The sequence below is a fragment of the Candidatus Tisiphia endosymbiont of Empis tessellata genome, from assembly GCF_964031035.1.
GTDB lineage: Bacteria > Pseudomonadota > Alphaproteobacteria > Rickettsiales > Rickettsiaceae > Tisiphia.
On record NZ_OZ034997.1, the window covers coordinates 115,343 to 173,013 of the forward strand.

A 57,671-nucleotide genomic window follows, 5' to 3' on the forward strand; every position below is an offset into this window, starting at 1 on the left:
GCTTCACCTCGAACCGCAGCGTACTCTAATTCCGTTACGGATTCGAGTGCCGCATCGATGTACAAATCACCAGCAGAAGTAGAGTTTCGAAGGAGGTCTATTTTAAAAAACAAACTTTTCTATCATTAGTTACAACTTTTAAATGACCCTAATTACGGGACTTGTTTAATCCCATAAAATTCTTTAGCATTTTGTAGTATAATACCAAATTCCTCGTCATTAGGTGTTGCAGGTGTTGCACCTTCAATAAAAGTACCACCAATGACTCCTACATCATTAACACCAGTATTTGGCATATGTTTTGGGAAAATATAAAAATCACGTTCTACTTTTTGTCCAAACTTAGTTTTACCTTCATCCCAACGAGTCAAAATCATATATTGTAGATTTTTAGGATTTTGATCTTTAAGCATAATCAAGTGACCTTGGACTGACACCAATTTTTCATCATTATTAAGCTTACTAGCACCAAGCCCAGTACAATTGAAGATAAATTTTCCATCAAGTTCAGCAAATGAGTTAACTTTTTTCTGTACAAACTTAATATTTTTACTTCTTAAATATTCGTTAAGCTCTGCCATAAGTATGCCTGTATCCATAAAAATACCGTCATCATATACAATCATCTTCCTTGTCGTACCATTATCAAAATCCACTGTCACATCTTTTGCTGGTTTCATGACTTTACCAACATAAGGCTCTAAACCAGATTCTTCCCGTGTTCTAAAATAAGTTGGAACAATGATAGCTCCCTCCTTAAAGTGTGGATGCTGTTTCTTAGCAATTGACGCATAAAATTTATAAGCATCAATTTCTATTTTTTGAAGAACTGTCTGTATTTTTTGACCATTATCCATAGATACTGGAGCAAGTAAACCACCCGCATTATTAGAAGCCAGTCCATCAAATTTTTCTGCAACAATCGTAATATTCTTAAAACCTTTTTGTTCTAAATCATAAGCTGTAAACAATCCCAAGACGCCTGCTCCAATAATGGTAATTGGCGTATCTTTTGTAAGATCAGTTGCATATTTTGAGTTTATAAGTAAGTTATTAACGTACTCAGCGGAACCAGATCCAAGAGTCCAGCCACTACCACCATGTCCATAGTTATTAGCGATTATTTTACTATCTTTTTCCTCTACACTCATTTTAGGAGAACCATGTCTCATTGGACGATAACAAAGTATTTTTTGTCCCAAATATGCAGTGTCTAATTTTGGTGGAGTAATTTTTCTAACTTCACCACTAATTGCCATTGTTAAAGTTGGTGTTATAACCATCAGAGTAGCCATGCAAAGTACCTTAATTTTCTTGAGCACAATTGTAACCTTTAAAAAAATTTAATTTAGAGTTAATATAGATATTGGTGTATTTTAGTAAAGAATAATTGTATTATTCTACATACAAGAAAAGTAAAATTTTTGTATTAATGTCACAATATTAATTATATGGTGAAACCGTGGTGGATGATGATGTAATACAACAAGCTTTACCATATATAAATAATTTTATAAGTTGAATTCTAGGTAGATTTATTTATTTTAATATAGTTTTTACCCAAAATATTCTTAATTTATGATTCCAAAAACATGACCATAGATGAAAAAATTTATATTACTATATGCGTATTATTTGCAATTCTCATTGTAACAGGTAATTTAATATATCAAAAGTTTGTTTTCTTACCAATATTACCTTTTTATACTTTTGAACTTTCTGTAGGTGCAATAACATACCCATTAACATTTTTACTTACTGATCTAATTGCTGAATTTTATGGGAAAATCAAAGCTAATTTCTGTGTTAAACTTGCACTAGCTATGAATATAATTGTTGTATTAATTATAGCAATAATGGATAGGTTAAATGCCACAGAATGGTCTAAAATCGATAATATAACTTTTCATAAGGTTTTTGGGTTATATAGTATTGCTTTCATAGGTTCAATTATTGCCTGTTACACTGCTCAACTTATTGATATTACAATTTATTTATGGATACGTAAAGTCACTCATGCTAGATGGCTATGGCTTAGGAACAATGGCAGTACAGCAATTTCGCTATTTGTAGATACTTGTATTGTTATTAGCTTCATGAGTATATTTGGAGTGCTACCAATAGATCGTATGTGGTCACTTATAGTGAACAGCTATTCATTTAAACTTTTCTTCACAATATGTAGTACTCCTTTATTTTACATAGGAGTTAGCATAATAAAATATGTTACTAAATAATAAAAGTTAATTTTATATTTTTATTCTCCTATAAATTGTTCTCGTATCTCACACAAGTTATTTTGCAAACTATGCCAAAGAATTTCAATTTTCTGCTCATAAGCCATTAGTTCAAGCATAGTCCAATTAAAATCATTAAGATATTCGTATAACATAAAAGGCATGTCATTATTCTAGTATTAATTTAGCTACTTCAACTTGCAATTTGAATAAAAATCGCTATTCCCTGTCAATAATTAAATTATTAATTTTTGGTATATCAAGTCATTTTTTACTTACATCTATCAATAACATTCTAAAATGACCAATATTTATAACATAACCTATGTATGGATCTCCCGTAAAATGTAAGAAAAAACGCATATTCCTAGTTAGAATTTCTTGCATATTCTTTGTTTACCTAAAGAAATAACATGCAGAGATCGAAAGCAAGCTAGATTCATTAATTGATTTAAGACTTGGTGGTGAAGTTAGTAAAGAAGAATTTCAAACTAAACGGTCAGAAGCTAGACTATACCTTGCGTCCACCGTTTGATGCATTCGTAAAATGCACTAAAATCGGAGAATGGCTGGGGCTAATAATAATTTTTTTACTTTTGAAAATTTTGTTATGCTCATGGCAATAATGTCCAAAATCTGAGGTTTTACGACTTTTGCTAAACCACGATTTACAAATGAATCTTATGTCGTGTACTAAGCCCTAAATATTTAAAAATAACACCCGCGAATTTAATTTTATCAAATTCACTTTGTTCTAATTCAGATACAATTTGAGCATGAAATTTATCATTCATATTTAATAACTTTGAAGAATACTCAAAGTGTACAGCAGATAAAATTACATTTCCCTTATTATATTTGATTTTTAAAACTGCTGGTAAAACTGACTGGTCTAGAAATTGATAGTACGCAAGAGTATTTATATTTTTATATAATTGAGTATCTACAAAATAAGGACCTCCATTATAATAAATCATAATTTTTTTAGATAAAGAATTATCGTCTATAGCTAACTTAATTAATGCTGCACGTACACCACTATTATCGTCATAATTGTATTTTGCAAGGACAGGACCGATAGTTTTGTTGGGAAAAAATGCTAATTCTCTTTCTCCTAAAACTTCTAAAGAACCATCTTTATCAAATTCTACAAATCCTGAACCGTAATACGCCCCTGCACAAATACCTAAATAATTACCTCCAATTTCTACATAATCTTTTATAGCTTTATTTCCTTTTCCATTAAGTTGTTTAGCATAATATATATCCCTCCCTCCGGGTATTATTAATAGAGCAGCTTGATTTGACCATTTGTTTTCTATAATTTCTGCAGCACTAATGAAATGTATTTTATAGTTGGGTAAAACAACTTGCTTTAGTGTATACATAGTGTGCTTAATAGATTCGATAGACACTCCTAAATCATTATATAAATATATGATATTCTTCTTCATTCTATAAATATAATTAGTTAATTACCAAGAACGTGATTCAATAGCTTCAGCAATATTTTTTGCCGTTTTTAGAATTTTTATAATTGTAGGAATTATAGTTGCAATAAAATTACGTTCTAAACCACGGGTACGCTGAGCTACACTTATTTCTTGAAAGATACTAACAATCACAGGAATAAATCGTATGGCAAGAGATAGGGATAGACTTATTTTCTTATGATTAATTCCAACATAAGATAATAAAATTAAAATTTCATTAAGGCTATCAATCATTTCAGATATACGTGTTGTAAGTGTTATCAATGAAGCAAAAAGTAATAATGTTGCAAATCGAGTGATGACTTGTACTCCTACTATCCAATTATTGGTAAATATATGAACAAGTAGAATAATTAATAATATAATAATAATCTGGCGTAATTGAATAAATAATTTTTGTAGTGGTATTTTAGCTATAAAATATAAAAAATAAGCTTATACTAGGGTATATCGTCACGAGATTTTAGCCCACATTAATAATCCCCTTAGACAAAGGCCTGCCATGTATGATTTTGTATTTTTAGTATATCTTGTTGCTATACCACGCCATTCTTTAAATTTTTGAAATGTATTTTCAATAATGTGCCTTAACTTATATAAATCCTTATCTATCTCTCTTTGAATCTTTCTGTTTCTTTTTGATGGTATTACAGGAATTATATTTGCTTGCTCAGCAAATTCTACGATGCTATTTGTGTCATAAGCTTTATCTGCTATAAGGTACTCGCCTCTATATTTTGGGTTAATTCACAAGCTTGAGTACAATCGTTTCTGGAACCTTCTGTAACAATAAATTCTGACCGGCATACCATGCGCATCCACGACCATATGTATCTTTGTATTGAGCCCCCTTTTGTACGGCTAATCGTTTGATTCCCGCCTTTTGCCCCAAGTCCTGCTTTATGAACTTTTACAAATGTTGAATCTATCATTAACCATTCGAAATCAGGAGCATTTATAAAAATATTTAGTACATGCTCCCATACTCCATTATCGCGCCATCTACAGAATCTTCTGTGTACATTCTTCCAATTCCCATAATCAGGTGGCAAATCTCTCCAAGGAGCTCCTGTCCTAAATATCCACATTACTGCATTTACAAAGGTTCTATTATCTTTTGCAACCCCTCCCCAACAACCTTCCCTGCCAGGCAAATGCCTTTGTATCTTATTCCAAAGTTCATCATTTATATCATGTCTTCTATGTGCTAGCCCCATAACTATTATCCCTATTACTATAATTAGTATAACCAACTTCACAAATTATTCAACTATAATCTCGTGACGACATGCCCAATAAATTAGATACTAAAAATAATCCGCTTGAAAAAACGACTAGAGAATATAGCTTAATCCTTGGGGATAAGCGATAGATAGGAGAGTTATATTGATAATAAGTATCTAAATTCATATCATCATATTTTTATATAAAGGTATAGTAATAGAAGGATGATCATCCCCAACTATTTGCCCTTGATCAAAAACAATTACACGATCAAAATTTGATAATAATTCAAGGTCATGAGAAATCATAATAACAACTTGCTTTAAATCTTCTATTACTTGGAAAAATTTTTTTTATTTCTTAAATCTAAAAGCGTCGTAGGCTCATCAAATACTATGTAATCAGGTTTCATAACTAATACCCCGGGGCGGCAATAGCTAATAATTGTTTTTGTCCACCACTAAGAAGATGAGATGGAGATTTACGCAAATTATGTATATTATATAAGGATAAGATTGAATTTATACTTTGCTCAATCTTATCTTTATTGTAACCAAGATTTTTTAAACCAAAAGCAAGGTCTTCTTCAACTATTGGAAAAACAATTTGATTGTCTGGATTCTGAAATACAAATCCAACTTTACGTCTTATTTCTTTACCAAATTTACGTGTATCTAAACCATCAATTGTTACAAGTCCAGTAGTAGGTAGTTTAATGCCATTAAGGAGTCTTGCAAATGTACTTTTTCCACTACCGTTTGCTCCGACTATACCAATTTTTCTTTCACCTAATATTAAACTTATATTTGATAAAATGTCATAATTATTAACACTATAACTAACATTTTCAATTTTTATCATATAGACTTTATAGCTTATACTTTTACTAATATTAAAATTATAAAATAAAAACTTAATCTTGTATTATAAGGTAAGAACGTTTTACTACCATTGCTATAGTAGTAGCAATAATTGCTTTAATAATATCTCCTGGGATGAATATCATACTTCCAATAAGAGCTTGATTTATAGAAATATTAATAATTATATTAAGCCATAAAATACCTATAATATACATAATTAGTATGCCTCCAATTATTATATATATAAAAGCACTAATATTAGTTAAATTAGACCAATTTTTTTTAAATAAAAAACCAATAACAAACGCTGCAATCGGCCATCCTAAAAGAAATCCACCACTCGGTCCTAAAATTGATCCTAAGCCTCCATGCCCACCAGCAAGAACTGGAAGACCAAGTGATACTATTCCTAGAAAAAGAATTTGAGATAAAGCTCCTCTTTTAGCTCCTAAAATACTGCCAGAAAGCATAGCTCCTAGAGATTGTACACTTATAGGAACACCAATAACAGAAATTACGATACTAGGTATGATACCTAATGCAGCCGTAATTGCAGCAAAAAGAGCTATGCAAACTATATCCTGAGTATTCATTAATTTATATCTTCAATTTCATTTAGCAAGTAACTTTATAAATCAAATATATCATTTTTATTTAATAATCAAGCTTTTTAATTATTAAATAACCTTAGTTCGACGTAAGAAAAAGTATTTGAAAAGTAAGAAGGAAGTGATTATAAACTTCTTTAACCGTGACAAAACGTGTGATTCCTTAAACTTGGTATCCATTCACGACACCGGTCAAAATTTAATCATTAGTCTATTTTATATTCAAAAACTCACCCTAAAGACGCAAAAACCGCAATCTTAAATTTAAAAAACTTATATGACATTATCCTATAGTTAAATTTTGGTCGGGGTCGTGAATAGATACTAAACTTGACTCTAAGCATATACTAGTTGTAATACTTTTGAAGCGATAGCTGAAGTAAGAGATACAATTGTTATGCATACATTACAAATAAAAAATACTAAAGTACAGCTTGCAAACATGCAAGTTGCATGTAAATTGTAATCAGGTTTTGCCCCCCTATTGTAATGAACTATTGCCCCCCTAACCACATTAAAAATTAGTTAATTTAGGCACTTTTTAATTTAAATTCTAATCGAATCTAAATTAAAATTTAGAGAATATTGATATATAAAAAGTGATTGATAATCATCAGAATATCATGCTCATAGGTGGTTCTGCAAAAACTCATCTAGCAATTGGCTTAGCGTTCACTGCAATTGAAAGAAATTACAGGGTAAGATTTTATACTTTAAATGTATTAGCTAGCCAATTGCTTAATGCTAAAACGCATAATTATGAAAGCAAATTCATCGATTCAGTTAAGAGATTCCATCTGATTGTAGTAGATGAATTAGGTTATGTACCACAATACTACGACACAGACCCAAGGAGCAAAAATAATCGATATTACTAGGTAACAAGCGAAAGGAATCATCGTTAATTTGAAAAAAAGTATAAATATATATATTGACAAGCCTAAAATTTGGAGGAATTATGACAAACAACAAATTAGTGATATATCAAAGGCAAAAATAAGGTTACTTTTATAATAATAAATTAAATTATTGACACGCTAAGTAACTTATCATAGCATAATCTTAGAAAACTTGAAAAGTATAATGAAGGCTTTGTAAGATATGATACCATCAATGTTAAAAAAATGATATTAAGAAAAAATGATTGTTTACAGAAGATCGATCAACTTATTGGAGAAAAGATTTATTCTCTAAGACTTGCTAAAGGGGTGTTACGACAACAACTAGCGGATATACTAGAAGTAACGGGGCAGCAGTTATAAAAATACGAAAGAGGCATTAATAGAATATCAATAGGTAGACTAGTTCTTATTGCTAAAGCACTAGATAAAAATATAGAGTATTTTTATAAAGATTTAGAAGATGCTGATATTGTACAGCCAGTATTTGTTGAAAATCATAGTATATGTATAGAAGTTTCAAGGAATTTTATGAAAATTCGTAGTTCAGAGCAACAGCAAGCTGTTAATGCATTGATACGATCTTTGATTACTAAAGAAGTTGAAACATCATAAACTTATAATTAGTAATAGTGCTTGAAAAACAAGACATGGAATAAGAGAAAGCAATAAACAGACACAAGATTTACAACAATTAGTATATCTTGTTAAAATTAAGTCGGATATGATTTTTAAATGCATATAGACGAAAATATGCCTAGATTATGAATACATGTTATTGCCATCTATATGAGGTTTGAGTTTGAAGAGCAATAGATAGATTGAGTACAAGTTTGGTTCAAACTAATATCATGCAACAATTAATACAGCAATTCAAATCGTTCATTATTGCTATTATTGTTTTTTTATTTTTTAATATTGGTTTTTATATTTACCTTTTACATCTACAAAAAGAAAAGGAAAAATTAATGCTTGCTGGTTATTTAGATAGTGTTGGTAGTTTATTATCTCATGATTTGACAACAGTCTTCAACAAATCTAGTATAATAAAACCTTTTTTTATTTAAAAATTTTTCAAGAACAAATAATGTTATAAGCGAAAATACAATAAAAACCACACCATATACAATTTCTATTAAAAATTCAGCAGAGCAGTTTATATTTGATTTACAAGAACTAAGGGATAATTTAAATAAAATATTTCCCCATTACATAGGTTATGCAATCATAATCAATGATTATACTGTTGCATTTGGTCTAGACTATAAAAAAAATTTAAATGTAAAAAAAGATTATCAAATTGATTTAAACACAGTTTTGACCATAAAAGTAGGAATTAACAAAAATTCTAAATTTTATCTTTTAAACAACAATAAAGTGTACCAATATACTTTTATAACTGTAGTTTTGACTTTTTTAATTTGCTCATTGTTTTTGTATGTTTACCTCAGAATAAAAAAAACAAGGGAAGAGAGACTTTATATATTAGAGCGTGATTTATACGAAGAAAAAAAGATTAATAGTACATTGTTGAGCAACAAAAAAATTAATCAAAAACTAAAGAAGCTCTTTATAAAAAAAGCAACCGAGATGTATATCAAGCAAGAAATGGGTATAAGTGATAAGAAAATAATTCAGAATATATCCCCAAGTAACTATTTATTTCCAATGTGCTTATACGATACATCTCCTGAAAAAATAGATATAGTAATTTTAACTAAGTATTTAGAAGAATATTTTTCTCCTTATTTCATTACAATAGCCTTAAAGGTACAAACTAATATAGACACAATTAATGTTAATTGTATGACCGAAGTTTTTTATCAGTTAATTTTTAGCCTTATTTTTAATTTAATGGAATTTATGGATAGGCAGAGTGAAATTCCTAAAATAATGGAAATAAGTTTTACTAACAAGAAAGTTATTATTAAATATGACAGTTTTCCTTTAAACGAAAAAAGAATGGTGGATTTGTCTGAAACTATAGTGTTAGAATATATGGATGTATTTCTACTTAGTTGTCGTAAAATATTCAAATCTCTAAAGGAGCATAAGTTTAAGTACAGTATATCTTCTAATGACGAATCTAATATAGTTGAAATTACTTATCCTATAATAATAGATAAATCAGTACAAAAACAAGTGTTAGATTTTACTAAATATGCGAATAGTATCAGAAAGAAAAAATGAAGAAATATATATTAATAATAATATTAGTTATGTCTAGTATTGCACTTGCTCAAGACCAAGTATCCAACTCTGTTGTACCGGTCACTTATTTTATTAATCACATCAAACAACTAACTCTACTCAAGAATAATTTAACTAAATATAAACAAGCCAGTGTAGTAGGTATTAGTGGAATGGGGAAGACTCAGCTTACTAGAATGTATTCTTATGAGAACAAACAGAATTATGATATTATTTGGTTTATTGACTGTAACTTAGATATTAATGAAGAATTGTTAAAGCTAGTAAAAACTATTAATAGTACTTTTAAATCTAATCTAATATCAGAAGATATAACCTTAGTAAAAAAAGAACTAATGGCTTATTTATCCAGTAAGGATAAATGGTTGCTAGTATTTGATAATTTAAAGATCAAAGAAAATCATAAGGTGCAATAATTTGTTAATTGGGAACATAATGGTCATGTTATTTTTGCTTCCCAAGATAGTGAACTATTACCTAATATAGTCAAAATGACAGCATTTGATAAGCAAAATGCTATTACTCTTGCCAATAATATTTTAAAAAATAATGATCCAAAATCAGCAGAATTTCTAGCACAAGAATTTGTTGGTTACCCTATCCTTATAGTACAGGGGGTACAATTATTGAACCAAGTACCGGGTTTAAATCAAGAAGAATATAAAAAGAAGATGCGAGATTCTGCTGATAAAATTAAATTAAACATTACTTTAGCAATTAAGGAATTAAAGCCAAATGCTAAAAAATTACTAAATAAAATAGCACTAATCAATAACCAAGGTTTTTCTAAGGATATACTAAGAATTATTACTGATGACAAGAATACTATTGATGATAATATTTATCAACTGTCTAAATTTGCTTTAATTTCTAATACTGATCCAAATGAAACCAATCCTGTTTTTGAAATGCATGATGTTATTGCTAATAAGATAATGGAGATAAATGGCGATAAGAATAATAAAAATTATTTAGAAGATATTGTTACTAAATTAATGAACTCTATACCAAGTAGCGTGGTGAAAGCCCATATTTTTAGGAATGCAAAAACAGTGTCTGAAAATCTTGAAATAATCAAAAAAAATGAATAAAAATACAATATCAATGTATATAAACTTATGGAGTTAAATTTACAATTAATAATAAAATATATTAATTCTTTTGATTTTTATAAGGTAACAGAACTAATTAGTTGGTTTAATAAAAATGATCAGGATGGAAAATTCAAGTTATGGTTAATGAACAATAATGAAAAGCGGGTATACGCAGCGTATTTATATATAATAGGACAGTATGGACAATATGGAGATTACAGAAGTTCTAATAATACAGCTATTGGATATTTAGTAAGAGCAAAAGAAGTATTAAATAACGTACAAGGATATGATACTTTAAAATTTAATGTATTTTTCAATTTATCAATGTCTAATATTGTATTAGGGGATATGCAAGAGGTAGAGAAAAATACTCAAATTATCGAGCGGATGTTTAATGAAGGTTCTGTTGACAAAATAGATATACCAATGCTGTATTTTGTTAAAGCTAGATTATTTTTTTATACAGGGAAAATATCTTGAGTCATTAGAACAAGCTAATAAAACTATGGAATCATGTATAAAAAATGGATTAAACCAAGATGATCTATTGCTTACACATCTTTATTTATTAAAAGCTGGGGTGTTAAATATTTTGGGACAATATAAAGAAGCCCATGCTCAAGTTGAACAATTATATGATATGCATAAGCCATCTAAAAAGGAAGACCATGAAGTATTTGGTCAAATCTTTACTGAGATGTCAAGAGCAGAACTGGGATTAGGAAATATTAGGAAAGCTTTAGAATATGCTCAAAAAGCTAAAAATATATTCATTAATGATCCAACTAAAAAAAATGTTAATCTTACAGAATTACAAGACATACGTTTGGCGAAAGCTTTTGTTGTTGAAGGAGATGCGTTAGCGGCTCTTGGTCAAAATGAGAAAGCAGCTGAGTCCTATGCTTCAGCAGAAGTATTATATTATAACAATTATCGGGACAATATGAAAAATGTCGATGAAGTAAGCTACCTGTATTGGGCTGCAGCAAAAGCAACTTGCAATTTACCAAATAAATTTTGGTATATAAAATTTAGCACCCAACTCATAGAAAAATTTGGTGAAAACCACTTTAGAAGTATATATCTTTTGAGTAAGTGTAAAAACTAATAAAATGTGTGATTTATAGACCTTGTTGCAACGATACTGGACTGAAAAATCAAGACAAAAAAATAATAATGTTGTTTCCCATTTTTGCATTTTTCAAGCTGCAATTTGTTCATAATTTTGTATAGAATTTAGATAGACATTCATAGGCTTTTTGTAACCAATACTTGAATGGAATCTTCTATAATTATAGTGATTGATGTAATCATCAATACCACTCTTTAGCTCTTTAATATCTTTAAAATCATTAATAAATATACAATTATATTTTAAAGTTCGGAAAAATCTCTCCATAATTATATTATCAATACTTCTTCCTTTACTATTCATCGAAACTTTAATGTTATGCTCTTGTAAAATTTCAATGTGTTCATGACTAGTATATTGACTGCCCTGATCACTATTAAATATCTGCGGTGCAGGATATTTGTTAAGTGCATCATGCAATACTTCAGTTACCAAACTTACATCCATACTATTTGACAATTTATAACTCAACACAGCTCTACTATGCCAATCTATAATTGCCGCCATGTACATAAATCCCGAATTAGTTCTAACATAAGTGATATCTCTGCTCCAAACCTCGTTAGCGTTAGGTACATCTACAGTTTTACTTGTACCTAGATTAGACCAATATTTATCAAGCAAATAACTATAAATTTTATGCTGTTTATCTTTTCCAGATGTTAACTTTTTCCTCTTTGGATAAATAGCCTCTATGCCAATCATGTTCATATATTTTAGAACCCGATCCTTACCAATAACCAAGCCATCTTCTAATAATTGTCTATGGATATAACGATAACCAAATTCAGGATAATCAGTATATATTTCATCTATTTTATTTAAAATATTTAAGTTATACCCACTAAATGGTTTTGCTTTATAGTACATTGAAGAACGATTAATCTTTAATAATTCATATTGCCTTGTCTTTGGTAACATTGCTAGCTTGGAATCGACAAGTTCTTTTCTATTTGATAAGTCCAAGCTTTGTAGCTTTCCCACAGCCCAATCTCTCTCTACTATTGTTTTTCCAAGAGTTTTCGCTAATTCATCATTTTGTTCTTTCAGCATATTAATTTGTTCCTGATATTTACTTACCAATTTTGCTGGTTCAAAAGCCAATGCTGCATTTGATATAAATTGTTTTTTCCAATTACTAATTGTCTTGGAGTTTATCTCATATTTTGATGCTATCACTGATAATGGACTCTCTTCTTTCAGCACTTCTAATACTATCCTAGTTTTTTCTTCAGCACTAAAAACTCTTACTTTTTCTTTTGTCATTTTTTCTCCTAATTTTTTCTTATTATTTTATCTTAATTAGGAAACTTTTAACTCTATTTTTTTGTCCATTTTCTTCAATCCATTATAAAGGACAACTTCTTGGTTATAAGTTGACCGAGGAATTAAACCCTAATAATAAGTTATATAAATTAAGAGCGTTAATAAATTGGTCTGGTTTAGAGGAGTGATTGTTGGCAAATGTTGATATAAAGAAATTTGGTAGGAATCGCAAATGTCACCGTCTGTTACTTGGGGTGACTATGTTGCAAGCGATTTATAACCTATCAGATGCAGCTTCTGAGGAAGAGCTAAGAGAGAACGTATATGGGCAGTATTTTTGTGGTTGGGAATATTTGCATAAAGATGCTGAGATATCAGAATCTAGTATCCGGCGGTTTCGTGCTATATTAGGAGAAGATGGCTATAATGAGATATTAAAGGAGCTGATAAGGATCGGCTGCAAAGTTGGTGTAGTAAAAAAAAAGACTTAGCATCGATAATCGTTGATACTACTGTACAAATTAAAAATATTAAGTATCCACATGATGTATATTTGATGGATAAGGCAAGAATAGAGCTAGTAAAGTTATGTCATGCTTTAGGCATCAAGTTAAATGAAACATATGCCAAACAATATAAGAAAGACATATTAAAATTATGGAAATATAAAGATAATAGTAAAGCCAAAAAGCGTAAGAAAATAATGAAGCATTTAAAAGTGTTGCTGGGTCGTTTAGTTAGGATATGTCAACGAGAAATATCTAAAGCAAAATTAAGTTTATTGGCAAACCAACAAGAAATACTGAATAAGATAAAGAAGATACAGGCACAATCTATACTGAGTAAAGCAGAAAAAGAACAATATAAAGAAGATAATAAAATATTATATAGTTTTCATGCTCCGGAGGTAGAGTGTATTGGTAAAGGGAAATTAAACAAGCCATACGAGTTTGGCAATAAGGTTTCGATAGCGGTAAGTGGACGAGGTAATTTTGTATTAGCGTCCAAAGTCTTTTCATGGCAATCCGTATGATGGTCATACATTATCGCAGACTGTAGAGGTTGTAAAAAAATTAACAGGAGTCGAAGTAGCAAGAACCTTTGTTGACTTAGGGTATAAGGGGAATAATTTTAAGGAGAAGGGCAAGGTGTATAGCCCACAACTGTTGAAAGTTAAAAACTATAATTCATTGCAACCAAAAATTATACATAAATAATAATCTAACATTTATAATTTTAAATTTACAAGATTAGGCTCTCCGCTGCAAAATAACACTATATCTTTGATAATTTCTGTCTCAAGCAATGACCTATCTGTTTTGTATAATGTATCTACTTCATTTATTTTATCTTCATCTATTAAATTCATAATTTCTAATATTTGTATATTATTCAACTTTCCGTATTTATATGAACTTAATTTGTATATAATCCTTAGTTGTATTTTGGCACCTTTTTTAACTTTCAACAGTTATGGTGTATAGCCCACATTGCAAGAAGAAACTTCCACAGATGATAAGGCAATGATCAAGAGGAGGAGTTGGCCATAGAGCCGATAATAGGACATCTTAAAAGTTATGGTAGAGTTGGCAGAAACTACTTAAAAGGAATAATAGGAGATATCGTTAATCCGTTAATTTCCGCTGTAGGATTGAACTTACGATGTATTGCTAATCACCTTCTCAAAACAAATCTGTCTACATAGAAATTAGCAAATAAAGAAAATTAATCAAATAATTATAAAGTCGTTAACAAGTCATCATGTCAAAATTTCTAAAAGATTAGCTTTTTATAGCAAGAAATTTATTTCAAAAAATCAAATCCCCAAATTTTATGCAAAAATTTTTTGTTAAGGTTTTAATTTTTTGATTTATTCTTAATTCTTAGCATTTCTGACGGGAAGACTAATTAATATAATTGCAATAATTAGCGTTCTGTCACCTGATATTGTAAATCCATATTTTTACCACAAAAAGCCATGCAGATTTTTAGTATTTGCTTAACATATTGATACTGTCTTATTTTTACATCGTATTGCTTATCTATGATCTGTTTTAATCCCATTTGGGCTACCAAGGCTAAATCTTCTGCATTTTTAGCTATCTTATACTCAATAATAATTGCCTTATCTCCTTTACTAGATTTTGGAATCATGATAATATCAGCTCTTCCACTTCCTGACTCCTGTTCACTTGCTATTATGTAGCTAGGTGATAATATATTAACAAGTCCTAGCATAAAGCCACTATAAAATAACTCTGCCTTCTTTTCTCCCGTTTGATAAAAACTGGTAGAATTTACCAACAATTCTTGTAACCGTTCTTTAAATTCTTCTATTTTACCTGCTGCTAATAAACTGATAAAAGAGTAATATCTAGAACTATCAATTTTTAACTGACTAGTAACCCATTGGAGCATCCTTGCTTTATATATATATCTTACTTCTCGATTTGGTGCTGACAATTCATATATATTTTCTTCTGAATTTTGAACTGTAGGGTTTAAATAACCGCTGAACAGTAATAAACTGAGCAATCCTACTGGTTTGTTAATATCAGCAAAACTAATTTGTTTAGTAATAGGTGAGACAATACTTTTTCCAGCAGCTAAGATCTGTAAATCTTCCTGCATTTCGTCTGACAATAATGCTTTATCCACAAGACCTGTGCCTCCACTATCTAGCCAATAATAATCAAGCTTACCTTTATGTGCTAAACATTGCATTATTGACCACGGATTGTAAATTACCTCTCCACCAAATGTATAACCATTATACCAATCCTTAATTTGTTCAGTATTAGTGTCAAGCGGTACTTTTGTAAGCAAATCATCTACCTCTGCTTGAGTGAAACCATAGAACTTAGAGAAATCATCATCAAGTAAGGTATATTCAGTAACATTATTCAAGTCTGAGAACAAATTAGCTTTAGCAACCCGTAATATGCCAGTAATTATACCTTTTTCTAAGTAAGGATTAGTTTTTAGACTACTACCAAATATGCCACGAAATAGTTCAAGTACTTGTTCAAATTCTTCTGATTTATCACCAAATTTAATATATGAACTATTAATCGGTGTATCATACTCATCGATCAATATATAAACTTTTTGATTAAAGTGCTTAAACAGTAGTTTACTTAAGAAAGCTAAACTAATTTTCAACTGCACTAATTCTACCTTATCTGTACCTGTTAAATAATCTTGAAAATTCTTTTTTTCTTCTACACTAAGTTTATCACTACTTTCTAGATATTTATGATGGTCATAAGCATTTTTAACATTTATCCTTATCCCACTCTCAATTTCTTGATAACTACTACCTTTAACGTCCTTAAAATTTATGGAAATAATAGGAAATTGACCTTGACGCTTCATAGCATTTGTTATATTAGCAATTTTTAACGGTTTCAGTATTTTAGTCTCACCAAAGCCTGAATCTACTTTTCCACCAACAAACAATTTGATATTGTTCTGATACTCTAGTGCTAATGGATTTCCCTGTCCATCTATTTCGATTTCTAAGAATCTCCTAATCATATCCATGTTCAAGCTCTTACCCCAACGTCTTGGTCGAGTAATTAGGGTGACTTTACCGCTATCTTCTAATAATTCCTTGATCATTAAACTTTTATCAACGAATATATCGCTATTAATTAGCAGATCATAGAAGTCATCACTACCCACTAACATCTTTGGTTGATAATTAATATTATTTTTGCTCTTTTTTTCTGTCATTATTTTTACGAGTTTCTATTGACTATAATATCATTATACACCTGTTTTATTATCCACTAATAGATATTAGTAAAATTTCTGCTAATCATACTATTTTTTATCAATATTGAAGTCAAACCTAATTTTGGAAAATTAGGAGTCTATTAGGTAATTTAAACTCAAGAATTTTTTCTTTATACTTCATAATTTTACTCCTTGTTGTTTAATAAGTTTATGATCATAATTACCTTAGTATTCACAATAATTCCCCAATAATTCCTGTAACAAGTTTTGGTCAGAATTACATATGTAGTTAAAATCTTTACTTCCAAATAAATTAGTGAGATAATCGCTCGCGTCTATAGCCTTATTTATGTTAATGTTTAAGTTACTAGCAAGTTTCTTAAGTAATACCGAGTTATTAAGTAATGGATTATCATACTTAATGCCCTCTAGTACATTAACTGATGTATAATCATTTTGAGTTGAAATATCTACTTTAATAGGTTCTTTTATAAACTTACTTTTAACTTTTACTAACTTTAATGCTTTTTGTTCAGTAGCAGCATCTAATTTTTTTTCTAAGAAAGTATGTGGCTTTTTATTATTAATTTTTTTGGAAGCATTATCTTTGTTAAGGTTAACTGCTTTATTCTCTCGACTACCTATTACATTATCAGCCACTTTAGCTCCTTTTTGCTCAAAAACTCTTTGGTTTTTAGTGGATATAACAGTGTTTTCAATAGTTACATCCTCTACTAATAAAGGAGATTCAGATGCTGATATTTCTTTTATTAGATGCCATACAACTTTCTTTGATTGTAGATTGGTTCTTTTCTCCCATATATTTAATGTTGCATCATCAGAACCTGAGGCAAGGTATTTACCATCAGGGGAATAGCTTATACAACTGATTTCAGCAATGTGTCCTGTTAGATGTTTAAGTAACCTACCATTTTTAATATCCCATATTTTTATTGCCGAAGAACCTGAGGCAAGGTATTGACCATCAGGGGAATAGCTTAGACACCTACCACTAGTAGTGGATTCTTCTAGATTTTTTAGTAAACTAAAAAATTTAACACAATACCAATCCTTAATATACCATACTTTTACTGTATTGTCATTAGAACATAAAGCAAGGTATTGACCATCAGGGGAATAGCTTACACGCTGAGGACCGTTGGAGTATCCCTCTAGAGTTTTGAGTAACTTACCATTTGTAGCATTCCATATTCTTACTGTTTTATCACAAGAACATGAGGTAAGATATTTACCATCATGAGAATAGCTTATACACTCAACAGTATCGGTATGTTTTGTTAGATTATAGAGTAACCTACCATCCTCAACATTCCATATTTTTACTGTGTGGTCATAAGAACCTGAAGCAAGATACTGCCCATCAGGGGAATAGCTTATACACTTGATACTCCAAGCATGTCCCTTTAAATTTTGTAACCTACCATTTTTAATGTCCCATATTATTACTGTTTTATCCAAAGAACCCGAAGCAAAATATTTGCCATCAGGGGAATAGCTTATACACTCAACAATGTCGGTGTGTTCTCTGATCTCTTTGAGTAATCTACTATTTTCAACATCCCATATCTTTACTGTTTTATCATAAGAACCTGAAGCAAGATATTTACCATCAGGGGAATAACTTAGACAGTATACAATATTGGTGTGTTCTTTGAAATCTTTGAGTAACCTACCATCCTCAACATTCCATATTTTTACTGTACAATCCTCAGAACCTGAGGCAAGATATTTGCCATCAGGGGAATAGCTTAGACACCTGATCACATTGGTGCTGTGTCCTGCTATATTTTGGAGTAACATATAATCCTTGATATTCCATATCTTTACTCTTGGTATATCCGAATAACCTGAGGCAAGATATTTGCCATCAGGGGAATAGCTGATACACTCGACCCTGCCTAGGTGTGTTATTAAAGTTTGGAGTAAGCTACCATTTTTAGCATCCCATATTTTTACTATGTTATCCTGAAAACCTGAGGCAAGGTATTGACCATCGGGGGAATAGCTTATACACGTGACAACATACATGTGTTTTTCTAAATTGTGGAGTAACTTACCATTTGTAGCATTCCATATTTTTACTGTGTTATCTATCACACTTGAGACGGCAAGGTATTGACCATCAGGGGAATACCTTATATCACGAACTACATCGGTCTGTTCATTTAGATTTTGGAATAAGTTACCGTTCTCAGCATTCCATATTTTTATAGTGTGAGCTTCACTTGAGGCAAGATACTTGCCGTCAGGGGAATAGCTTATACATTTGACACCACTGGTGTGTCCTGTTAAAGTTTGGAATAATTTACTATTCTCGATGTCCCATGTTATTACTGTTTTATCCAAAGAACCCGAAGCAAAATATTTGCCATCAGGGGAATAGCTTATACACGTATGTCCCTTTAGATTTTGGACTAATCTATCATTCTTATCATTCTCAGGATTCTCAACATTCCATATTTCTAATATGGGGTTCATATAACAAGAACCTGAGGCAAGCTGTTTTCCATCATGGGAATAGCTTATATACTTTACACCATAGCGTGTATGTCCTTCTAGATTTTGGAGTAACCTACCATCCTTAGCATTCCATATTTTTACTGTGTTATCAGTAGAACCTGAGGCAAGATATTTGCCGTCAGGGGAATATCTTATACACTTGATGTACCAAGTGTGTCCTTCTAGATTTTGGAGTAACTTACCATTCTTAGCATCCCATATTTTTACTGTGTTATCAGTAGAACCTGAAGCAAGATATTTACCATCAGGGGAATAACTTAAACAGTATACAGGAGCATTATGCTCTAAATCAGGATGTATTGATAACTTAATATCTGTCATATTAGTACCAATAAACTTAGCACCTACTAGATTTGTATTAGTTAAATTAACTTCAGTTAAATCCGCATTGCTAAAATCTACATATTGAAAAATCCCATTTCTAATGTTTGCTCCTTTGATTGATATATTACTTAAATCTTCTCCAGAAAATGAATACTGTGCTGCTATCAGTAATGTTATACTATTAGCTGCTAAAGTTACTGCTTCATCAGATTTATCTCGCTTAGTTACCTTGACAGCTTGTCTTAAAAATTTTTGTAAATTCTTGTCATAAACTAAATCTTCTGCAATTAATTTAATGAGGTCAACATCTTTAACTATGCTATGGCTAGCTAGTATCTCACTTTTTTCAGATTTTTCAACTTCATCTTTAATTACTTCAAATAAATAATAATTTTTAAATATAACATGGGCAAATCCTATTTCTACTTCTTGCTTTATTTGAACTTTAGACGCTGAAGTTTTAGTTTCAATTTTTAGCGGTAGAAGCTTTAGTATATGATATAATGCTTGTTGCGTGAATAAAGTTGATTCTTCATATCCAAAAGCCTTAAATAACTCACTGTCATCTTTAATCCTAAATTCATTTGGTAAATGTAGCTGCATAGCTATGTATTTACCTAGCTCTTTTAACAGTTGATTTAATTCTAGTTCCTGAGGGGTTTTTTTATGGTCTATATTAAGGTCTAGCAATAATTTGAGCATTTCGTCTTGTTGATTTTTGTGTAACTCTTCTACTAGCGTGCCTTGCTGAATTTTAAGATATTCATCATAAATATCTTGTCTGGTAATAGGTTTTTCTTCCGTTGAAGGTATATGTATTGAAGGTATTGTTTGCATCACAATTGTAAACATAAAACCAGTATCAATCATTGGTTCTATTTTTAATTTAGCAATTCTATCTAAATAATATTTTTCATCATGATCTGGATCATTGTTACACTTATCAACATATTTAACATATTGGCTTACATAGTCTTCTAATTTTTGTTCATCACTATAATTAATAGGAGCAATATAACAAACTTCAAGTTGCTTTGACTCAGGCATAAACCAATTATAATCATTATTACTTGGTAAGTAGTCTGTTCTACAAGAAATTAATATTTTAGGATTTTCTAACTTTTTAATATAATCCTTAATTAATACTTCACGACTAGTAGCAATTCCTAATCCTTCGTCAAAACTATCAATATACAAATGGGCATTTTTAAGATCATTAAGTTTAAGATTAGTACCTAGTGCATTATTAATAGAATCTATGATTTTAACTAAATCAATATTACTAGCCAAATTAAAATATATTGGAAGTGGGTCACCAATCTTCCAGTTTTTTACTGCCTCAATAAACTTTAATTGTAGAGTGATACTTTTACCAGCACCAGCTACGCCAAGCAGTAACATTACCTCTTTTTGACTGCCCCAAAAATTATCTATTTTACTGGATAAAATATCGGTTTTTAACTTGGCATACCTATATGGATCAAGTCCGGTACTATAAAGTTCTATGTATAAATTTTTAGTATTTTCTATATTTTGATTGCTGACTAACTTTCTTACCTCTATATCACTTATTAAGTTTTCTATATCTTCATTAATACTTATCGATGATTTATTACTTTTAAGTCGTTCTTTGATTTTATTGATATAGTGGGTAAAAATAATATTTTTTTTATAATTGTCATCACCAATTTTTTTTACTCCTTTGATAGCGTCTTTAATTGAACTCCTATTTTCTGGTGTCTGTTGTATTAAGCTGTTAACTAAGACTTTAACTTGATCATGATCAATATCTGTGACTTTTGTAATATCTTCTATAATTCTGCCACAAGCAAATGACAAGGCTGTCTCAACATCAATAATTCCTTTGTCTTGTTGTAATTCTGGAGCACTAAACTCTTTTGTGTGTTGAAAAAAATATTTACAGATATTAAATTTTGTTTTCTCTTCTTCTTTGTCAATTTTAACTATTCCACCAAGATCAATGATTGTCGCCTTCCTTGTATCTGTATCATAAAGAGTATTATCTGGCTTTAGATCTGTCATTGCAACATTCTGCCCTAATAAATCTCGTGTTTTTTGAAACACATCTAATAGATAAGGTTTTTGATATTCCCACTTTTGGTAGTTTGGATTTGCAAACACTTTAGTTGCTGTATTTTGTGGTAGCACTTCCATCATCAAATATCCTTTACGATGATTCTGCCCTACATTTCTATCAGTAACCAACGCCATATCAAAAACACTTGGTGCATATATTATATCTGCTACATCATTGGTAAAATAATCTCTAAGGGTTGTGTCAATAATTTGTTCATAAGATGGCTCTAGAGAGTTAATACTTTTAGTCTTTTTGATACAAATCAAATCACCAGGCTTGGATTTAGCATCAAATAAGCTTAAAGCAAACCTTACTGTACCAAAACCACCTTTACCAATTGTAATCTGTTGTTTTCCTCCTTGTAACTTATCTTTTAGGTAATCACTGCTAGCAACTTCTTTAATAACTTGTTCATTATCACTTAGGTTATTTAACAGCAAATACATACCACCATCTTCACCCATAATCACTGTACTAGGTAAATTAAACTCCTCTTTATCAAATCTGCTAGTTAAAATTGCTTCCTTCAGTTGATTAAATTTATTCTGATCACTAAAATGATTTTTTAGGGTTTTTAGTGTATCAGTAGTTAGCTTAGTACTATCAACAGCAATGTTTGGGTCTTTCCATAAAAGAAACTCAATTGCTTTTTCTATTTCGGCTTTAATTGGCTTAAATAAATCTTCTTGTAAAATATCTATTGAATCTTCTTCAAACAAGATATCGCCTACTTCAAGCATTTTCTTTGTTATTCGCCAGTCTATTTGGTCATTTTCATTCTCAAATAGCAATTCTTGTACTAGTATACTTATACCACTTATGAATATGTTACGTTCTGCTCCTTTTATAGATTCTGCTTCAACCTTACATGATACATCAAAATAACGTACCCATGGTTTATATAATTCGTCTCCCTGAAAAGCCTTATGCAACTTTTCCATGATCTTATTTGAAGCAGATATATACTTTTCAGCCTTAGGATTCTTTAAATTATTTAGGTATTTTATTCCTAAATCCAGTTTCTCATACTTATCTAGGGATGGATCACTTAGTACTTGTTCCAGCAGATTAAATTTCTTTTCATTACTTATATCTTTTGAATCTAAAGTAGTTTTTACTTCATTTATATTTGTTATTTTCCCTCCTACTAGTACTAGAACAACTTCTTGCATTTGTTCTTTAGACATATTCGTACCCCAGCTATAGTAGTTAATTTATATGAAAGTCTTTATATTTTTATTAAAATTGTAACAGTATTCGTATTTGATTAGTACACTTGAATATTCATCTGACAGTCAAAACTTAACTGACAATCAGAGGGTGATTTTACAGTATCTATCAGATCAAATCCTGACTTTTGCAAAATCATATACCCACATCTTTTGAAAGCGAGACTCAATAGAATCCCTCTCTTATTCAGCAAGGATTCTACTCAAATACATTCACTACTATTATCTGCTAAACTTAGTAAACCACCTAATACAATAAAAGGGTCGTTATTTTCTATTGCCTCTTCTATTAAATATGGATTTAATTCCTTACTTAACTTTAACACCTCATTAAAGTTACCTCCCCATAATTTGGTTACATCTTTCATTAACCCTAAATTATTTAATAAAGGGTTGTCGTAAACCACTTCATTTAAAAAATGAACCTGTTTTGTTGTTTCAGCGTTAGGATTAGCCTTGTTGTATAGTTCGTTTAATAACTGTTTAATTCCAACGTCATTTTTAAACTGAGCCACTATTTTCTGACCTAATATATTAACATCTTCATTATTTCCCACAAGTTGGTCATCAGATTTAACGATACTATAAATAAATAGCACTACATCTTCCAAAACCATCTTACTTACCTCGTTTTTTGATACACTCGGTATTTTAGTAATTTTTAATTCTAGTTTGTCTAATACCTTACTTAACCATTCTTTTGCTTTATCAATTCCTTCAGGCTTTTTTTCTTTAGATAATATTACGTTTGAAGCTTTAATTTTAGCAATGTCAATTGCTGAACTTGCTAGTGCCATATCTAAATCTTTTGGAAGGATAAAACCAGATATACTATCAGCTACTTTTTTTGCCGTCCGAACTAACTTAACTTCAGTATATTTTTCATAAAAACCATTTATAACACCTATTCCTCCTCCTGCAATTCCAAGTGGTGGAAAAAACTTGCCAGATAAACCTAAGCCGTCAGATATCTTTTTTATTATTGAACTATAATCGTCTCCCTTTCCTTTTATTAAACCAGTGCTTATCAATTTATATGCAAGTAAGCAATCGCTTAAAGTACAGTAAAACTTAGTAGCATATTCGCACACCTCTGAACCATATTCTTTTTCTAATAACTCAAATTTTTCCTTAATTTCCACCTCAGTACCTACATTAGCTTTAGTTAAAGTATCGTCAATATGAACTATCATCTTCTTTTGTCCATCCAGCTCTGTTATAATTATTTCAACCTTATTATCAAATAAGTTGGTAATTTCAGTGGAAGTTGATTTTAATTTCTCAAACTCATCTTTTGTTACAAAACTAATTAATTGTTCTTTAATCTCTACTATGTTTTCCGTTGCTACTTGTAATCCTTCCACTACTACTTGTAAACCTTCATCTAATAATTGTACATCTGTTGCTACCTTATTAATTTTTTTGGTCAATTCCATATTGCGTGCTTCAACTAATTCATTATGATCTTCTTGCTTTAACGTATTATTTTTGACAATTTCTACTAGCTCATTATGATTTTCTTGAAGCTTGTTATATTGTTCTTGAAGTTCGTGCAATTGTTCAGCATCTGCTTTGCTTTGTATTCCCCCAAATTTTGTTTGTATTCCTTTAACTTTATTTTCTAGTTCTATGTAAGGAGCTAAAATCTCTGTGATATAAGTAATGTTCTGCTTAGTTAATCCTTCTATTTTACCTTTGTTAACTAATGTAACTGCTTCGTTAAAGCAGTTTAGACCTTCTTCTTTTCTACCTATAATACTTAGAAGTATGCTTCCTTTATTACAATAATATAGAGGATTGGGGTTTTTAGTTCTAGCATTAATTGCATCTTCAAAAGCTTTAAGAGCCTCCTCATTTTGTGCTTCAACCACGTAAGTTAGTCCAATGCTATTGTAAACAGCAGCTTTATCCTCTGAACTTGCTGACCTATCATATTTATATTCTTTAAGACTCTTATCATATTGTTCAAGTGCCTCATCATACCTAGTAAGTTTACGTAAACAATCTCCTAGAGCTTTATATATATTCACTTTAGGCTTAAATTGTTTTTCAGCAATTTCTTTATAATACTTTAAAGATTGCTCATATTCTTCGATTCCATACAATATGTTACCGTATTTATGTAAATATATGATTTCTTTTGTATCTCCTGAGGTATCATTTCTATTAGATTTCTGTATCCCAGCCACATTTTGAAGAAGATTTTTAGCTTCGTCTAAAGTCTTTGTTGCTACTTCAATATTTCCTTGTTGTTTTTCATAGTCAGCTTGCGTAAGCAAGTTACGAATTTCATTTTTCATAATTTTACTCCTTGTTGTTTAATAAGTTTATGATCATAATTATCTTAGTATTCACAATAATTCCTGTAATAGGCTTTGGTCAGAATTACATATGTAGTTAAAATCTTTACTTCCAAATAAATTAGTAAGATAATCGCTCGCATCTATAGCCTTATTCAAGTTAATGTTTAAGTTACTGGCAAGTTTTATTAAAATTATAACAGTACTTTTATATATTTTCTATAACTAATTTTTATTATTTTGTTTCAATTGTGATTTTTCTAACACCAAATATACCATTCTTCTTCTTTTTTACTGTCTTTTTTCCATTCCCTCACCTACACCCTGACCATTCTAGGAAGGGAGTTTTTGCTGCCTATATCAACCTTACCACAAAAAATAAACTGATTTATTTACGCACAAAGTTTTAGCATTTGCTTTTGGAATCCCTCTACCCGCACTTGGGCAAACTAGGTTTACCTAGTTTGCCTGTGCTCAAAGATTCAGTTTTTGTCATTGCTATTACCCAAAACTTACAGCTTATAGCGGTAATAGCAATATATCACTGTAATAAATCAGAAGTACGAAGAAGCAAAGGATAAAATGCAGTTGCAGCAAGTAGCTATATTTCAAGAAGTAAATTGCAGTTTTTTACAACTGACCGTAAAACAGGAGAAAAACGTACTGTTACCTATAATTTTAGCAGCAAGAAAGGACTTGTTCATAGCGTAATTCTAGCCCCAGAGGGTTCTTCTAGTTGGGTGTATGATAGACAAGAATTATGGAACAGAGCAGAAAAGTAGTGAAACAAGAGAAAATGCTGAAACCGCTAGAAAGCTAACCATAGCCCTACCAAAAGAATTAACTCAACAACAAAATACTGAACTTACCGAACACTTTGCTTCTGAGTGCCTAGTTAGCCATGGCATGATAGCAGATATAAACATTCATTATGACAATCCAAATAATCCTCATGCCCACATTCAGATGACTACTAGAAAACTACTACGTTTAGAAAATGGCGAAGTAATTTTTGGTGAGAAAGGACGTGAATGGGGAAGAAGAAATTTTTTATATTATTATCGGGAAAATGTAGCCTATTTCATCAACCAATATTTAGAAAAATATGGTCATTTAGCTAAAGTATCGCATTTATCGCATAAAGCAAGAGGAATTGATTTAATACCGACTATCCATGAAGGAACAGCGTGGTATATAAAAGATTCGAAGCTAAAATTAACAAATGTGCAAAAAAGAAAATGCCGCAAAGATTAAAGCAAATCCAGAATTAAGAGAGATAAGTAAACAATTAGTAGTAGAAGAATTTAATAATTTTAGTCACTGTCTCTAGTTCAACACTATTAATAATAAATTTTATAAAAAATCACTAATTGTGAGCAAAAAGGTGTACTTCTCGGATTAATAAAGATATGTGTGAAGATAATACTACGTGGTGTGGTGTTAAGCACAGAGGTTAGAACAAAGATCGGAAAATTTTTAAATCTAACCTCAGTGTCTATTTTCCTAACGAACAATAGGGGTTAATTTTATGACTACCAATGTTAAAGATCAACAAAATAATTTAACAAATGAAAAAATAAATAATATCACTAACATTGCGGCACAAATACTTAGAGAAGTTTTGCAGAGCAATAATATAACTTATATAGAATTTATCGAAGTTCGTATAGGTTTAGAAGGAATTGAAATACTTGGTAAAGTGTTAGAACATAATAAGCTTATAACTGCAATACGTCTTTGCGATAACGATATTGGATTTGAGGAACTAAGTCTGCTTATCGAACTGTTAGAGAATAATCATAGTTTGATTAATATAGATATTGAATATAATAATATAGGTGTTCAGGGGCTAATCATACTAGCTGAATTTCTAGAAAATGATAAAACCATAAAGCAAATAAGTCTTAGAGGCAATGATATTGGTGATGAGGGAGCGGATATACTGGCAGGAGTTCTAACAAATAATGAAATTATAAAGCAAGTGGATATTGATAGCAATAATATTACTGATAAAGGAGCAATCATACTAGCAAGATTTCTAAAAAATAATAACACTATAAAGAAAATATCTCTTAGTAATAATGATATTGGTGATGTTGGGATTGTCCAGCTTGTTAAAGCTTTGGAAACTAACAGAACCATCAGCCAAATAAACCTCAGCTATAACAATATTACTGACAATGGAACAATAACACTGGTGGGACTTCTAGAGTCTAATAATAAAATTACAAGCAAGATAATAATAGATTTCACAGATTTTGACAATGAAAATATTAGTTACCAAGTAGAAGAGCTATTAATTGAGACTCTAGAAAGCCACAACAAAAAACTGGGGGTATAATTTTAAAAATATTCATCTTTTTTAAAATAGTAAATATATTGATGTGGTTAAAAAGGTATCTATTACACCAAAAAAGATCATGTTTTGCTTGTAACAATATCACGGTACTCAAATGAAATCTTAAATATTATAGAAAAGATTTCTTGTATATAGGTGAATTTGCAAAATTCTTTTTGCAATATCTATGCCGATTGTAGTAATCTACATTATAGATAGCTGCATTACAAATATATGAAAACTGTTTTACCTGAACGCTCCTTGATAATTCAAGAAAGACTTGATAATATCGTCAAAGAAATTCTCGCTGTATCAAAGCACAAGATTGCGATGATTATTTTATTTGGCTCTTACGCTAGAGGAGATTGGGTACAAGATGAGTATAAAAAAGGTCACATTACCTACAGTTATCAAAGTGATCTCGATATTATGTTAGTCATGACATCCATATGACTAATCCATTTCCTAGTATTACCTATCCTTTCATCTGCTAAAGACACTAATAATCGTTTAGCTGCCATAAGATCACTACAACTTATTTGTTATGACTCAATTGTATCATATCTGATACAGAATATCAATCAGGTGATCGATGTAAACAGTGGCATTCGGTTAAGTTTTTAACTTATCTATTATTTTAAAGCAAACCTATATAAAAAAAGCCCATATTTAGACTTAGAGCATAATAATTCAAACTAGGGAGGGGGGATTTTACCATAATGATACTAAAAAGCCGTGTAATAGCCTTAAAATAGCTAAATAGGGGTATCTATGATAAACCACTTCATAAAGTTACTCTTGCTACGAGTTAAAACAATTATTTTTACAATAGACCTCTTTCGAAACTCGCTTGTGCTGAGGGATTTGAAGGAGACGCTTCACCTCAAACCGCAGCGTACTATAATTCCGTTACGGATTCGAGTACCGCATCGACGTACAAATCACCAGCAGAAGTAGAGTTTCGAAAGAAGTCTAATAACTAAAAATTATTAATGCTAAAAAAATGTGACACTTGGCTCTAATACTGGGGTTACTTGGATAATTTAATGCAAACTCAACTTGACTTGTCCAGTATTTGATCTATCTCTGAATGCATAATACTTATTAATTTAAACTCTAATTTATTATTACTATTATCAAAGGAAAAAATATGACAGACTCAGCACAAAAAGCTATAATTTTAGTTCGTGTTTCAACAAGGGAGCAAGAAGAAGGGTATTCAATTGAAGCTCAAAAATATAGATTAGTAGAATATTGCCAACGTAAAAATCTTGAAGTTATCGAAACTTTTGAAATTATTGAATCTTCCAGCAGAGGTGATCGCAAACAATTTAAAGAGATGATCAAATTTGCTAAAAGCCATAGAGAAACAATTGCTATAGTTGCTGATAAAGTAGATCGAGTACAAAGAAGAATCTCAGAAATTTCATTACTAGAAGAACCAATAAAAGCTGGTAAGATAGAATTACATTTTAGAACAGAAGGTTACATAATAGATAAAGATTCTCAGTCTCATGCAAAGCTAATGTGGGGAATGAACGTATTGATGGCACAATCTTACGTTGATAGTTTAAGTGATAACGTTAAAAGAAGCCTAGATCATAAATTGCGTAAAGGAGAGTGGATAGGACCAGCCCCTCTTGGTTACCTAAATAGTCGAGATGAAAGAGGAAACAGTATAGTAATTCTCGATCCTTTAAGAGGTCCTATCATAAAAAAACTCTTTGAAGAATATGCAACAGGAATGTATACTCTTAGGTCTATGGTAAACATGGCTAAAGAATTAGGCTTAATAAGTAAAAAGAATTGTCACCTAAATAAAACAGTTATACATCGTTTAATACAACAACCATTTTATTACGGTGAGATGAGAGTAAAAGGAGAGATGTGGTCACATGGTTATCAACCTATTATAACAAGAGAGATTTTTATGGCATGTAAAGATGTACGTTTAGGTTGGAAGAAGAAGCCATTCAAATATGGTGGGAAAGATTTCCTCTTTAGAGGATTAATCAGCTGTGCAGTAACTGGCAAAATGGTAACATCTGAAATTCATAGTAAAACATATCCAAACGGTAAAGTGGATGAATGGACATATTTAGCTACTTGGGATACACATAACCTAGACAAGAAAATATATATAAGGGAAGATGAGGTTTTAAAGCAAATAGAAGAGGTTTTTAAAAGAATAGGTATAAGAGACCCTTGCCTATTTAAAAAATACAAATGAGCTAAAAAAAGATGAGCATGGGCAAGCGACGGCTGCTTTAAAGAAAGAACATACAGAAAATGAAAATAAACTAAATTTATTAATTGATTTAAGATTAAGCAGCGAACTAAGCAAAGAAGAATTCCAAGCAAAGAAACAACAATTAAAAGATCGTCAATATGAAATTGCTCGTTTACTTAAAGTTTATGAGGAAGCAGACGATAAATTTACTGATACGGCTACAATGCTAATAACTCTAGCTTCTGAAGCCTATGAAACCTTCAAAGGTTCTGAAATGCCCCAAAAACGCAAAATGATAAATTTCGTATTTCAGAACCTCAAACTGAGGGGCAAAAAACTTGAGACCTCTCTACGTTTCCCGTTCGATATTTTTGAAAAAACGACAACTTGTACCGAATGGCGGAGAGAGAGGGATTCGAACCCTCGATACGGTTACCCGTATAACGGTTTAGCAAACCGTCGCCTTCAGCCTCTCGACCACCTCTCCAAATCATAACATGATTATATTATGAGTCACTTATAGCATTGAATCGTTTATATTTCTATAATTATTTTATATAAGTTCAATAGGGTAATTTAAAAGTCACAATCAATAGTTGATGCACATAGTGTATACTAGGGTTCTGATACTGTCTTAAGAGTCAAGGATTAAAATAGGATTAAAGATAGAATTATTTTTAATTACTCCAAAGACAATATGTAATAATTTACGCATAATAGCAACAATAATAGCCTTAGTAGGTTTACCCTTACTAGATAGCTTTTGGGTAAATTGTTTAAATATAGGGTTATAATTTTTAGATACTATAGCAGGAAAGTATAGTGCTTTACGTAGTTTAGCTGAACCAATCTTTGATATAGCACTTTTCCCCTTAACTGATGTACCAGATACTCTATGTTTAGCTGTAAGTCCTGCATAAGCAGCAAACTCCCTAGCACTATTAAAAGAAATCTAAATCTGGAGATTCTGCCAATATAGCAACAGCTGTAAGTTTACCTATACCTAGAATGGTTTGCATATTATCTATTTTTTGTGTTAGTTCAATATTACTAACAAGTAAGCAATTGTAAGTAAAAAGTATGATATAATAGATATTAAAGTCAATGTAAATAATGATTTATATTGACTTATAAGAGGGTATTACAGCAATAGTCATTTATATTATTAATGACTATCGCTGTGCAGGCGTGAGCGACCGTAAAGCAATTGGTCTTAAGATCGTATGGATTCTAGTACTCTAGCCCAAATCCCCGAGACGTTTGAATAGTTGATGGGGATGCCTTTGCACTCCCGCTTACAATCGTAAACATTAAAAGTCTTCGAGGTATTATGCTATTATATAATAATTTTATCGGTCTTGATATAGGAAAATTCAATTTTGTTGTTGCTATTCATGGAAAAAAAGAAACTAAAGAATATAATAACAACTCTAATGGAATAGCTGATTTTATCAAGGATTACAAAAAAGAGATTAGTTCTGGATTATGTGTTTTAGAAACTACTGGTGGATATGAAATGGAACTATTACTAACGCTTTGCAATCAGGGTTTTGCTGTACATAGAGCCAATACTCGCAAAGTTAAAAACTTTATTAGGTCTTTTGGTAATGCAGCTAAAACTGACAATCTTGACGCTAAAGCTTTGGCACTTTATGGTTTTGAACGATCAGAAAGATTAGAGCTATTTAAAGTACAATCTAAGCAAGCTTTAAACTTGTATGAATTAGTAGGACGTAGGAACGATCTTAAACAAATGTTGATTGCAGAAAAAAATAGGTTTCAGTCCCCGAGAGCTGATTTAATTAAGTCTAGTTGTGTTAAAATAATCGAAGTACTAGAAGAACAAATTGCATCTATTACTAAAGAAATAGATGACTTAATAGCATAATATTATTATTTTTCAAAATATTTTCTACATTTTTTTTGTTTATCCTAAAAAGCTGATAATATTTGTCTAGTCATTTACGGTTTACACAACGATTTGTAGGATATGTGAATATAAAGGAAGTAGCTGTCTATTTATACAACAACAAAATGCAAAAATATTCATCTTTTTCAAAAAAATATAATAAATTCCTAGTAATATTCTAATTTTTAGTTTAACTTATATATTTAAAATATAGAGTATGGTTTTTTTATGGAAGAAGAAGAAATCAATTATTGGGACAACTCAAAGTATGCACCTTGTCAATATGCTACTAGGTTACTGGACAAATTACGTAAGATGAATGAGGAAATAAACCGACCAATAGATATTGATGAGGTTATAAAGGCTATTTATTATGCCAAGAAATATCATGGCAGCCAAATGCGGCAGTCAGGCGAGCCTTATTACTCTTACCCAATAGAGGTGGCTTATATGATTTCTGATTATCTTTTCCGCACTGACATTATTGTTACCAGCATATTACACGACACCATCGAAGACACTACACTTACCGAAAAAATGATTGCCTATATCTTTGGGGAGCAGGTTGCTAGTCAAGTAGAAGACTTAAGCAGGAACAAGCCACACGGGAAGATTAGCTCGGCAGAAACATTAGATATATTACTTCAACAAGAAAAATATGATGTGGCATTGATTAAATTATTTGACCGAGTTCATAACTTGCAAACTCTAGGAGTTAAATCACCTGAGAAAGCTAGGAAGATTATTGAGGAAACCATACAAGAATTTTTAGTTCTCTCTACATATTTAGGATTGTCAGAAATAAAATATCAACTTATGGAATTATGTTCTAAATACTCGACAGTTACATACCCTTCAACTTTGGATTTATATTCGTTGTTGTCTATGGATAATTTCCAGCCTCTTTTTCCAATTTTTCAAAATGATGCAGACCAAAAGTGTACCCTACAATTAATGGTATCATTATAACTAATAACCCATAATTACCAAAAGTCTTTACAAGATACACAGTGCCAAAAGATGTAATAATATACATAGAAGTATGTGCTATAGCATAGGTTACGTTGGCGTAAGTAAAGCGTTTAAAGACTGGAAAATGTTTAAAAAATATTGCCATCGCTGGTGTTTGAGAAGGTCCAAATACTATAGGTATCAATTGAATTAATAGTAGCACGAAAGGGCTTGTAATATTATTTAATAAATAAGGAGATATTAATATTGCTATAGAGAATATTATTAATTTAACTCTAAGAATTATTAATGGATATATTATGTAACTTAAATACACTAATATAAAGTAGCAAATTAATCCGATTATGGAAACAATAAAATTTTGATGAATAACTTGTTCAGCACTATAGTGAAAAGAATTTTTTAAAATATTACCACAATGTATATAAGAAAAATAAAAACATATTGGCCATCCACATCCACATAGTGTAAAAAAATTAGCAAGAGCAGTTCGTATGTTAACTCTTTCTTGTGCAAGAGTATTAGTTTTTAAAGAACCATCTAATTTATTTTTTTCTAAAATATATTTTATTTGACGTTTGGCATCCGCAAATTCCGGGGTTTCTCGAAGAGCTGTTCTTGCAAGAACGCCAATCATTGCTATACCAGAACCGATCCAAAATGCCACACGCCAATTAAAACCTTGTGAAGTAACCAATGACGCAATAGCTAAAGCAAAAGTTCCTCCTGCAGCATATAAACACCCAATTAAGGTTACAGCTGGATATTGTATCGGTGGTTTGTTATCTCAGTAACATAAATACTAGCTCCTACTTTCTCTCCCATTGAGCTAATACCCTGCAATATTCTACATGCTGTAACTATCCAAACAGCCCTAATCCCAATTTCTTCATAAGTTGGTATACTAGCCATAATTACACAAGAGAGTGACATTAACACGGTGGTGATGATAACCGTAGATTTTCGCCCTATATGATCGCCCAGCCAACCAAAAATAAAAGCACCAAGAGGTCTAAATAGATAGGTAGAACAAAAAGCAGCAGCAGATACAAACGCTGCCATATCAGGATCAGTTTTAGGAAAAAACAGCTCATTCAACAATACAGCCATATGAACATAAAGCATCAGATCAAAATACTCTAAGAATGTTCCTATTGACAGCAACCCGATGGCTTGTTTTTGTTCTTTAGTGAGATGAGTTTAGGGATGGATAACCCTGCCATCTGCTCGTACAAATTTGCTCATATTAGTGTTTAAACCTTTACTTTATGTTATCAATATTTACCTATTATTACCTAACCTTTGCTGCCAGATCAATTTTTGGTTGAAAATAATTTTCTCTCTTCTTCTCCAACTTTTCAAAATGCAATAGCCCGTATGCGGAAGCTATAATTGCAGGAATCATAATAAACCATAATCCCCAATTGCCAAAATGGTCAGTAAAATAGACAAAACCAAAAGAGGTAATAACAAACATTAAGGCTCTAGATACAGCAAATGTAATGCTAGCACAGGTAAAACGTTTAAATACCGGGAAACTTTCATAACAAACGGGAAGAACAGGAGCTAAGCATTCACATAAAAGTATAACAAATTGCATCAAAAATAATTGATAAGGAGCATTAACATTATTCAATAAATACGGACAAAATATCATAAAAATAAAAGATATGATCAATATAATTTTCATTGTTAATAATGGATATATTTTTAAACTTAAATAACACAATGTTAATATGGTTATGAACTCCATTATACAGACAATAAAATTATGATGAATAACCTCAACCGTTGTATAACCAAAGCTAGTTTTTAAAATATTACCACAATGTACATAAATAAAATAAAAACTTATCGGTCCAAAACATTGTAAAAAAAAGAAAGCTAGTACTGTTTTTTTATTAACCTTTTCTTTCCAAATAGGATTTTTTTCTAAAGTATTGCTATCTGTATTAGTTCGTGCAAATATCGTTTTTATTCGACGTTTAGCATCAGCAAATTCAGGCGTTTCTCGTAATGTTGTTCTAGCAATAGAACCAATTAATGCCACTATTGCACCTAGCCAAAATGCTGCACGCCAGTTAAAACCAAGCGAAGTTACAAGTGACGCAATCCCTAAAGCACCTATGCCCCCTAAGGCAGCAAAAGCTCCTAATGATCCCACAGTTGCATATTGGATTGGTGGCTTAAGCGTTTCCGTTAAATAAAGTTCTGCCCCTGTCACCTCTCCCATAGAAGATATACCTTGTATGATACGACAGATGGTTACTATCCAAGTAGCTGTTACTCCTATCTGAGCATAAGTAGGTAGATTAGCCATGACAAGACATGAGGCAGCCATCATAAGAGTTGTGATGATCACTGTTGACTTACGTCCTATATTATCGCCTAACCAACCAAATATTACTGCCCCAACAGGTCGGAAAACATAAGTGGAACAAAAAGCAAAAGACATCATTAAAGCGGTTGTCTGAGGATCAGATGGTTCAAAAAATAACTCATTAAGAACCCCTGCCATATGGACATATAGCAGCAGATCAAAATATTCTAGGAATGTCCCGATCGACAGCAACCCGACAGCTTGTTTTTGTTCTTTAGTGAGATGAGTTTGGGGATAGATAACCCTGCCATCTGCTTGTACAAATTTGCTCATATTAGTGTTTAAACCCTTAAGTTATATTGTCTAGAGTTGTATATAATTGTGTTAAAAAACCCCTATACCAATTGGCATAGGGGTATGGAATTGATACTACATAATTTCACAACAAACATGAAGCTTAGTACTTCCAGCTAGTGCAATATCTGCTTCCGAGTCAGACGTATCAGAGCAAGTTTCGTACGAAGCATTAAGATGGGAAGAAGATGCTCCCTGATATGAGTGAAATTGTGGACAATGCGATTCTAATTGTGTATCAGCCCAAACTGCAGCAGACACAGAAATTTCTGCATCCTTGTTAGGATATTTTGTGGTGATTGTCTTAATAGCATTAACCCATTGCCCTGCTTCTGAAAAAACATCGGTATAGACTCGTGTAGCATCCTTCTTAAATATGTTTAAACAAGTAGGATCACCTAACTTAGCCCCTACAGCCACAATTAACTTATCTTTATATTCACTCTTTTCTACTCCTAGCCCTTCCCGATAAAGATAAGCAAGAGCAGCAGCAGCTTCTGCCTTACCAAATAATAAAGCCTCGTGTAGGTTACCACTTATTATTTTATAAAGTTTCTCAACTTTTGGTAATCCACACTCCTTTTGTATAGTCTTTGCTCTGCCCATTTGGGTTAAAGCATAATCATACAAATTATTAGCTGTTCTCAACAACCCTGTTTCTGAGTCTATATAACGGTGAGTACCAACTAATTCATTATGTTGTTTTTCTAGTCGCATTCCTTCTTGGCGGAATTGTGCTAATTTCTTATCATCACTATCATCAAATTTTTTTGCCATATATTACCTATTTTTTTATTTATTATTAAACATATACAATTAGTTGCATATTTAGTTACCTAGTATGTCCTTTAGGGTCTTTCTTTAGATTATTGGTATTATTTATACAAGTAGAATTAGTAACCTTTTCTGGCGGTTTAGCAAGAGTTACTTTTAGAGAGAGGAATTTTTTATTTGCTATATTCACAATATCTTTAGCTTCTTTCTGCAATTTATCTTGTTCTAGATTTTGAGGAATATTTACATCATTAGGAGAAATTCGTGCAGGAGCTTGCTGATGTTTAACATTTTTAGGTAGTTTATCTTCTTGCGGAAAGCTAGCGTCGTTTAAAAAGGCATTACGCTCTTCAATATCTGCAATATTTTTAGGTAATTTATTTTCTTGTGGGAGATTACCGTCGTTTAAAAAGGCATCACGCTGCCCAATATCTGCGACCGGCTCATCATTTTTAATAGCATTTTCTTGGTTTTTTATCAAACTATCAAATTCAGTCAATATTTGATATTTTTCAGTATCTGTATGTTTATACTTATCAGCTAATTTTTTATAAGGTTTATCACCTTTTTCCTGCTCCAAAGTCCAAATTTGCTTATCAGTATCATCCATCTCTGCTTTAGCTTTTGCTATAGCAGGTTTAAGTTCTTCCCTTCTCTCGTCCTTATGTTTTATTCTTTGCTTTGCTGTTTCAAGCAAAATTGATGATTGTAGTTCTTTTGGTTTTTGCTGTTCTTTTTTAACAGCATCTTTTAATTCTTCTTTCTCTGTTTTTAATTTTGCATCATAAGCACATAATCCATCGTAATGTTTATGTGCTGCTTTCTGATGTCTATATAATTTTCTATCTCTCTCTATTTGTTCTTCATTTTTGATGAAAGGTCTTAATTTACTTTCATCAATATCTTTACCTTTCAGATTTTCATCACTAATATAATCAAACAACTCATTGTGTTTTCTAGTTTCTTCCTTAGTTTCCTCTATACGCTTAGCTATTTCTACTTTAAATTCTGCATGTTGTTTTTCTAACCTAGAGCCTTCTTGATTAAACTGTGCTAATAACCGCTCAGCTTCTAACTTTTCAGCTTCCATTTCTAAAAAGTCTATTTGGTCTTGCAACTTAGTTGCGGCTGCTCTAGCTTCCTCTTCTTGCCTGTAAGTAATATTTTGTTCAGCACGTTGCTCTTCTTTGACAACAGCAGCTTGTAAAGCTTCCAAACTTTTTAGTATTTTTGCTGGAAGATTACTAGCTAACAAACTACTTATAGCACTATTGAGCCTCGCTAGCTCAGCTGGGTTAGTAGTATGTAGCTGAGATTTGATATCATTAATAACATTTTCAAACTGAGCAACATAAGCAGAGTCTTCCTTACCCATATTCCCATCATCAAAATCATCAGCCATTTTATATTTTGCCATATTAGTAGGTTGATTTACGTTGCCATAATTTAATTAGAATCAATTCTAAAATATTAGTCAACTTATTTTTAATAAAAATTAATTATTTTTTATAATATAAACAATATCCAATATTCTACTTACATAACTATATTAGTTCTGATATTTAACATTCTTTGATCTTAAGCCTATATTTTTACCAATCTCTCTTTTCCCCCTTCTAATTTGTTTATAGAATTGTGATATTGTTACAACCAAGATTTATTATTTCAATTTTCTATATTATTTTTTCTTGCTATCGTTCAACCAAATCATCAATATCCATTAGTATTAATAAATATATTAAGGTGAATACAATGATAGGATATCAGCAGGAACAAAGAAGCCTAACTAAAGAGCAAAAATCAGCTATTGGCTTATTATCGATTGGGACTTTTTTAGAATATTTTGATCTGATGCTTTATGTCCATATGGCTGTACTGTTAAATGAGTTGTTTTTTCCAAAATCTGACCCTCATACTACCGCTCTTTATTCAGCTACAGCTTTTTGTTCCACTTATGTTTTCCGACCTGTTGGGGCAGTAATATTTGGTTGGTTAGGCGATAATATAGGACGTAAGTCAACAGTGATCATCACAACTCTTATGATGGCTGCCTCATGTCTTGTTGTCCATGGCTAATCTACCTATACTTATGCCCAAATAGGCATTACAGCCTCTTGGTTGATCACCATATGCCGTATACTCCAAGGAATATCTTCTATGGGAGAGGTAGTAGGAGCACAGCTTTATTTAACTGAATCTATAAATCCACCAATCCAATATCCAGCTGTTTCGTCAGTTGCGGTTTTTAGTACTTTAGAAGCAGTCGCTGCTTTAGGCATAGTATCTTTAGTGACCTCCTATGGATTTAATTGGCGTATAGCATTTTGGATGGGAGCAGGCGTAGCACTGATCGGCACAGCAGCTCGAAGGAGTCTTAGAGAAACGCCGGAATTTGCTGACGCCAAGCGTCAACTAAAAAAAACTTTTGAGCAGCCTTCAAATGTTGGTAGCATATATCTCAAGAAACTAGAAAATAATCCAATATGGCAGGAAAGAGCTAATAAAACAACAATTTTAGCGTTGTTCTTAATGGAATGTATGGGACCCGTATGTTTTTATTTTACTTATATTTATTGAGGGAATATTTTACAAACTTCTTGTGGCTATAGTGCTGAACAAGTCATTTATCAAAATTTTATTGTTTCAATATTTGGTTTCTTAGGCACTTTGGTATTAACATATTTAAGTTATAGAATATATCCGTTAAAAATTGTAAAAACCTTGTTATTAATATTTGGTGTATTTGTTTTACTTTGTCCTTATTTATTAAATAATATTAATAACTCATTTGATGTATTTTTAATGCAATTATTAATTGAGTTATGTTTACCTCCTGGCATAGCAGTGGCAATCTATTATAAACATTTTCCTGTCTTTAAACGGTTTAGCTGTGCTAGTCTTACATTTGCCATATCTCGTGCCTTAATGTATGTAGTTACCTCTTTTTCAGTTGTTTACTTAACTGAATATTGGCATCATTGGGGGATAATTATTATATTGTATAATGGACTGAAGAAAATGGACAAAAAAATAGAGTTAAAAGTTTCCTAATTAAGATAAAATAATAAGAAAAAATTAGGAGAAAAAATGACAAAAGAAAAAGTAAGAGTTTTTAGTGCTGAAGAAAAAACTAGGATAGTATTAGAAGTGCTGAAAGAAGAGAGTCCATTATCAGTGATAGCATCAAAATATGAGATAAACTCCAAGACAATTAGTAATTGGAAAAAACAATTTATATCAAATGCAGCATTGGCTTTTGAACCAGCAAAACTGGTAAGTAAATATCAGGAACAAATTAATATGCTGAAAGAACAAAATGATGAATTAGCGAAAACTCTTGAAAAAACAATAGTAGAGAGAGATTGGGCTGTGGGAAAGCTACAAAGCTTGGACTTATCAAATAGAAAAGAACTTGTCGATTCCAAGCTAGCAATGTTACCAAAGACAAGGCAATATGAATTATTAAAGATTAATCGTTCTTCAATGTACTATAAAGCAAAACCATTTAGTGGGTATAACTTAAATATTTTAAATAAAATAGATGAAATATATACTGATAATCCTGAATTTGGTTATCGTTATATCCATAGACAATTATTAGAAGATGGCTTGGTTATTGGTAAGGATCGGGTTCTAAAATATATGAACATGATTGGCATAGAGGCTATTTATCCAAAGAGGAAAAAGTTAACATCTGGAAAAGATAAACAGCATAAAATTTATAGTTATTTGCTTGATAAATATTGGTCTAATCTAGGTACAAGTAAAACTGTAGATGTACCTAACGCTAACGAGGTTTGGAGCGGAGATATCACTTATGTTAGAACTAATTCGGGATTTATGTACATGGCGGCAATTATAGATTGGCATAGTAGAGCTGTGTTGAGTTATAAATTGTCAAATAGTATGGATGTAAGTTTGGTAACTGAAGTATTGCATGATGCACTTAACAAATATCCTGCACCGCAGATATTTAATAGTGATCAGGGCAGTCAATATACTAGTCATGAACACATTGAAATTTTACAAGAGCATAACATTAAAGTTTCGATGAATAGTAAAGGAAGAAGTATTGATAATATAATTATGGAGAGATTTTTCCGAACTTTAAAATATAATTGTATATTTATTAATGATTTTAAAGATGTTAAAGAGCTAAAGAGTGGTATTGATGATTACATCAATCACTATAATTATAGAAGATTCCATTCAAGTATTGGTTACAAAAAGCCTATGAATATCTATCTAAATTCTATACAAAATTATGAACAAATTGCAGCTTGAAAAATGCAAAAATGGGAAACAACATTATTATTTTTTTGTCTTGATTTTTCAGTCCAGTATCTTGTTCCAGTTTGCATAGGTTTTGCATTCGGACTATTTCATTTTGAAAAGTTGGAGAAAAAGGTTGGGAATTATCCACAAAAGCCTCATGTAGAGGTATAGATAAATGTTGACAACATAATGTAATAATTCGTTTTGTTACTGTTGGTATTTTTAAATGCATAGATAAAGTTAAAAAATGTATTACAGTTTCTTCTACTATCTTTTTAGCTTTTTCCAGCGATTTAGCTCCTAGAGTTTCTAAATTATGAATCCGATCAAAAAGTTTAATCAGTGCTACATCATGTTTTTTTTGCTGAATTAATAAATATAGTGTTTCTGCCGAGCTAATCTTGCCATGAGGCTTGACCCTGGTCAGGTCTTCTACTTGACTAGCCACTTGACTGCCAAAGATGTAAGCAATCATCTTTTCGGTCAGTTGTGTATCCTCAATGGTGTCGTGTAGCAATGCAGTCACAATCATGTAAGTTCTAAACAATCGTGGAATTTCTAGGGCTGTGTACTGGGCTACCATATACGCCACTTCAATCGGATGTGAATAATACGGCTCGCCGGACTGTCTCATTTTGGCTGCCATGATATTTTTTAGCGTAGTAGATGCCTTTTTTGACTTCATACATGTTTATTGGTTGCTTTACTTTTTCATTTAGCAAAATTAACTCCTTAAGCAACCTCTCAGCATATGCACAATACTAGTATTTTGAATTATCCCAATAGTTATTAACATCTTCCATAAGAAACCATGATATTCTAATTATAAAGTTATAATAAACTAAAATTTTGACTATTTAAAGCATTTATTGCTTTTTATTTTTAAAAAGATGCATATTTTCTAATCCTGTTGTATAAATCACAGTTTACCCAAATTCGCGTTATTGGACAATTTCATAAGGTTAGTAAAAAATATCTTAAATATCTATTGTCGATGAGTTTTGTTTTGGATATAACTAAAGGGATAATAATACTACTTTTGATTTGTTATTGAATAATTGTGTGATTTAGTTATGAGCGAAGAACTTCTGCAACGAGATTTAATCAAGAATCCCCAAAAAATAGGGACTTGGAATTTTTATGATATTGGTGCAACAACTATTAGTGCTTTAAAAAAAGCTGATATAATAAGAAGTATAGATTATGGGGATATATCAAACAAGAGAGTTGATGCCATTATCACAAAACAAAAAGAAGTTATTGCTATTGTGGAATTTAAACTACCTGAAAACTTTAATACCAAGGATAAAAAAAATAATGCCATTTTGCAAGAAATTGAGGTTGCCAAAAAACTAAAAACAAAATTAATTATTGCAACTGATACCCAAGAGACGATATGGATTAATGTTGCTACTGGTAATAACGTAAAAACCGAAGAAGGCGATGATTTTAAATATCTTTTTGACTCCAAAGATATAAACTTACAAAAAGTTATCAATGAAATAATACAACAGATATAGCAAAACAAATATGGCAAGATGTTTGGAGTGTTAGCGGGGCAACCCCTGAGAATTGCTTATACACATTTGTTGAATTATTTATATTCAAATATCTAAGTGATTTAAAAATATTACAAGGTACTTATAATTTTTATACTTTACTGCGGATGTATGAAGAATGCAATGAAACTAACACAGTTTTGCAACATTACGCAAATATTATCAGACCACAAATAAAGGAGCTGTTTCCTGAAAATGTTCTAGACAAGACTACCATAATAAATGGTAGCATATTTATCAGTAAAGAACAAAAAGCTGTAGATGGTTACGGAACAGTCTTTAAAAAAGTTTTACAAAAATTTAGAGATTATGGAAAACTTGAGCATGTTGACCATGATTTTAAAAGTAAGCTTTTTGAAAGAAAGTATCAGTAAGAAAAATTGGGGACAGTTTTTTACTCCAATTAAAGTTGTTCGTGCTATCAACGAAATGGCAGAAGGTGAACTAAAAGATGGGATGACTATTTGCGATCCAGCATGCGGAGTGGGTAAATTTCCATTAGAATTTATAAAAGACAATCTTGATAAGCTTTTTAAAGTTGAAAACAATAAAATAATACAAAAAGTTAAAATAGTTGGTTTTGATAAAGGTTTTGATAAAGATGAACAAAAAACCATCATTTTAGCAAAAGCCAATATGCTTATTTATTTTTGTGAACTGATAAAAGATAATATTGGACTAACTAGAGAATTTGCCAAAATATTTAATGAGAGTTTTATTTTAAAAACAAACTCAATACTTGGTACGCTTTCTGAAGCAGAAGAAGAGAAATATGATTTAATTTTAACAAATCCCCCTTATGTAACAAGTGGAAGTAGTAATTTAAAAAAAGAAATATCTACGAGTCTTACTTTAAAAAACCACTATAAAATCAATGCCATGGGTATTGAAGGGCTTTTTATGGAGTGGATCATTAAAGCTCTAAAAAAAGGTGGCAAGGCTTTTATAGTTGTACCTGACGGTATCTTTAATAGACAGAATGATAAAAATTTAAGGCAATATATTTTAGATAGTTGTTATATTGACTCAATTATTTCTTTGCCATTAAAGACATTTTTTACAACACAAAAAAAGACCTATATTTTAGCAATTACAAAAAAATTTGATATTTCTGATATTCAAACTGATCCTGTATTCACTTATTTAGTCAGTGAAATAGGTGAAAGTAGGGATGTAAATAGATTTGATATTGAGCAAGATGACTTAAAAGAAGCTGTTAATTTATATAATGTTTTTAAGGGCAATAAGAAGTATTTTGCAACTCTTAATCATGATAAGAGGTGTAAGATAGTTTCGATAGATGAATTTGACAGTGATAAAAACTGGTCTGTAGAAAGATGGTGGAGTAAAGAAGAAAAAATTGAATTAGGTATTGAAAAAATAGACCAAGTAGTCTCAATTAGTGAGTTTAGTGATATAATTAGCGATTTAGTAATGAGCTGTAATGAGTTTACTACATCTTTGCAAGATATTGGTTTTAATGTAACTCAAGAAAAAAAAAGTACTTAGAAATACCTTTAAATGATTGTAGCTATTTTAAATTATTTATAGGTAAAAGAGTTTTAAAAAGGGATTTAATAAATATTAAAGCTGGTAATATACCCGCATATAGTGCAAATGTATTTAATCCAGTTGGTTTGATAAAAGATAGTAATATAAAAGATTTTGATAGTAATTTTGTTATATGGGGTATTGATGGTGATTTTAAATTTAATTTTATTAGAAAGTACATCCCATTTGCAACAACTGATTATTGTGGAACAATAAGAATATTAGAAGATACTATCTTGCCACAATATTTAATGATTGAGCTAGACAGAATTAAGGATGTTTATGGTTTTGATAGGGGATTAAGAGCTTCTCTAAAAAATATGCAGAATATCATTATTAGATTACATGTAGATGTTGATGGGAATCTTGATATTGACATCCAACAAGACATTATAGAAAAATATCAAGTAATCTCTGAAATTAAGCAAGAAGTTGGGGAATACAAACATAAAATAGATAAACTTGTTATCAAAATTGATGATGCAATCGAGTATTGCCAAAGTGTAAAAATAGAGGATATTTTTAATATAAAAAAAGGAATAGCAAAATACACTAAGACTTATATTAAAAAACATAAAGGTTCGTATCCTGTCTACTCAGCAAACACAAAACAAGATGGTGTTTTAGGTTATATAAATCATTTTGATCATGATGTTGAATCTATCCAGATTACTACCAATGGATATGCTGGCACAGTTTTTTATAGGTCAAAACATAAATTTAGCATAAATGGAGATACAAGATTATATATCCCAAAATGTGATAATCTTGATTGTTTATATCTATCGTTTGAATTACAAAAAGTATTAGATAAAAATAACTTTAACTGGGAATACAAGCCAACCATAGAAAGAACAAGAAATATTGAAATCAAAATCCCAATTACTGCAACAGGTGAATTTGATTTACCAAAACAAAAGGAGATAGCAAAAAAATATCGTAAAATCGAAGAAATAAAAAATAATGTAAAAAGAGAACTTGAAAAAATAGAAAATATAAAAGTTGATATTGGTTTATAATTTTATCTATACTCAAATGATTTAAAGAATTGGAACGAAAAACAAGGAGTGAGCAAGCTCAAGAAGTACAATGAGCTACGCGAGCATACCAATTATTCGTGCAAATATTTGCAGAGTCAATTTGAGGGGGCAGAGGATTGCTAAGTGTTAGGCTGTGAACAGAGCCTAACAGACCGGTATAAAATTATCTGAACTAGTAGCACCATGGTCTCTAACAGTTGCTAAGGGTAGTTGTCTTTCTTGTGCCTTTATTTTCTGACCACTCTCAATAAACGGTAAAGGCAGGAGTATTGATAATATAATTATTGAGAGATTTTTTAGAACCTTGAAGTATAATTGTATATTTATTAATGATTTTAGCAATATTAAAGAACTAAAAGATGCTATTGATAATTATATGAATAAATATAATTATCAAAGATTCTATTCAGCTATTGGTTATAAAAAACCTATGCATGTCTATCTTAATTATATGCAAATTGCTGCTTAATAAAAATGCAAAATAGGAAACAAATTTATCTTTTTTTTGTCTAATTCTTTCAGTCCATTATAGAAGAAGGAGATTATATCATGAATAAAATAATAGGTCTAGATGTAAGTAAAAAATGGCTTGATATATGTGTATACATGCCAAATAATAAACCAATATGGTTCTGATATTGTCTTAAGAGTCAAGGATTAAAGATAGAATTATTTTTAATTACTCCAAATCAGGTACTTATAACACCTCTCTTCCTTAAACTCTAGTTTCGAAATAGGGCTATTGCCTCATTACAAATCTAACTACTCAATAACCGTTGCTTCATCCATTCTCCAACTGTTCCAATGGCTTGTATAGTGACAACTAAAATTACCGGATGGCGACAATATGACAAGATTTGGAAAAGTTATCTATTTTAAAGAATGAGTTTGGTGATATAATAACATAACCTCATGAATCCTAGCAAAAACTGAATAAAAGCTTGAAGAATAATCTATGAAAATATTAATCCTTGGTATAACAGGCATGCTTGGCAATGCCATGTTTAGGTTTATGGCTGAAGATCATAACCTTAACGTTTACGGGACAGCTAGGAATAATGGTGCTTGCCGTTATTTTTCTGAAGAGTCATCTAAACAACTCATTGCCCCAGTAAATATAGAAAATCATGATTCTCTTATTAAATTATTTACAACAATTCGACCTGATGTGGTAGTAAATTGTATTGGGCTAATTAAACAACTAGAGGATGCAAATGATTACCTACAAGCACTATCAATTAATGCTTTGCTTCCTCATAGACTTAGTATAATATGTCAAGCTATAGGCTCTCGTTTTATACATGTTAGTACAGATTGTATATTTTCCGGGTCTAAGGGTAACTATACAGAGAGTGATTTTGCAGATGCTAATGATCTCTATGGTCGCTCAAAGTTTTTAGGGGAAGTAAGTTATCCTAACACTATAACACTTCGTACTTCAATTATCGGGCATGAGTTATCAGGAGGTAAGAGTCTCATAGGCTGGTTTCTTGCACAAAAAAACCAAGTTAGAGGATTTGTCCAAGCCGTGTTCTCTGGACTTCCAACTATTGAATTAGCAAGAATAGTTCGTGACATCGTTATACCGCGACCCGATATGTGTGGACTTTATCATGTCGCAGCAAAACCGATCAATAAATATGATTTGTTAAAACTTGTGGCTAGTACTTATAAAAAAACAATCGAAATAATTCCATCTAATGAACTGGTCATTGATCGCTCACTTAATGCCGAGCTTTTTAATAAGGCAACGGGATATGCACCGCCTGAGTGGCCAGAGTTAATTCAACGTATGTATAAATTTCAATAAAAGGTAAGAATGTTTGTTAATAAAATTTTAATGATTACTGGAGGTACGGGGTCATTTGGTAACACAGTGATGAAACGATTACTAGAAAGTGATATTAAAGAAATTCGCATATTCAGTCGGGATGAAAAAAAACAAGAAGATATGAGGATTGCTTTCAATAACCCAAAGCTTAAGTTTTATATTGGGGATGTAAGAAATTATGATAGTATTTACTATGCTATGAAAAATGTTAATTATGTGTTCCATGCTGCAGCCTTGAAGCAAGTTCCATCATGTGAATTTTATCCGATGGAAGCAGTGCGGACTAATGTACTGGGAGCTGAAAATATGATGAATGCAGCTATTGCCAATGGTGTTGAGCGGATTGTGGTACTCAGTACTGATAAGGCGGTATATCCTATCAATGCCATGGGGTTATCAAAAGCAATGATGGAAAAACTGTTGATAGCTAAAGCTCGAATGAGTTCTAAAGGAGATACTGTTCTGTGTTGTACTCGTTATGGTAATGTAATGGCTTCCCGTGGCTCGGTAATACCTCTTTTTGTTAATCAAATTAAAGAGGGAAAACCTCTAACTATTACCGACCCAAATATGACACGTTTCTTAATGTCACTTGAAGATTCTGTAAACTTAGTGTTATATGCCTTTGAACATGGGCAACAAGGTGATATTTTTGTCCAAAAAGCTCCGGCTTCAATAATTGAAGTATTAGCTCATGCTATAAAAGAATTATTTAATGCTAATAATGAAATTCGTTTAATTGGTGTACGTCATGGAGAAAAGATATATGAATCTTTAATTTCTTGTGAGGAGATGGTCAAAGCTGAAGATTTAGGAAATTATTACAGGATTCCTGCCGATAATCGTGATCTCAATTATTCAAAGTTTTTTGTAGAAGGATATCTAAACGTTGCTACTCTAAGTGACTATACATCAGCCAATACAGAAAGATTAAATATAGAACAAGTTAAAAAGCTTTTATTAACACTTGACTTCATTAAAGAGCAACTTAATGCTTAAAGTAATGACCATTATTGGTACTCGCCCAGAACTTATTAAAATGTCTAGAGTAATTTCTGAGTTTGATGAGTATACGAACCATATTTTGGTTCATACAGGGCAAAATTTTGATTATGAACTGAATCAGATTTTCTTTGATGATCTTAACATTCGTAAGCCAGATTATTTTTTAGAAGCTGCTGTTAGTGGTAATGCAACACAAACCATTGCACGCATTATTGAGAAAACTGATGAAGTTTTAGGAAAAGAACAACCAAATGCATTGTTGCTTTATGGTGATACAAATTCCTGCCTTTCGGTTATCGCAGCCAAAAGGCGAAAGATACCAGTTTTTCATATGGAAGCCGGCAACCGTTGTTTTGATCAAAGAGTACCAGAAGAGCTAAATCGTAAAGTAGTTGACCATTTAAGTGATATCAATATAGTTCTGACTGAACATGCTCGTCGTTATCTTATTGCCGAAGGAGTATCGCCAGAGCGAATTATCAAGTCTGGTTCGCATATGCAAGAAGTGTTGGGTTATTTTATGCCTAAAGTGCGTCTATCAAATGTGCTAGATAAACTAAAACTTCAAGCCCATCAATATTTTTTAGTCAGTATTCATCGTGAAGAGAATGTAGATGTGTCAGCCAATTTACAGGACTTACTTAATACTTTACAGATGTTGGTTAAAGAATATGATATGCCCGTGGTTGTATCAACACATCCTCGTACACGTCAGCTGTTAGAAAAATTAGGTATTAAAGGTTTGGATAAACAAATTCGCTTTTTAAAACCATTCGGTTTTTTAGATTACATAAAATTGCAAATGGAGGCTTTTTGCATTTTATCTGATAGTGGTACAATTACTGAGGAAGCTTCTCTTCTTAAATTACCAGCAATTACCATTCGTAATACTCACGAAAGACCTGAGGGTATGGATGAAGGTGTTTTAATAATGAGTGGTCTTAAAGTAGAAAAGGTTCTAGATGCTGTACGCATTGTAACCAAACAACATAGTAAATATAGTCATTTACAAACAATTGTTTCAGATTATAATGCTGGCTTAGTATCTCAAAAAATACTCCGTATCGTTTTGAGCTACGTGAATTATATTAATAGAGTTGTGTGGTTTAAGTGAAAAAAACCAATCAAATGCTAGAGTGGTGTGATAGCCAAACATTTTTTAAACGGGCTTCTGAGCTAATTGAAACTGTTTCTATTGTGATGGATATTGGTTGTGGTATTCGTCCGCAACAGTTTGTAATACCTGACTTTCTCATTTGTGTTGAGCCTCATCTTGAATATGTTGAGATACTTAAGAAAAACCTAGATGGAACAAATTCAATGATTATTTCGCTTGATGCGAAACAGGCACTATCAGCACTGCCTGATAATGCTGTTGATTCGATATTTTTAATTGATGTCATTGAACATATGACTAAGGAAATTGGCCTAGAGGTCATTAGTGAATCTGAGCGTGTTGCACGTAAGCAAGTAGTGTTATTCACTCCGTTAGGTTTTATGCCTCAGGAAACTCATGCTAGTAGTTTATATGGGTGGAATTTACATGGTGGAACGTGGCAGGATCATAAATCCGGGTGGTATCCAGAAGATTTTTTAGATTGGCATGTGCTTGCATGCAAGCATTTACATATCGCTGATTTTAAAGGTCAGCCAATTAACCCTCCATACGGTGGGTTCTACGCCATAAAGACTTTAGTCAAATCTATAAACTATTTCAACGAAATATATTCTCAAGAAGTTCTATTAGATAGCACAAGTAATTTAAATGCTATTCGGACTATTTTTCCTCAGTTTATAGATCAAGTAGTTTCTCGTGAGATTGAAAGGAGTAATATGAAATGTGCTATTCAGTCATGTCAACGGACAACGATATTATTTATTGAACAAAAAGCTACGAAATCGGTAAATGAGATCTTTGATATAATAACTCTTGAAAAAACAGATAATTATTTGAAGGAAGCACGAGAATATAATGTAAAAATACGAGAATTTGCTTCTCAATTTCTAGATTTTAATTTCCGGGAATCTGAACTAAAGGTTCGTGATGAGCTACTTACGGCTCGTGAAGCTGAATTAAGAGTTCGTGATGAGCTACTTACGACTTGTGAAGCTGTTATCTCTAAAAATATATATGTAAGAATTTATAGGAAGCTTAAAAATTTATTTGATATAGCTAAATAAGAAGATAACTATGGACTGACTATTTTGCTTATTATTTTTCTAGGATATGGTTTTTTTTCGAAAATTGATCAAAATTGAATTCTCTCATGCTATGATATTTTCATTTTCTACCATTTTATCGCTATATCCGAAATTGGAATAAGAATGTAAACAATCAAGCTTAAAGCACTTATCGTGCCTAATTGTCAATTTAGAAAATAATATAAAGAGAAAATAGTGAATAAAATAATAAATATATATCCAAAAGTTTCAATCATTATTCCCGTTTACAACGGCACTAATTATATGCGCGAAGCAATAGATAGTGCAGTTGCTCAGACTTATAAAAATTTAGAAATTTTAGTTGTTAATGATGGATCAAATGATAATGGTGAAACAGAACGCATAGCTTTATCTTATGGTGATAAGATTCGTTATTTCTCTAAGACAAATGGTGGTGTGGGTTCAGCCTTAAATTTGGCAATTAAGGAAATGAAAGGAGAGTATTTTTCGTGGCTTAGTCATGATGATGTTTACAATCCAAATAAAATTGAACATCAAATTAATATACTTAACACTCTTCCCAACCGTAATACGATTATTTACGGAGGGTATGAAGTTATAGATCACAACTCTAAGTCACTGTATTTTATAAGACCAGATAAAATATTATCAGCAGAAAAATGTAATATCCCATTATTCCCTCTTATGCGAGGATTAATTCATGGATGTACTCTTTTAATACCCATAAAATATTTCCGTAAAATTGGTACTTTTGATGAAACATTATTAACTACCCAAGATTATGCACTTTGGTTTGAGTTTTTACGGATAGCACCTATTCATTTTGATGATCGTATTTTAATTAAAAGTCGCACTCATCTAGATCAAGGAACCCATAAAATTGCTAGCCACATGAATGAATGTAATGAATTATGGTCTAGGTTTCTCAGAAGGTTAACTTTAGAAGAAATGACTATAATGGAAGGATCACCTTATTTATTCCTGCATCGTACTAGTGTTTTTCTTGCAAATGCTTCTTGTTGTCAAGCATACGAACTAGCTAAGTCAATGGCTAAGGATATCTTAACCGATATTAAGATTAGTGTAATTATGCCAATTTATAATAGAGTTGATTTGGCAATTGAGTCTATAAAAAGCGTTATTGCTCAAACTCATCAATGTTTTGAGTTGATTTTAGTAGATGATGGTTCTGAAGATGATATATCTATGTTGATTGAGGAGTGCAATAAGGATAGTAGAATTAAATATATTCGTAAGGAAAATGCAGGACCAGCAGCGGCACGTAATCTAGGTATTAAACATGCATCTGGGCAGTACATAGCCTTCATTGATTCTGATGATTTGTTTTATGACAATAAACTTGAGGTTCAATTGAAGTTTATGGAGGATAATAGTTTGTTATTCTCGCATACTTCTTACCATAGAATAGATTGGGATGGAAAATTGATTAAATATATGAGTTCTGCTACTTTTGGAGGACAGGTATTCCCTAAAATCATTGCTGAATGTCCTATAGCAATGCCTACTGTTATGGGAGAAACTTCTATTTTTATGTTAAATAAATTCCCTGAAAATATAGGAATTGGTGAAGATGTATGCTTATGTATCTCTATAGCAAGCAAATATGAGGTAGGAGCGATTGACCTCGCATTATCGAAGGTTAGAGTTAATTACAGTACTACTACATGCTTAAATACTAAAAAAACAATAATAGGATTAATCAATATTGCATCATTTGTTATGAACGATAAATATTTAAGTCAATTTGATAAGCACGTTCAGTTGTTACTATTTTCTGCAGCAAATATATCTAGCTTGCCATTAGATAAATTAATAAAATTTAATGACTGCCCATCTGAGAGACGTAATCCTAATATAGTAGTGAAGTTAATTAGATCGCTGCGTGTAGATGGCTTTAGAATAACATGGAACAAAATTTGTAAGAAACTAGGTATACTCCAATGATGGTTTTGATACTGTCTTAAGAGTCAAGCATTAAATTAGGATTATAGTGATATTAAAAAAATATTTCATATCAACTTAATATATTTTGTGTTGAGCGATATAAGCTCTCCATTATATCACGGTCAGACTATATTTAGAAAAATGGACAGGGAACATCCAGTAGACTTACATCTTGCTGATATGGGTTGTGTAGGTTTTTTGATGTTCACAATGTATTTCCTGAATATTTTGTTATTTCCGTACCGCTTTTTGATGGTATTATAAAAGATGAGTTGGATAAGTGGTTATATTTTGCTAAACATTCTGAGGTTAAAGATGATTTTAAGTCGCCTTATATGAAGAAAGTAGCAGAACGTCTGAGTGTTCTAAAAATGACTCCAGAAGAACGTCAGCACTATCAGAATTATGTCAATGAATCGCTAAAAGAACGTGATTATATAGCTGCAGCTAGAACTGAAGGTAGAGCTGAAGAAAAAATAGCAATGGCAAAAAAATGCTAAAAGAAAATTTTTCTATAGAAACTATCAGTAGAATAATAGAACTATCCATAGAAGAAATAGAACTACTACGTGAGAATTTGGCTGAAGACACAACTACTGTACTTGACGAAAATTAAATAGGAAGGGTATTGAATTGCTGTATTGGAAAAATAGAACGACCGTTGTTCATAACTGTTGAAAGTTAAAAAAGATATTATTTTTGTAAAAACATATTAGTGGAAGAAATTTTTGGTATATACTGCAAAAAATTGAAGAATTTAGAAGAGAAAATTCTATGTGGATCAAAAACACTAACATTAGTATGATAGTTATGTGGTCAAAACGATGTCATAGTTGGTTAACAATAATATTTTGTTTAATAATTAACAGCTATTCAACTATTCATGCTTCCAATACAAATATTGAAAATAGATTTGCAACAAGGATTGCTATTGTAGATATACACTCTATTCTAGAACATTCTGTAGCAATCCAGTCTATAAGAAAATCTGTAGACCAAATAAGCGAAAAAATTCGACAAGATCTATCAAAGAAGGATGGAGAACTAAAAGAAATAGAGAATCTATTAATGGGAAAACGTAATTCTTTAAGTGAATCAGCTTTTGAACAAGAATTTAGTCTTTTTGAAAAGAAAATAAATATAGCACAAAAAGAAATACGAGATAGAAAAGTACGTCTTGAGCAAGCCCATGCTGAGGGTATAGGGAAAGTACAAGAAGCAATAACAAAGATTATAAGTACTTTAGCAGAAAAGTATAATCTTGATCTAGTTATACCTAGTACTCAAATTTTATTTGCTAAAAATAGTCTGAATATTACACAAGAAGTAATAGCAGAACTAAATAATAAATTAAAATATATTACAATTAAATACGAATAATTTGTTATAGAGGTTTATCAATGACAGAATTTACTCCTATTACAGTAGCTTATGGTGATGGTATAGGTCCAGAAATAATGCAAGCAGTACTGTATATTTTAAAAGAAGCTGAAGCAAGAATACGTATAGAGGTAGTGGAAGTAGGAGAAAAATTATACCAAAAGCACTATACCTCAGGGATAGCAGAAGATACTTGGCAATCATTAGCAAGAACTAAGATACTTCTAAAAGCTCCTATTACCACTCCTCTAGGTGGTGGGTATAAAAGCTTAAATGTAACTCTTAGAAAAGCCCTATCTCTTTATGCCAATATTCGCTCCGCTATTTCTTATGCTCCTTTTGTTAAAACACTGCATCCAAATCTAAACGTGGTTATAGTACGGGAAAATGTTGAAGATTTATATGCAGGCATCGAATATCGTCAGACTCACAATGTCTATGAATCTCTTAAACTAATTAGCCGGGTTGGTAGTGAAAGAATTATTAGATATGCTTTTGAGTATGCAATAAAGAACAATCGTAAAAAGGTTACATGTTTCAGTAAAGATAATATTATGAAACTGTCTGATGGGATTTTTCATAAAGTTTTTGAGGAAATTGCTAATGAATATAAGCAATTTCAAAGTGATTATTACCTTATAGACATCGGCACTGCAAGACTAGCAGCTCAGCCGGAATTATTTGACGTCGTTGTAACTTCAAATCTGTATGGTGATATTATATCGGACGTATCTGCAGAAATTTCTGGTTCGGTAGGACTCGCTGGCTCTGCTAATATAGGTCAAAATTATGCTTTATTTGAAGCTGTACATGGCTCTGCCCCAGATATTGCCGGTCGCAACCTAGCTAATCCTTCTGGTTTACTTAACGCAGCAATTATCATGCTAATTCATATCGGGCAACAGGATATTGCTACACTAATAGAAAATGCCTGGAAAAAAACCATTGAGGACGGAATCCATACTGGAGACATTTATAATGAAGAAATATCTAGCAAAAAAGTTGGTACTAAGGAATTTGCTGATGAAGTAGTAAAAAGACTAGGGATCAAACCTTCTACCCTCAGAGTAGCGGCATATTCATCACCAGTTACCCAACAACAAACTACTGAGCAGATATATTCGATTAATAGTAAAGAAGTTAAAGAGTTGGTAGGTAGTGATGTATTCATCCAGATGGCAGCCTTGACTGCTCATGAGGTAGCAGAAAAAATTCAAACTGTCAGTTTAGGTGACTTAGAATTAAAAACTGTATCTTCCATGGGTCTTAAATTATGGCCTAGGAATGAAAGGTTTGAATTATTATCAGATCATTGGTGTTGCCGTTTTATGGCAAGGAAGGATGGAGAAAAAATAACACATTCCTCTATAGTCCATTTACTTGAATCGCTAAGCCAGGCAAAAATAGATTTTATTAAAATTGAGAATCTATTTGAATTTGATGGGAAAGCTGGATATTCGCTTGCTCAAGGAGAATAGAATATTTATGTTTTTTGTTATTGGTTATGGATTAATCTTACTCGGAATTATAGCAATATTTTCTGGAATTATTGGACTTTTTAGATTTCCTGATTTCTATACAAAGATTCATGCTGCTAGTGTAATTGAATGTTGCGGCGTACCTTTATCACTTGTTGGTCTTGCCTTTTTACAGAATGATTTTACTAGCTCTTTTAAATTAGTTTTTGCCTCTATATTGATTTTAATATTAAACCCGGTATCTACTCATGCAATTGGCAAGGCTGCTTTATTAGGAAAAACTAACCTAAAATAATTGATTGTTTATTTATGATACTAGAAATAATAAATTTTCAACTAGCTAGCTGGTTGCTTATGGTAATCCTTATAATGCTTGCCATAGTATCAATTAAGATTATATTTTGTAATTCTTTATTAGAAATAGTAGTAATAAATTCTAGTTTTAGCTTACTTATTGGTTTATCATATCTTCTTATGGACGCTCCAGACGTGGCAATGACTGAAGTAGCTCTAGGTAGCTGTTTGTCTAGCTGTGTTTTCCTAAGCTTTCTCACTAGATTGCAAGACATACAGAAATGTGATCTTAAACCAACACGAGTAATAAGTTCATCAATTATATGTTTAATGTTCATAGTAACATTTAGCTTTGCAGGACTTGATTTACTAGAATATGGATATATAGATTCTCCTATGCAAAGTCACTTAACCAAATATTATATTGAAAATACTAAAAGTGATATTGGTATTCCCTCTTTTGTAGCAGCACTACTAGCTAGTTACAGAGGTTATGATACTCTTGGAGAAACGGCAGTTATTTTAATTGCTGGAATATCGGTATTATTGCTATTTTCACAAAAAAGTAATGAACATGCTTAAAGATTTTATCATTATAAAACATTCTACTCTTTTTATCTTACCTTATATATTTTTATATGGTCTATATATTCAAATTAATGGTGATGCATCACCAGGAGGCGGATTCCAAGTTGGGGCTATATTTGCTTCTATGATAATTGGTTTTGATTTAGTTCATGGTCAGTTTAAATTAAAACAATATTTTTCTACTGATTTACTAGTTGGAATGGCTACTATCGGCGTAATTATCTATGCTATGACCGGTATGGTATCAATATTATTTGATGATAATTACTTAAACTACTATTCTCTTGCAAATGATAAATTATTAGCTCAACATATTGGTATCTTTATCATTGAAATTGGCGTTGGACTTTGCGTTGCATCGGTTATGTGTTTAATATATTCCATAATGAAATATACTCGATGAAAATCAAGAATTGCGTTGTCGTCTTCAGGGTTCTTCGGTACTCACGTACTAATGTACTCTCCGCTCCTCGACCCTTCGACTCCTGCTACTATCATGATTTTGATTATATCGTCTATCAACTCTTCATTTACGAGTAGTATATGCATAAACTAATACAGCTAATAAAATGGGAATATTTAATTCAAAATCGTATTAATAATCTTAGCAAATATCTATTTATATTTTTTTTATTTTGCATTTTCAGCACTGCTTTAATCAATGACCAAGCAGATATTAAGAAATTTGGGGTTATTTTTTCAGTAATTTTTTTACCAATAGCCCTAATTGGCTTCTCTAGTCTAATATTAAAGCAAGATGTGGAGGATGGAAGTTTAGAGCTACTATTATCCAGTTTCAGTGAGAGTGAGATTGTTACATCTAAATTATTTGCTATATTTTTTAGTTCGCTTACTAGCTCTTTATTAAATATCCCGATAATTTATATTATTTTTGATCTTGATCTAATAACAGTAACCTATCTTTTTATCACTCTAACTTTGCTATTAACATTGTCCAGTAGCCTACTAGTTTTAATTGGATCTATTCAAAGCTATTTTAGGTCAAATACTAACCTGCTAGCAATATTAATCATGCCACTATTAATACCCAACATAATACTTACCGGTCTTATTTTACAAAATCTTGAGAATATAAGCCTAATTTTTGTTATGATTGGTATCAATATGCTTCTTTTACCAACCATATTTTATCTCTCATCGTATCTAATTAAGAATATTTACAACATTTAATTTTTATTATACACCATACTGACCCCTGCACTAATAAAAAAATTGTTATTTTTTTATTATTCATGTAATTTAGTCGTAGTTTTTTAACCATTTTTTGGTAGTTATATATGTGGCAAGCTTTAAGAAGACTAATAGCAGCTAACCCTATGGGGGTGTTTTTATGGAGTATCATAGCTAAATGGTACTTTATGATAGCAGTTGCCTCTTTGATAGTATTATTTTGGGTAGCCAAGGGTCTTGAACAAATTGGATTTATAAAATATATGACCAATGCTACAATTGAAATTCTTGATACATCTAAATCAATTGCGCAAAACTGTACTACAAAATTAGGTCCCAACTTTGAGAGCTTAACCAATTTTTGGAAATGTTTAGGAGACCCGCCAAAATACGAGATTAGAGAAAAAGAAACAGGTGAAAAAGTTTTAGAGGAGGGATTAAATAAGTTACTACCTAAAGACGGAACTGTACCGGAAATGCTTCCATATCGCAATCCTTATGATTCTCCTAACAATTCTATAGATAGTGATGGTAAATAAACCAAATTAATATTTGGCTAAAATCATGTTTTTAGCTTTAGAAAGGTTTAAAATGCATTCGCGTTAGCCGCTTTAAGAATGCATTTTTCCTTATAAGCAAAATTAGGGTAATACTTCACTGTTAATTGTTGAATTGCTGAAGCTACCCTTGATTTTTTGTTACTTTTCCAGTAGTCTATTATATTAAATATAATAATAAATATCAAGTTTGTGCAAAAAGTGAAAACCACTACTATAGAACCTAGCTTCTATAGTTGCACTCATTATAAAATAATTCCCTACTTCAAGTAGTTGTGAAAACAACTATTGAAGTAGAAGAGGTATACTAGTCAGTTTATGTCAAATACTAATGATTATGATAAGGCAACTCGTAGGGATTTTATAACCTTAACTGCCAGCAGTATGGTTGTGGTTGGAGCTGCATGTGCTACCTACCCTCTTGTTGATTCATTCAACCCTTCAGCGGATGTTCTTGCCCTATCTTCAATAGAAGTGGATTTATCTCACATACAACCAGGTCAAACTCTTACTGTTAAATGGCAAGGTAAACCGGTTTTTATTACTAACAGGACTCCCGAAAAAATTGCTGAAGCAAGAAATGTAAACCTTTCCGAGTTAATAGATCCCGAACTTG

The 57,671-nt window shown here is 31.3% G+C and carries 59 protein-coding genes, 1 tRNA gene and 4 pseudogenes (1 of these 64 cut by a window edge); 40 read left to right on the top strand and 24 right to left on the bottom strand.

The window, feature by feature from the left end; all coding sequences use genetic code 11:
• Positions 1 to 152 precede the first annotated feature (152 nt).
• On the bottom strand, positions 153 to 1,322 hold the full coding sequence (locus AAHM86_RS00630; protein WP_342267904.1) for an FAD-dependent oxidoreductase: 1,170 nt from the start codon (positions 1,320 to 1,322) through the stop codon (positions 153 to 155).
• A 270-nt stretch (positions 1,323 to 1,592) separates the two neighbouring features.
• On the opposite strand from AAHM86_RS00630, the gene AAHM86_RS00635 reads away from it, so the two are divergent.
• Positions 1,593 to 2,237: a queuosine precursor transporter gene (locus AAHM86_RS00635; RefSeq protein ID WP_342267905.1), complete on the top strand. Its 645-nt coding sequence runs from the start codon at positions 1,593 to 1,595 to the stop codon at positions 2,235 to 2,237.
• Positions 2,238 to 2,257: 20 nt separating this feature from the next.
• On the opposite strand, the gene AAHM86_RS00640 is transcribed toward AAHM86_RS00635, so the two are convergent.
• The 9 genes from AAHM86_RS00640 to AAHM86_RS00680 form a co-directional block, all read right to left on the bottom strand.
• Positions 2,258 to 2,392, bottom strand: a complete 135-nt coding sequence (locus tag AAHM86_RS00640) for a hypothetical protein (RefSeq protein ID WP_342267906.1) — start codon at positions 2,390 to 2,392, stop codon at positions 2,258 to 2,260.
• A 109-nt stretch (positions 2,393 to 2,501) separates the two neighbouring features.
• Complete coding sequence (locus tag AAHM86_RS00645) at positions 2,502 to 2,624, bottom strand: hypothetical protein (RefSeq protein WP_342267907.1); 123 nt, start codon at positions 2,622 to 2,624, stop codon at positions 2,502 to 2,504.
• A gap of 281 nt (positions 2,625 to 2,905) precedes the next feature.
• Positions 2,906 to 3,691, bottom strand: a complete 786-nt coding sequence (locus AAHM86_RS00650; protein WP_342267908.1) for a BPL-N domain-containing protein — start codon at positions 3,689 to 3,691, stop codon at positions 2,906 to 2,908.
• A gap of 21 nt (positions 3,692 to 3,712) precedes the next feature.
• A complete protein-coding gene (locus AAHM86_RS00655; protein WP_342268326.1) occupies positions 3,713 to 4,147 on the bottom strand; it encodes an energy-coupling factor transporter transmembrane component T in 435 nt (144 codons plus the stop codon).
• 36 nt (positions 4,148 to 4,183) lie between these two features.
• The gene (locus AAHM86_RS00660) at positions 4,184 to 4,477 is read right to left on the bottom strand and encodes a transposase (protein ID WP_342268327.1); all 294 of its coding nucleotides are present in this window, start codon (positions 4,475 to 4,477) and stop codon (positions 4,184 to 4,186) included.
• Entirely contained in the window at positions 4,444 to 4,989 is a 546-nt protein-coding gene (locus AAHM86_RS00665) for an IS5 family transposase (RefSeq protein ID WP_342267909.1), read from the bottom strand. The genes AAHM86_RS00660 and AAHM86_RS00665 overlap by 34 nt, the downstream gene beginning before the upstream one ends.
• Before the next feature lie 147 nt (positions 4,990 to 5,136).
• Positions 5,137 to 5,262 (bottom strand): hypothetical protein, encoded by a 126-nt coding sequence (locus AAHM86_RS00670; RefSeq protein WP_342267910.1) that lies wholly within the window; start codon positions 5,260 to 5,262, stop codon positions 5,137 to 5,139.
• Positions 5,263 to 5,368: 106 nt separating this feature from the next.
• Entirely contained in the window at positions 5,369 to 5,815 is a 447-nt protein-coding gene (locus AAHM86_RS00675; protein ID WP_342267911.1) for an energy-coupling factor ABC transporter ATP-binding protein, read from the bottom strand.
• Between the two features lie 52 nt (positions 5,816 to 5,867).
• Entirely contained in the window at positions 5,868 to 6,410 is a 543-nt protein-coding gene (locus AAHM86_RS00680) for a biotin transporter BioY (protein ID WP_342267912.1), read from the bottom strand.
• 614 nt (positions 6,411 to 7,024) lie between these two features.
• On the opposite strand from AAHM86_RS00680, the gene AAHM86_RS00685 reads away from it, so the two are divergent.
• The 8 genes and pseudogenes from AAHM86_RS00685 to AAHM86_RS00720 all read left to right on the top strand — a co-directional run bounded on the left by AAHM86_RS00685 (position 7,025) and on the right by AAHM86_RS00720 (position 11,740).
• Positions 7,025 to 7,303 carry an ATP-binding protein gene (locus AAHM86_RS00685; protein WP_342267913.1) on the top strand — a complete coding sequence of 93 codons (279 nt, stop codon included), beginning with the start codon at positions 7,025 to 7,027 and terminating at the stop codon, positions 7,301 to 7,303.
• A gap of 249 nt (positions 7,304 to 7,552) precedes the next feature.
• Positions 7,553 to 7,939: pseudogene (locus AAHM86_RS00690) on the top strand (helix-turn-helix domain-containing protein).
• A gap of 236 nt (positions 7,940 to 8,175) precedes the next feature.
• On the top strand, positions 8,176 to 8,391 hold the full coding sequence (locus AAHM86_RS00695) for a hypothetical protein (protein ID WP_342267914.1): 216 nt from the start codon (positions 8,176 to 8,178) through the stop codon (positions 8,389 to 8,391).
• 340 nt (positions 8,392 to 8,731) lie between these two features.
• Positions 8,732 to 9,514, top strand: coding sequence for a hypothetical protein (locus AAHM86_RS00700; RefSeq protein ID WP_342267915.1), 783 nt, complete (start codon positions 8,732 to 8,734; stop codon positions 9,512 to 9,514).
• Positions 9,511 to 9,951, top strand: a complete 441-nt coding sequence (locus tag AAHM86_RS00705) for a hypothetical protein (RefSeq protein WP_342267916.1) — start codon at positions 9,511 to 9,513, stop codon at positions 9,949 to 9,951. Before AAHM86_RS00700 ends, AAHM86_RS00705 begins: the two co-directional genes overlap by 4 nt.
• A 75-nt stretch (positions 9,952 to 10,026) precedes the next feature.
• The gene (locus tag AAHM86_RS00710; protein ID WP_342267917.1) at positions 10,027 to 10,626 is read left to right on the top strand and encodes a hypothetical protein; all 600 of its coding nucleotides are present in this window, start codon (positions 10,027 to 10,029) and stop codon (positions 10,624 to 10,626) included.
• Positions 10,627 to 10,653: 27 nt separating this feature from the next.
• Positions 10,654 to 11,112 carry a hypothetical protein gene (locus AAHM86_RS00715; RefSeq protein ID WP_342267918.1) on the top strand — a complete coding sequence of 153 codons (459 nt, stop codon included), beginning with the start codon at positions 10,654 to 10,656 and terminating at the stop codon, positions 11,110 to 11,112.
• Entirely contained in the window at positions 11,069 to 11,740 is a 672-nt protein-coding gene (locus AAHM86_RS00720) for a hypothetical protein (RefSeq protein WP_342267919.1), read from the top strand. The genes AAHM86_RS00715 and AAHM86_RS00720 overlap by 44 nt, the downstream gene beginning before the upstream one ends.
• A gap of 93 nt (positions 11,741 to 11,833) precedes the next feature.
• On the opposite strand, the gene AAHM86_RS00725 is transcribed toward AAHM86_RS00720, so the two are convergent.
• Complete coding sequence (locus tag AAHM86_RS00725; protein WP_342267920.1) at positions 11,834 to 13,030, bottom strand: IS3 family transposase; 1,197 nt, start codon at positions 13,028 to 13,030, stop codon at positions 11,834 to 11,836.
• Positions 13,031 to 13,218: 188 nt separating this feature from the next.
• On the opposite strand from AAHM86_RS00725, the gene AAHM86_RS00730 reads away from it, so the two are divergent.
• Complete coding sequence (locus AAHM86_RS00730) at positions 13,219 to 13,521, top strand: transposase (RefSeq protein WP_342267921.1); 303 nt, start codon at positions 13,219 to 13,221, stop codon at positions 13,519 to 13,521.
• Between the two features lie 62 nt (positions 13,522 to 13,583).
• The gene (locus tag AAHM86_RS00735) at positions 13,584 to 14,063 is read left to right on the top strand and encodes a hypothetical protein (RefSeq protein ID WP_342267922.1); all 480 of its coding nucleotides are present in this window, start codon (positions 13,584 to 13,586) and stop codon (positions 14,061 to 14,063) included.
• Between the two features lie 195 nt (positions 14,064 to 14,258).
• On the opposite strand, the gene AAHM86_RS00740 is transcribed toward AAHM86_RS00735, so the two are convergent.
• From AAHM86_RS00740 to AAHM86_RS00755, 4 genes are all read right to left on the bottom strand, one after another.
• Positions 14,259 to 14,399: a hypothetical protein gene (locus AAHM86_RS00740; RefSeq protein WP_342267923.1), complete on the bottom strand. Its 141-nt coding sequence runs from the start codon at positions 14,397 to 14,399 to the stop codon at positions 14,259 to 14,261.
• 557 nt (positions 14,400 to 14,956) lie between these two features.
• Positions 14,957 to 16,765: an AAA family ATPase gene (locus AAHM86_RS00745; protein ID WP_342267924.1), complete on the bottom strand. Its 1,809-nt coding sequence runs from the start codon at positions 16,763 to 16,765 to the stop codon at positions 14,957 to 14,959.
• Between the two features lie 228 nt (positions 16,766 to 16,993).
• Positions 16,994 to 22,918 (bottom strand): pentapeptide repeat-containing protein, encoded by a 5,925-nt coding sequence (locus AAHM86_RS00750; RefSeq protein WP_342267925.1) that lies wholly within the window; start codon positions 22,916 to 22,918, stop codon positions 16,994 to 16,996.
• A 245-nt stretch (positions 22,919 to 23,163) separates the two neighbouring features.
• The gene (locus AAHM86_RS00755) at positions 23,164 to 25,260 is read right to left on the bottom strand and encodes a tetratricopeptide repeat protein (protein WP_342267926.1); all 2,097 of its coding nucleotides are present in this window, start codon (positions 25,258 to 25,260) and stop codon (positions 23,164 to 23,166) included.
• 620 nt (positions 25,261 to 25,880) lie between these two features.
• Here AAHM86_RS00755 and AAHM86_RS00760 point away from each other — a divergent pair.
• The 5 genes from AAHM86_RS00760 (at position 25,881) to AAHM86_RS00785 (ending at position 29,828) form a co-directional block, all read left to right on the top strand.
• Positions 25,881 to 26,042 carry a MobA/MobL family protein gene (locus AAHM86_RS00760; protein WP_342267927.1) on the top strand — a complete coding sequence of 54 codons (162 nt, stop codon included), beginning with the start codon at positions 25,881 to 25,883 and terminating at the stop codon, positions 26,040 to 26,042.
• Complete coding sequence (locus AAHM86_RS00765) at positions 26,005 to 26,514, top strand: MobA/MobL family protein (protein WP_342267928.1); 510 nt, start codon at positions 26,005 to 26,007, stop codon at positions 26,512 to 26,514. The genes AAHM86_RS00760 and AAHM86_RS00765 overlap by 38 nt, the downstream gene beginning before the upstream one ends.
• 274 nt (positions 26,515 to 26,788) lie before the next feature.
• Positions 26,789 to 27,601, top strand: coding sequence for a hypothetical protein (locus tag AAHM86_RS00770; RefSeq protein WP_342267929.1), 813 nt, complete (start codon positions 26,789 to 26,791; stop codon positions 27,599 to 27,601).
• Positions 27,602 to 27,832: 231 nt separating this feature from the next.
• Positions 27,833 to 28,051 carry a nucleotidyltransferase domain-containing protein gene (locus tag AAHM86_RS00775; RefSeq protein WP_342267930.1) on the top strand — a complete coding sequence of 73 codons (219 nt, stop codon included), beginning with the start codon at positions 27,833 to 27,835 and terminating at the stop codon, positions 28,049 to 28,051.
• 697 nt (positions 28,052 to 28,748) lie between these two features.
• Complete coding sequence (locus AAHM86_RS00785; protein WP_342267931.1) at positions 28,749 to 29,828, top strand: recombinase family protein; 1,080 nt, start codon at positions 28,749 to 28,751, stop codon at positions 29,826 to 29,828.
• Positions 29,829 to 30,225: 397 nt separating this feature from the next.
• On the opposite strand, the gene AAHM86_RS00790 is transcribed toward AAHM86_RS00785, so the two are convergent.
• Both AAHM86_RS00790 and AAHM86_RS07120 read right to left on the bottom strand, forming a co-directional pair.
• Positions 30,226 to 30,315, bottom strand: a tRNA-Ser gene (locus AAHM86_RS00790).
• Between the two features lie 147 nt (positions 30,316 to 30,462).
• A complete protein-coding gene (locus AAHM86_RS07120) occupies positions 30,463 to 30,780 on the bottom strand; it encodes a transposase (RefSeq protein WP_410521564.1) in 318 nt (105 codons plus the stop codon).
• A 378-nt stretch (positions 30,781 to 31,158) separates the two neighbouring features.
• On the opposite strand from AAHM86_RS07120, the gene AAHM86_RS00795 reads away from it, so the two are divergent.
• Positions 31,159 to 31,716 carry an IS110 family transposase gene (locus AAHM86_RS00795; RefSeq protein ID WP_342267932.1) on the top strand — a complete coding sequence of 186 codons (558 nt, stop codon included), beginning with the start codon at positions 31,159 to 31,161 and terminating at the stop codon, positions 31,714 to 31,716.
• A gap of 249 nt (positions 31,717 to 31,965) precedes the next feature.
• A complete protein-coding gene (locus AAHM86_RS00800; protein WP_342267933.1) occupies positions 31,966 to 32,706 on the top strand; it encodes an HD domain-containing protein in 741 nt (246 codons plus the stop codon).
• Here AAHM86_RS00800 and AAHM86_RS00805 read toward each other — a convergent pair.
• From AAHM86_RS00805 to AAHM86_RS00825, 5 genes are all read right to left on the bottom strand, one after another.
• Positions 32,621 to 33,481, bottom strand: a complete 861-nt coding sequence (locus AAHM86_RS00805; protein WP_342268328.1) for an MFS transporter — start codon at positions 33,479 to 33,481, stop codon at positions 32,621 to 32,623. The genes AAHM86_RS00800 and AAHM86_RS00805 overlap by 86 nt on opposite strands.
• Positions 33,463 to 33,873, bottom strand: coding sequence for an MFS transporter (locus tag AAHM86_RS00810; protein ID WP_342267934.1), 411 nt, complete (start codon positions 33,871 to 33,873; stop codon positions 33,463 to 33,465). The genes AAHM86_RS00805 and AAHM86_RS00810 overlap by 19 nt, the downstream gene beginning before the upstream one ends.
• A 127-nt stretch (positions 33,874 to 34,000) precedes the next feature.
• Positions 34,001 to 35,362 carry an MFS transporter gene (locus AAHM86_RS00815; protein WP_342267935.1) on the bottom strand — a complete coding sequence of 454 codons (1,362 nt, stop codon included), beginning with the start codon at positions 35,360 to 35,362 and terminating at the stop codon, positions 34,001 to 34,003.
• A gap of 96 nt (positions 35,363 to 35,458) precedes the next feature.
• On the bottom strand, positions 35,459 to 36,160 hold the full coding sequence (locus AAHM86_RS00820) for a hypothetical protein (RefSeq protein WP_342267936.1): 702 nt from the start codon (positions 36,158 to 36,160) through the stop codon (positions 35,459 to 35,461).
• Between the two features lie 55 nt (positions 36,161 to 36,215).
• A complete protein-coding gene (locus tag AAHM86_RS00825) occupies positions 36,216 to 37,574 on the bottom strand; it encodes a hypothetical protein (protein ID WP_342267937.1) in 1,359 nt (452 codons plus the stop codon).
• A gap of 335 nt (positions 37,575 to 37,909) precedes the next feature.
• Here AAHM86_RS00825 and AAHM86_RS00830 point away from each other — a divergent pair.
• The 3 genes and pseudogenes from AAHM86_RS00830 (at position 37,910) to AAHM86_RS00840 (ending at position 40,441) form a co-directional block, all read left to right on the top strand.
• Positions 37,910 to 38,734: pseudogene (locus AAHM86_RS00830) on the top strand (MFS transporter).
• Positions 38,735 to 38,824: 90 nt separating this feature from the next.
• On the top strand, positions 38,825 to 39,208 hold the full coding sequence (locus tag AAHM86_RS00835; protein ID WP_342267938.1) for a proline/betaine transporter: 384 nt from the start codon (positions 38,825 to 38,827) through the stop codon (positions 39,206 to 39,208).
• Between the two features lie 36 nt (positions 39,209 to 39,244).
• Positions 39,245 to 40,441, top strand: a complete 1,197-nt coding sequence (locus tag AAHM86_RS00840) for an IS3 family transposase (protein ID WP_342267939.1) — start codon at positions 39,245 to 39,247, stop codon at positions 40,439 to 40,441.
• A 175-nt stretch (positions 40,442 to 40,616) separates the two neighbouring features.
• On the opposite strand, the pseudogene AAHM86_RS00845 reads toward AAHM86_RS00840, so the two are convergent.
• Positions 40,617 to 41,172 (bottom strand): annotated as a pseudogene (locus tag AAHM86_RS00845) (HD domain-containing protein); the annotation flags it as partial.
• 333 nt (positions 41,173 to 41,505) lie between these two features.
• Here AAHM86_RS00845 and AAHM86_RS00850 point away from each other — a divergent pair.
• From AAHM86_RS00850 to AAHM86_RS00865, 4 genes are all read left to right on the top strand, one after another.
• Positions 41,506 to 41,952, top strand: a complete 447-nt coding sequence (locus AAHM86_RS00850) for a hypothetical protein (protein ID WP_342267940.1) — start codon at positions 41,506 to 41,508, stop codon at positions 41,950 to 41,952.
• A 146-nt stretch (positions 41,953 to 42,098) separates the two neighbouring features.
• Positions 42,099 to 42,365 carry a hypothetical protein gene (locus AAHM86_RS00855; protein WP_342267941.1) on the top strand — a complete coding sequence of 89 codons (267 nt, stop codon included), beginning with the start codon at positions 42,099 to 42,101 and terminating at the stop codon, positions 42,363 to 42,365.
• Positions 42,346 to 43,500 (top strand): class I SAM-dependent DNA methyltransferase, encoded by a 1,155-nt coding sequence (locus AAHM86_RS00860; RefSeq protein WP_342267942.1) that lies wholly within the window; start codon positions 42,346 to 42,348, stop codon positions 43,498 to 43,500. The genes AAHM86_RS00855 and AAHM86_RS00860 overlap by 20 nt, the downstream gene beginning before the upstream one ends.
• 128 nt (positions 43,501 to 43,628) lie before the next feature.
• Positions 43,629 to 44,561, top strand: coding sequence for a restriction endonuclease subunit S (locus AAHM86_RS00865; protein ID WP_342267943.1), 933 nt, complete (start codon positions 43,629 to 43,631; stop codon positions 44,559 to 44,561).
• A 165-nt stretch (positions 44,562 to 44,726) separates the two neighbouring features.
• Here the strand turns inward: AAHM86_RS00865 and AAHM86_RS00870 are convergent, their stop codons facing one another.
• A complete protein-coding gene (locus AAHM86_RS00870) occupies positions 44,727 to 44,924 on the bottom strand; it encodes a hypothetical protein (RefSeq protein ID WP_342267944.1) in 198 nt (65 codons plus the stop codon).
• On the opposite strand from AAHM86_RS00870, the gene AAHM86_RS07125 reads away from it, so the two are divergent.
• The 15 genes and pseudogenes from AAHM86_RS07125 to petA all read left to right on the top strand — a co-directional run.
• Positions 44,887 to 45,051 (top strand): IS3 family transposase, encoded by a 165-nt coding sequence (locus AAHM86_RS07125; protein WP_410521555.1) that lies wholly within the window; start codon positions 44,887 to 44,889, stop codon positions 45,049 to 45,051. The two genes, AAHM86_RS00870 and AAHM86_RS07125, sit on opposite strands and share 38 nt — an antisense overlap.
• 486 nt (positions 45,052 to 45,537) lie before the next feature.
• Positions 45,538 to 46,392: an SDR family oxidoreductase gene (locus AAHM86_RS00875; protein WP_342267945.1), complete on the top strand. Its 855-nt coding sequence runs from the start codon at positions 45,538 to 45,540 to the stop codon at positions 46,390 to 46,392.
• A gap of 9 nt (positions 46,393 to 46,401) precedes the next feature.
• On the top strand, positions 46,402 to 47,412 hold the full coding sequence (locus AAHM86_RS00880; RefSeq protein ID WP_342267946.1) for a polysaccharide biosynthesis protein: 1,011 nt from the start codon (positions 46,402 to 46,404) through the stop codon (positions 47,410 to 47,412).
• Complete coding sequence (gene wecB, locus AAHM86_RS00885; protein ID WP_342267947.1) at positions 47,405 to 48,532, top strand: non-hydrolyzing UDP-N-acetylglucosamine 2-epimerase; 1,128 nt, start codon at positions 47,405 to 47,407, stop codon at positions 48,530 to 48,532. Before AAHM86_RS00880 ends, wecB begins: the two co-directional genes overlap by 8 nt.
• Positions 48,529 to 49,599, top strand: a complete 1,071-nt coding sequence (locus tag AAHM86_RS00890) for a hypothetical protein (RefSeq protein ID WP_342267948.1) — start codon at positions 48,529 to 48,531, stop codon at positions 49,597 to 49,599. The genes wecB and AAHM86_RS00890 overlap by 4 nt, the downstream gene beginning before the upstream one ends.
• Before the next feature lie 216 nt (positions 49,600 to 49,815).
• Positions 49,816 to 51,567 carry a glycosyltransferase family 2 protein gene (locus AAHM86_RS00895; RefSeq protein WP_410521556.1) on the top strand — a complete coding sequence of 584 codons (1,752 nt, stop codon included), beginning with the start codon at positions 49,816 to 49,818 and terminating at the stop codon, positions 51,565 to 51,567.
• 185 nt (positions 51,568 to 51,752) lie between these two features.
• The gene (locus tag AAHM86_RS00900) at positions 51,753 to 52,067 is read left to right on the top strand and encodes a hypothetical protein (protein WP_342267949.1); all 315 of its coding nucleotides are present in this window, start codon (positions 51,753 to 51,755) and stop codon (positions 52,065 to 52,067) included.
• Complete coding sequence (locus tag AAHM86_RS00905; protein WP_342267950.1) at positions 52,061 to 52,183, top strand: hypothetical protein; 123 nt, start codon at positions 52,061 to 52,063, stop codon at positions 52,181 to 52,183. Before AAHM86_RS00900 ends, AAHM86_RS00905 begins: the two co-directional genes overlap by 7 nt.
• 158 nt (positions 52,184 to 52,341) lie before the next feature.
• Entirely contained in the window at positions 52,342 to 52,947 is a 606-nt protein-coding gene (locus AAHM86_RS00910; RefSeq protein WP_342267951.1) for an OmpH family outer membrane protein, read from the top strand.
• A 20-nt stretch (positions 52,948 to 52,967) separates the two neighbouring features.
• Positions 52,968 to 54,425: an NADP-dependent isocitrate dehydrogenase gene (locus AAHM86_RS00915; RefSeq protein ID WP_342267952.1), complete on the top strand. Its 1,458-nt coding sequence runs from the start codon at positions 52,968 to 52,970 to the stop codon at positions 54,423 to 54,425.
• 7 nt (positions 54,426 to 54,432) lie between these two features.
• Positions 54,433 to 54,720, top strand: coding sequence for a Na+/H+ antiporter subunit G (locus AAHM86_RS00920; RefSeq protein ID WP_341747739.1), 288 nt, complete (start codon positions 54,433 to 54,435; stop codon positions 54,718 to 54,720).
• A 14-nt stretch (positions 54,721 to 54,734) separates the two neighbouring features.
• A pseudogene (locus AAHM86_RS00925) lies at positions 54,735 to 55,710 on the top strand (DUF4040 domain-containing protein).
• 140 nt (positions 55,711 to 55,850) lie between these two features.
• Positions 55,851 to 56,498, top strand: coding sequence for a heme exporter protein CcmB (locus AAHM86_RS00930; RefSeq protein ID WP_342267953.1), 648 nt, complete (start codon positions 55,851 to 55,853; stop codon positions 56,496 to 56,498).
• A gap of 107 nt (positions 56,499 to 56,605) precedes the next feature.
• The gene (locus tag AAHM86_RS00935; RefSeq protein WP_342267954.1) at positions 56,606 to 57,037 is read left to right on the top strand and encodes a DUF2670 domain-containing protein; all 432 of its coding nucleotides are present in this window, start codon (positions 56,606 to 56,608) and stop codon (positions 57,035 to 57,037) included.
• Positions 57,038 to 57,373: 336 nt separating this feature from the next.
• Positions 57,374 to 57,671, top strand: partial view of a ubiquinol-cytochrome c reductase iron-sulfur subunit gene (petA, locus tag AAHM86_RS00940; protein WP_341752008.1) — the 5' portion only. The gene runs 230 nt beyond the window's last position; only the first 298 of its 528 coding nucleotides appear in the window; its start codon is at positions 57,374 to 57,376; its stop codon lies off the right edge, out of view.

Bases quoted from the DNA above. Each gene is read 5' to 3' on its own strand.
- AAHM86_RS00650 (WP_342267908.1), bottom strand. From the start codon at position 3,691: ATGAAGAAGAATATCATATATTTATATAATGATTTAGGAGTGTCTATC.
- AAHM86_RS00825 (WP_342267937.1), bottom strand. From the start codon at position 37,574: ATGGCAAAATATAAAATGGCTGATGATTTTGATGATGGGAATATGGGT.
- wecB (WP_342267947.1), top strand. From the start codon at position 47,405: ATGCTTAAAGTAATGACCATTATTGGTACTCGCCCAGAACTTATTAAA.
- AAHM86_RS00840 (WP_342267939.1), top strand. From the start codon at position 39,245: ATGACAAAAGAAAAAGTAAGAGTTTTTAGTGCTGAAGAAAAAACTAGG.
- AAHM86_RS00815 (WP_342267935.1), bottom strand. From the start codon at position 35,362: ATGAGCAAATTTGTACAAGCAGATGGCAGGGTTATCTATCCCCAAACT.
- AAHM86_RS00800 (WP_342267933.1), top strand. From the start codon at position 31,966: ATGGAAGAAGAAGAAATCAATTATTGGGACAACTCAAAGTATGCACCT.
- AAHM86_RS00675 (WP_342267911.1), bottom strand. From the start codon at position 5,815: ATGATAAAAATTGAAAATGTTAGTTATAGTGTTAATAATTATGACATT.
- AAHM86_RS00820 (WP_342267936.1), bottom strand. From the start codon at position 36,160: ATGGCAAAAAAATTTGATGATAGTGATGATAAGAAATTAGCACAATTC.
- AAHM86_RS00765 (WP_342267928.1), top strand. From the start codon at position 26,005: ATGATAGACAAGAATTATGGAACAGAGCAGAAAAGTAGTGAAACAAGA.
- AAHM86_RS00915 (WP_342267952.1), top strand. From the start codon at position 52,968: ATGACAGAATTTACTCCTATTACAGTAGCTTATGGTGATGGTATAGGT.
- AAHM86_RS00935 (WP_342267954.1), top strand. From the start codon at position 56,606: ATGTGGCAAGCTTTAAGAAGACTAATAGCAGCTAACCCTATGGGGGTG.
- AAHM86_RS00715 (WP_342267918.1), top strand. From the start codon at position 10,654: ATGGAGTTAAATTTACAATTAATAATAAAATATATTAATTCTTTTGAT.
- AAHM86_RS00875 (WP_342267945.1), top strand. From the start codon at position 45,538: ATGAAAATATTAATCCTTGGTATAACAGGCATGCTTGGCAATGCCATG.
- AAHM86_RS00930 (WP_342267953.1), top strand. From the start codon at position 55,851: ATGCATAAACTAATACAGCTAATAAAATGGGAATATTTAATTCAAAAT.
- AAHM86_RS00770 (WP_342267929.1), top strand. From the start codon at position 26,789: ATGACTACCAATGTTAAAGATCAACAAAATAATTTAACAAATGAAAAA.
- AAHM86_RS00910 (WP_342267951.1), top strand. From the start codon at position 52,342: ATGTGGATCAAAAACACTAACATTAGTATGATAGTTATGTGGTCAAAA.
- AAHM86_RS00640 (WP_342267906.1), bottom strand. From the start codon at position 2,392: ATGTTATACGAATATCTTAATGATTTTAATTGGACTATGCTTGAACTA.
- AAHM86_RS00645 (WP_342267907.1), bottom strand. From the start codon at position 2,624: ATGCAAGAAATTCTAACTAGGAATATGCGTTTTTTCTTACATTTTACG.
- AAHM86_RS00785 (WP_342267931.1), top strand. From the start codon at position 28,749: ATGACAGACTCAGCACAAAAAGCTATAATTTTAGTTCGTGTTTCAACA.
- AAHM86_RS00670 (WP_342267910.1), bottom strand. From the start codon at position 5,262: ATGATTTCTCATGACCTTGAATTATTATCAAATTTTGATCGTGTAATT.
- AAHM86_RS00775 (WP_342267930.1), top strand. From the start codon at position 27,833: ATGAAAACTGTTTTACCTGAACGCTCCTTGATAATTCAAGAAAGACTT.
- AAHM86_RS00850 (WP_342267940.1), top strand. From the start codon at position 41,506: ATGAGCGAAGAACTTCTGCAACGAGATTTAATCAAGAATCCCCAAAAA.
- AAHM86_RS00740 (WP_342267923.1), bottom strand. From the start codon at position 14,399: ATGAATTTAATAGATGAAGATAAAATAAATGAAGTAGATACATTATAC.
- AAHM86_RS00680 (WP_342267912.1), bottom strand. From the start codon at position 6,410: ATGAATACTCAGGATATAGTTTGCATAGCTCTTTTTGCTGCAATTACG.
- AAHM86_RS00920 (WP_341747739.1), top strand. From the start codon at position 54,433: ATGTTTTTTGTTATTGGTTATGGATTAATCTTACTCGGAATTATAGCA.
- AAHM86_RS00725 (WP_342267920.1), bottom strand. From the start codon at position 13,030: ATGACAAAAGAAAAAGTAAGAGTTTTTAGTGCTGAAGAAAAAACTAGG.
- AAHM86_RS00695 (WP_342267914.1), top strand. From the start codon at position 8,176: ATGCAACAATTAATACAGCAATTCAAATCGTTCATTATTGCTATTATT.
- AAHM86_RS00710 (WP_342267917.1), top strand. From the start codon at position 10,027: ATGACAGCATTTGATAAGCAAAATGCTATTACTCTTGCCAATAATATT.
- AAHM86_RS00905 (WP_342267950.1), top strand. From the start codon at position 52,061: ATGCTAAAAGAAAATTTTTCTATAGAAACTATCAGTAGAATAATAGAA.
- AAHM86_RS00855 (WP_342267941.1), top strand. From the start codon at position 42,099: ATGTATGAAGAATGCAATGAAACTAACACAGTTTTGCAACATTACGCA.
- AAHM86_RS00635 (WP_342267905.1), top strand. From the start codon at position 1,593: ATGACCATAGATGAAAAAATTTATATTACTATATGCGTATTATTTGCA.
- AAHM86_RS00755 (WP_342267926.1), bottom strand. From the start codon at position 25,260: ATGAAAAATGAAATTCGTAACTTGCTTACGCAAGCTGACTATGAAAAA.
- AAHM86_RS00880 (WP_342267946.1), top strand. From the start codon at position 46,402: ATGTTTGTTAATAAAATTTTAATGATTACTGGAGGTACGGGGTCATTT.
- AAHM86_RS00750 (WP_342267925.1), bottom strand. From the start codon at position 22,918: ATGTCTAAAGAACAAATGCAAGAAGTTGTTCTAGTACTAGTAGGAGGG.
- AAHM86_RS00795 (WP_342267932.1), top strand. From the start codon at position 31,159: ATGCTATTATATAATAATTTTATCGGTCTTGATATAGGAAAATTCAAT.
- AAHM86_RS00745 (WP_342267924.1), bottom strand. From the start codon at position 16,765: ATGACAGAAAAAAAGAGCAAAAATAATATTAATTATCAACCAAAGATG.
- AAHM86_RS00705 (WP_342267916.1), top strand. From the start codon at position 9,511: ATGAAGAAATATATATTAATAATAATATTAGTTATGTCTAGTATTGCA.